47 protein-coding genes and 1 pseudogene are annotated in these 57,671 nt (G+C 68.6%); 17 read left to right on the forward strand and 31 right to left on the reverse strand.

Annotated elements, in window-relative coordinates:
• Together ACZ7KI_RS24560 and ACZ7KI_RS24565 are read right to left on the reverse strand one after the other, a co-directional pair.
• Positions 1 to 500 (reverse strand): annotated as a pseudogene (locus ACZ7KI_RS24560) (transposase); the annotation flags it as partial.
• A 577-nt stretch (positions 501 to 1,077) separates the two neighbouring features.
• On the reverse strand, positions 1,078 to 1,530 hold the full coding sequence (locus ACZ7KI_RS24565; RefSeq protein WP_470275432.1) for a DinB family protein: 453 nt from the start codon (positions 1,528 to 1,530) through the stop codon (positions 1,078 to 1,080).
• Positions 1,531 to 1,822: 292 nt separating this feature from the next.
• On the opposite strand from ACZ7KI_RS24565, the gene ACZ7KI_RS24570 reads away from it, so the two are divergent.
• Genes ACZ7KI_RS24570 through ACZ7KI_RS24595 form a run of 6 tightly spaced genes read left to right on the forward strand, consistent with a single transcriptional unit; the run spans position 1,823 to position 9,822 of the window.
• Positions 1,823 to 3,412 (forward strand): S1 family peptidase, encoded by a 1,590-nt coding sequence (locus tag ACZ7KI_RS24570; RefSeq protein WP_470275433.1) that lies wholly within the window; start codon positions 1,823 to 1,825, stop codon positions 3,410 to 3,412.
• Positions 3,409 to 5,652 (forward strand): tetratricopeptide repeat protein, encoded by a 2,244-nt coding sequence (locus ACZ7KI_RS24575; RefSeq protein ID WP_470275434.1) that lies wholly within the window; start codon positions 3,409 to 3,411, stop codon positions 5,650 to 5,652. Before ACZ7KI_RS24570 ends, ACZ7KI_RS24575 begins: the two co-directional genes overlap by 4 nt.
• A 13-nt stretch (positions 5,653 to 5,665) precedes the next feature.
• The gene (locus ACZ7KI_RS24580; RefSeq protein WP_470275435.1) at positions 5,666 to 7,093 is read left to right on the forward strand and encodes a VWA domain-containing protein; all 1,428 of its coding nucleotides are present in this window, start codon (positions 5,666 to 5,668) and stop codon (positions 7,091 to 7,093) included.
• Positions 7,090 to 8,178, forward strand: coding sequence for a hypothetical protein (locus tag ACZ7KI_RS24585; RefSeq protein ID WP_470275436.1), 1,089 nt, complete (start codon positions 7,090 to 7,092; stop codon positions 8,176 to 8,178). The genes ACZ7KI_RS24580 and ACZ7KI_RS24585 overlap by 4 nt, the downstream gene beginning before the upstream one ends.
• Positions 8,175 to 9,464: an ABC transporter substrate-binding protein gene (locus tag ACZ7KI_RS24590; RefSeq protein ID WP_470275437.1), complete on the forward strand. Its 1,290-nt coding sequence runs from the start codon at positions 8,175 to 8,177 to the stop codon at positions 9,462 to 9,464. The genes ACZ7KI_RS24585 and ACZ7KI_RS24590 overlap by 4 nt, the downstream gene beginning before the upstream one ends.
• Positions 9,465 to 9,474: 10 nt before the next feature.
• A complete protein-coding gene (locus ACZ7KI_RS24595) occupies positions 9,475 to 9,822 on the forward strand; it encodes a CU044_2847 family protein (protein ID WP_470275438.1) in 348 nt (115 codons plus the stop codon).
• A gap of 1,203 nt (positions 9,823 to 11,025) precedes the next feature.
• Here the strand turns inward: ACZ7KI_RS24595 and ACZ7KI_RS24600 are convergent.
• The 6 genes from ACZ7KI_RS24600 to ACZ7KI_RS24625 all read right to left on the reverse strand — a co-directional run bounded on the left by ACZ7KI_RS24600 (position 11,026) and on the right by ACZ7KI_RS24625 (position 17,109).
• Entirely contained in the window at positions 11,026 to 11,604 is a 579-nt protein-coding gene (locus ACZ7KI_RS24600) for a TetR/AcrR family transcriptional regulator (RefSeq protein ID WP_470275439.1), read from the reverse strand.
• Positions 11,601 to 13,496, reverse strand: coding sequence for a YhgE/Pip family protein (locus tag ACZ7KI_RS24605; RefSeq protein WP_470275440.1), 1,896 nt, complete (start codon positions 13,494 to 13,496; stop codon positions 11,601 to 11,603). Before ACZ7KI_RS24605 ends, ACZ7KI_RS24600 begins: the two co-directional genes overlap by 4 nt.
• Positions 13,493 to 14,200, reverse strand: coding sequence for an ABC transporter ATP-binding protein (locus tag ACZ7KI_RS24610; RefSeq protein ID WP_470275441.1), 708 nt, complete (start codon positions 14,198 to 14,200; stop codon positions 13,493 to 13,495). Before ACZ7KI_RS24610 ends, ACZ7KI_RS24605 begins: the two co-directional genes overlap by 4 nt.
• 165 nt (positions 14,201 to 14,365) lie before the next feature.
• Complete coding sequence (locus tag ACZ7KI_RS24615) at positions 14,366 to 15,313, reverse strand: GNAT family N-acetyltransferase (RefSeq protein ID WP_470275442.1); 948 nt, start codon at positions 15,311 to 15,313, stop codon at positions 14,366 to 14,368.
• Positions 15,314 to 15,346: 33 nt separating this feature from the next.
• Positions 15,347 to 16,249: a GNAT family N-acetyltransferase gene (locus ACZ7KI_RS24620; protein ID WP_470275443.1), complete on the reverse strand. Its 903-nt coding sequence runs from the start codon at positions 16,247 to 16,249 to the stop codon at positions 15,347 to 15,349.
• The gene (locus ACZ7KI_RS24625) at positions 16,246 to 17,109 is read right to left on the reverse strand and encodes a class I SAM-dependent methyltransferase (protein ID WP_470275444.1); all 864 of its coding nucleotides are present in this window, start codon (positions 17,107 to 17,109) and stop codon (positions 16,246 to 16,248) included. The genes ACZ7KI_RS24620 and ACZ7KI_RS24625 overlap by 4 nt, the downstream gene beginning before the upstream one ends.
• 305 nt (positions 17,110 to 17,414) lie before the next feature.
• On the opposite strand from ACZ7KI_RS24625, the gene rpsA reads away from it, so the two are divergent.
• A complete protein-coding gene (gene rpsA, locus ACZ7KI_RS24630; protein WP_470275445.1) occupies positions 17,415 to 18,917 on the forward strand; it encodes a 30S ribosomal protein S1 in 1,503 nt (500 codons plus the stop codon).
• A 244-nt stretch (positions 18,918 to 19,161) separates the two neighbouring features.
• Here rpsA and ACZ7KI_RS24635 read toward each other — a convergent pair whose 3' ends face one another.
• Entirely contained in the window at positions 19,162 to 19,386 is a 225-nt protein-coding gene (locus ACZ7KI_RS24635; RefSeq protein WP_470275446.1) for a hypothetical protein, read from the reverse strand.
• A 196-nt stretch (positions 19,387 to 19,582) separates the two neighbouring features.
• On the opposite strand from ACZ7KI_RS24635, the gene coaE reads away from it, so the two are divergent.
• Positions 19,583 to 20,767 carry a dephospho-CoA kinase gene (gene coaE / locus ACZ7KI_RS24640; RefSeq protein ID WP_470275447.1) on the forward strand — a complete coding sequence of 395 codons (1,185 nt, stop codon included), beginning with the start codon at positions 19,583 to 19,585 and terminating at the stop codon, positions 20,765 to 20,767.
• A 3-nt stretch (positions 20,768 to 20,770) separates the two neighbouring features.
• Here coaE and ACZ7KI_RS24645 read toward each other — a convergent pair whose 3' ends face one another.
• The 5 genes from ACZ7KI_RS24645 to ACZ7KI_RS24665 all read right to left on the reverse strand — a co-directional run bounded on the left by ACZ7KI_RS24645 (position 20,771) and on the right by ACZ7KI_RS24665 (position 26,458).
• Positions 20,771 to 21,397: a response regulator gene (locus ACZ7KI_RS24645; RefSeq protein ID WP_465505837.1), complete on the reverse strand. Its 627-nt coding sequence runs from the start codon at positions 21,395 to 21,397 to the stop codon at positions 20,771 to 20,773.
• The gene (locus ACZ7KI_RS24650; RefSeq protein WP_470275448.1) at positions 21,394 to 22,662 is read right to left on the reverse strand and encodes a sensor histidine kinase; all 1,269 of its coding nucleotides are present in this window, start codon (positions 22,660 to 22,662) and stop codon (positions 21,394 to 21,396) included. Before ACZ7KI_RS24650 ends, ACZ7KI_RS24645 begins: the two co-directional genes overlap by 4 nt.
• Positions 22,659 to 24,179 (reverse strand): ArnT family glycosyltransferase, encoded by a 1,521-nt coding sequence (locus tag ACZ7KI_RS24655; RefSeq protein WP_470275449.1) that lies wholly within the window; start codon positions 24,177 to 24,179, stop codon positions 22,659 to 22,661. Before ACZ7KI_RS24655 ends, ACZ7KI_RS24650 begins: the two co-directional genes overlap by 4 nt.
• Before the next feature lie 89 nt (positions 24,180 to 24,268).
• Positions 24,269 to 25,801, reverse strand: a complete 1,533-nt coding sequence (locus tag ACZ7KI_RS24660) for an ArnT family glycosyltransferase (protein WP_470275554.1) — start codon at positions 25,799 to 25,801, stop codon at positions 24,269 to 24,271.
• A gap of 141 nt (positions 25,802 to 25,942) precedes the next feature.
• Positions 25,943 to 26,458: a ribonuclease FAU-1 family protein gene (locus ACZ7KI_RS24665; protein WP_470275450.1), complete on the reverse strand. Its 516-nt coding sequence runs from the start codon at positions 26,456 to 26,458 to the stop codon at positions 25,943 to 25,945.
• Positions 26,459 to 26,600: 142 nt separating this feature from the next.
• On the opposite strand from ACZ7KI_RS24665, the gene ACZ7KI_RS24670 reads away from it, so the two are divergent.
• Both ACZ7KI_RS24670 and uvrB read left to right on the forward strand, forming a co-directional pair.
• Complete coding sequence (locus ACZ7KI_RS24670) at positions 26,601 to 27,884, forward strand: DUF5685 family protein (protein WP_470275451.1); 1,284 nt, start codon at positions 26,601 to 26,603, stop codon at positions 27,882 to 27,884.
• A 281-nt stretch (positions 27,885 to 28,165) separates the two neighbouring features.
• Complete coding sequence (uvrB, locus tag ACZ7KI_RS24675; protein WP_470275452.1) at positions 28,166 to 30,325, forward strand: excinuclease ABC subunit UvrB; 2,160 nt, start codon at positions 28,166 to 28,168, stop codon at positions 30,323 to 30,325.
• A 73-nt stretch (positions 30,326 to 30,398) separates the two neighbouring features.
• Here uvrB and ACZ7KI_RS24680 read toward each other — a convergent pair whose 3' ends face one another.
• The 5 genes from ACZ7KI_RS24680 to ACZ7KI_RS24700 all read right to left on the reverse strand — a co-directional run bounded on the left by ACZ7KI_RS24680 (position 30,399) and on the right by ACZ7KI_RS24700 (position 37,266).
• Positions 30,399 to 31,808: a S28 family serine protease gene (locus ACZ7KI_RS24680; protein WP_470275453.1), complete on the reverse strand. Its 1,410-nt coding sequence runs from the start codon at positions 31,806 to 31,808 to the stop codon at positions 30,399 to 30,401.
• An 88-nt stretch (positions 31,809 to 31,896) separates the two neighbouring features.
• Positions 31,897 to 32,667, reverse strand: a complete 771-nt coding sequence (locus ACZ7KI_RS24685) for an enoyl-CoA hydratase/isomerase family protein (RefSeq protein ID WP_470275454.1) — start codon at positions 32,665 to 32,667, stop codon at positions 31,897 to 31,899.
• 63 nt (positions 32,668 to 32,730) lie between these two features.
• Positions 32,731 to 33,153, reverse strand: coding sequence for a hypothetical protein (locus tag ACZ7KI_RS24690; RefSeq protein WP_470275455.1), 423 nt, complete (start codon positions 33,151 to 33,153; stop codon positions 32,731 to 32,733).
• Positions 33,154 to 33,410: 257 nt separating this feature from the next.
• Positions 33,411 to 34,370 carry an ABC transporter permease gene (locus ACZ7KI_RS24695; RefSeq protein WP_470275456.1) on the reverse strand — a complete coding sequence of 320 codons (960 nt, stop codon included), beginning with the start codon at positions 34,368 to 34,370 and terminating at the stop codon, positions 33,411 to 33,413.
• Positions 34,363 to 37,266, reverse strand: a complete 2,904-nt coding sequence (locus ACZ7KI_RS24700; RefSeq protein ID WP_470275457.1) for an alpha/beta fold hydrolase — start codon at positions 37,264 to 37,266, stop codon at positions 34,363 to 34,365. The genes ACZ7KI_RS24695 and ACZ7KI_RS24700 overlap by 8 nt, the downstream gene beginning before the upstream one ends.
• 292 nt (positions 37,267 to 37,558) lie before the next feature.
• Between ACZ7KI_RS24700 and ACZ7KI_RS24705 the strand changes: the two genes are divergently transcribed.
• Positions 37,559 to 38,533, forward strand: coding sequence for a TerC family protein (locus ACZ7KI_RS24705; protein ID WP_470275458.1), 975 nt, complete (start codon positions 37,559 to 37,561; stop codon positions 38,531 to 38,533).
• Positions 38,534 to 38,563: 30 nt separating this feature from the next.
• On the forward strand, positions 38,564 to 40,531 hold the full coding sequence (locus ACZ7KI_RS24710) for a S9 family peptidase (protein ID WP_470275459.1): 1,968 nt from the start codon (positions 38,564 to 38,566) through the stop codon (positions 40,529 to 40,531).
• A 76-nt stretch (positions 40,532 to 40,607) separates the two neighbouring features.
• On the opposite strand, the gene ACZ7KI_RS24715 is transcribed toward ACZ7KI_RS24710, so the two are convergent.
• From ACZ7KI_RS24715 to ACZ7KI_RS24725, 3 genes are all read right to left on the reverse strand, one after another.
• Complete coding sequence (locus ACZ7KI_RS24715; RefSeq protein ID WP_465505824.1) at positions 40,608 to 41,264, reverse strand: RES family NAD+ phosphorylase; 657 nt, start codon at positions 41,262 to 41,264, stop codon at positions 40,608 to 40,610.
• Between the two features lie 99 nt (positions 41,265 to 41,363).
• Positions 41,364 to 41,945 carry a DNA-binding protein gene (locus tag ACZ7KI_RS24720; protein ID WP_470275460.1) on the reverse strand — a complete coding sequence of 194 codons (582 nt, stop codon included), beginning with the start codon at positions 41,943 to 41,945 and terminating at the stop codon, positions 41,364 to 41,366.
• Positions 41,946 to 42,270: 325 nt separating this feature from the next.
• The gene (locus ACZ7KI_RS24725; RefSeq protein ID WP_470275461.1) at positions 42,271 to 43,251 is read right to left on the reverse strand and encodes a LacI family DNA-binding transcriptional regulator; all 981 of its coding nucleotides are present in this window, start codon (positions 43,249 to 43,251) and stop codon (positions 42,271 to 42,273) included.
• Between the two features lie 132 nt (positions 43,252 to 43,383).
• Here ACZ7KI_RS24725 and ACZ7KI_RS24730 point away from each other — a divergent pair, with 132 nt between their 5' ends.
• Positions 43,384 to 44,907, forward strand: coding sequence for an FGGY-family carbohydrate kinase (locus tag ACZ7KI_RS24730; protein WP_470275462.1), 1,524 nt, complete (start codon positions 43,384 to 43,386; stop codon positions 44,905 to 44,907).
• Here ACZ7KI_RS24730 and ACZ7KI_RS24735 read toward each other — a convergent pair.
• A complete protein-coding gene (locus ACZ7KI_RS24735) occupies positions 44,838 to 45,518 on the reverse strand; it encodes a helix-turn-helix domain-containing protein (protein ID WP_470275463.1) in 681 nt (226 codons plus the stop codon). The genes ACZ7KI_RS24730 and ACZ7KI_RS24735 overlap by 70 nt on opposite strands.
• Before the next feature lie 30 nt (positions 45,519 to 45,548).
• Between ACZ7KI_RS24735 and ACZ7KI_RS24740 the strand changes: the two genes are divergently transcribed.
• From ACZ7KI_RS24740 to ACZ7KI_RS24750, 3 genes are all read left to right on the forward strand, one after another.
• Positions 45,549 to 45,953 carry an NUDIX hydrolase gene (locus ACZ7KI_RS24740; RefSeq protein WP_470275464.1) on the forward strand — a complete coding sequence of 135 codons (405 nt, stop codon included), beginning with the start codon at positions 45,549 to 45,551 and terminating at the stop codon, positions 45,951 to 45,953.
• 196 nt (positions 45,954 to 46,149) lie between these two features.
• Positions 46,150 to 46,635, forward strand: coding sequence for an MmpS family transport accessory protein (locus ACZ7KI_RS24745; protein WP_470275465.1), 486 nt, complete (start codon positions 46,150 to 46,152; stop codon positions 46,633 to 46,635).
• Positions 46,636 to 46,675: 40 nt separating this feature from the next.
• Entirely contained in the window at positions 46,676 to 47,443 is a 768-nt protein-coding gene (locus tag ACZ7KI_RS24750; RefSeq protein WP_470275466.1) for an ABC transporter permease, read from the forward strand.
• On the opposite strand, the gene ACZ7KI_RS24755 is transcribed toward ACZ7KI_RS24750, so the two are convergent.
• The 5 genes from ACZ7KI_RS24755 to ACZ7KI_RS24775 form a co-directional block, all read right to left on the reverse strand.
• Positions 47,406 to 48,092, reverse strand: a complete 687-nt coding sequence (locus tag ACZ7KI_RS24755; RefSeq protein WP_470275467.1) for a histidine phosphatase family protein — start codon at positions 48,090 to 48,092, stop codon at positions 47,406 to 47,408. The genes ACZ7KI_RS24750 and ACZ7KI_RS24755 overlap by 38 nt on opposite strands.
• An 18-nt stretch (positions 48,093 to 48,110) precedes the next feature.
• Positions 48,111 to 49,979, reverse strand: coding sequence for a Na+/H+ antiporter (locus tag ACZ7KI_RS24760; RefSeq protein ID WP_470275555.1), 1,869 nt, complete (start codon positions 49,977 to 49,979; stop codon positions 48,111 to 48,113).
• Between the two features lie 40 nt (positions 49,980 to 50,019).
• Entirely contained in the window at positions 50,020 to 50,415 is a 396-nt protein-coding gene (locus tag ACZ7KI_RS24765; RefSeq protein WP_470275468.1) for a VOC family protein, read from the reverse strand.
• Positions 50,416 to 50,420: 5 nt separating this feature from the next.
• Entirely contained in the window at positions 50,421 to 50,825 is a 405-nt protein-coding gene (locus ACZ7KI_RS24770; RefSeq protein ID WP_470275556.1) for a helix-turn-helix transcriptional regulator, read from the reverse strand.
• 115 nt (positions 50,826 to 50,940) lie between these two features.
• Positions 50,941 to 54,039, reverse strand: a complete 3,099-nt coding sequence (locus ACZ7KI_RS24775; RefSeq protein ID WP_470275469.1) for a glycosyl hydrolase 2 galactose-binding domain-containing protein — start codon at positions 54,037 to 54,039, stop codon at positions 50,941 to 50,943.
• A gap of 152 nt (positions 54,040 to 54,191) precedes the next feature.
• Between ACZ7KI_RS24775 and ACZ7KI_RS24780 the strand changes: the two genes are divergently transcribed.
• Positions 54,192 to 54,578: an NUDIX domain-containing protein gene (locus ACZ7KI_RS24780; protein ID WP_470275470.1), complete on the forward strand. Its 387-nt coding sequence runs from the start codon at positions 54,192 to 54,194 to the stop codon at positions 54,576 to 54,578.
• On the opposite strand, the gene ACZ7KI_RS24785 is transcribed toward ACZ7KI_RS24780, so the two are convergent.
• From ACZ7KI_RS24785 to ACZ7KI_RS24795, 3 genes are all read right to left on the reverse strand, one after another.
• Positions 54,571 to 54,963, reverse strand: coding sequence for a YchJ family protein (locus ACZ7KI_RS24785; RefSeq protein WP_470275471.1), 393 nt, complete (start codon positions 54,961 to 54,963; stop codon positions 54,571 to 54,573). The genes ACZ7KI_RS24780 and ACZ7KI_RS24785 overlap by 8 nt on opposite strands.
• Positions 54,964 to 54,976: 13 nt before the next feature.
• A complete protein-coding gene (locus ACZ7KI_RS24790) occupies positions 54,977 to 55,354 on the reverse strand; it encodes a DUF1801 domain-containing protein (RefSeq protein ID WP_470275472.1) in 378 nt (125 codons plus the stop codon).
• A gap of 88 nt (positions 55,355 to 55,442) precedes the next feature.
• Complete coding sequence (locus tag ACZ7KI_RS24795; RefSeq protein ID WP_470275473.1) at positions 55,443 to 57,641, reverse strand: UvrD-helicase domain-containing protein; 2,199 nt, start codon at positions 57,639 to 57,641, stop codon at positions 55,443 to 55,445.
• Positions 57,642 to 57,671: the final 30 nt, after the last annotated feature.

Consider the following 57,671-nt stretch of genomic DNA (forward strand, 5'->3'; position numbering starts at 1 on the left):
GGCGATGAACCGGTATCCGTCGCCCGGGTCGTCGGCGTGGATGCCGAGTGCGGCGTTGATCAGGTGGGCGTCGTCCCAATCACGTTGGGAAACCGGATTGGAGCACCATTGGTAGTAGGCCTGCCGGGAGATCCCCAGCACCCTGCACGTCACCGCGACCGGCACCCTGAGCGGGGCGCCGGCCGCGGCCAGGTCACGGACGAGCGGGAAGGCTATTTTCCCGGCAGGTTGCCCTGCGCGAGATACGCGGCAGCCTTCCGCAGAACTTCGTTCTCCTGCTCAAGCAGACGGTTGCGTTTGCGGAGTTCACGCAGCTCAGCGGACCCATCCGCAGTCACACCGGGCCGCTTGCCGGCCTCGACGTCCGCGGCACGCATCCAGTTCGCCAGACACGACTCGGAGATCCCGAAGTCCTTGGCGACCTGCTTCAACGGGACCTGGCCTTGACGGGCGACCGCGACGACGTCGTCACGAAACTCACGAGGATAGGGCTTGGGCACGAAGACATCCTTTCAAGCAAGGCCGAAACCTCACAAATCAGGTGTCAACCAAACCCTGGGCAGTCCCCAGCCCGCGACACGACACGTTTGACTTACCCCTCAATAGAACCCTACTTCGCACTCACGACCCGCTCGCGAAACCACGCATACCACCCAAGTTGGATACTTACCCGTGCAAATAGGGTCCTTTGTGGACAGACCAGTCGCCGTCCCCGCTCCCGTCAGCCGGTCCGGACCCACGCCGGGGCACGCCACGTTTTGGGTTACCTCTCAATAACCCTCATTAACACTCATGACCCCGCACGGAAACCGTGCAAGTCTCCCAAACCGGGCACATTTGGCTCGGAAAGTGTCCCTTATAGACGGTCAGAAGCCGGGTGAGGCCCTTTGCGTGAGCCCGCTCCCGCCGGGACCACCACGACACGTTCGCCCTGTCCCGCTCTAGCGGCGGAACCGACCAGCAGTTATGCGACTTTGCCGGGACCCTGGCGCCTAGCGCAAGGAAGGGGCCTTCATGTACTGGGGAAGGTGTGAAGGTCGCGTTTCCTCAAACACCCTTGGCCAGAACCGTCACCACTCAAGAGGCGGGCTGATCGATCTGCTCGCGCAGGATGTCGCCGTGTCCCGCGTGCCGGGCGAATTCCTCGATCATGGCGAGCAAGGTCCACCGCAGGCTGATGGTTCCTTCACCGGGGATGTCCTTGGTGTCGTCGAGGTCGAAGCGCGCGGCGATCTCCCGTGAGCGTCGGCTCGCGCGTTCGAACTCGGCGATGACGTCGGCGAGGGACTCGTCGTCCTTGACGGTGAAGGTGCCCTCGTCCCGGGCCGAATATCCGTCGCATTCCGATTCGCCGAGACCGGCCCAGAATCGTTGGAACCAGATCCGTTCGGCGGCCGCGGCGTGTTTGAGCAGGGAGATCGGCGTCGTCAGTGAAGCGACGAGCCGTCGGCGGGCGTCGGCTTCGGAGAGGCCGCGTGCGGTCTCGATCAGGGCTTCGCGGTTGCGATCGAGCGTGTTCTCGAGAAGCATTCGTTCGCTGCCATTGGTGATTCTGCTGGGATTCAAGGGTTTCACTCCGTTTTTCGCATGGTTGAAGAAGCTGTGCCGTCTTATGTGAGGCCGACGCCCAGAAGTAGGAGCGTCGATGCATTCGAGGGGGCGTGTCGACGCGGGCAGAAGTGGACACCGCGGTCGAGGTCGGTCACCGGAAGATCCGGTGAAGACGCCGCCGTGATCCTATGACGCGTTCGAGAGCGGGGTCAATGAAGAATAACGACGATTAAAACCGTCATTACCACTTGAGGTCGGTAGGGTCTTCTGAGTGACTTCCGAGCGCAGACGCTGGCGGGTGCGGCTGCGCGATCGTCGTGGGCGGATCCTGGGCGCCGGGACCATGCTCGATGACGAACACCTCCTCACCTGCGCTCACGTGATCGAAGGCCACGACGAAATCACGGTGGATTTCGTGGCGCTTCCCGGTGTGGAGCCCGGATTCGCCACGATCGTCGCGCAGGCGGCACCTATCGGGGACGACGGCGGGGACGTCGCGTTGCTCCGGTTGCGCGACCCGGAGGAACAGGTCATCGGCGCCCCGCTTCACCGGACGGCTCTCGAAGACGACCAGCGCGTCCGCGCCTACGGTTTCCCGCAGGGATCGGACGGCATGTGGTCGTTGGCGACCGTCGTCGGCGACGGCGGGCACGGTCTCGAGCGCGTCCAGCTCCATCGCACTTCCGACGCCGAGCCGATCACGCACGGCTTCAGCGGTGCCGCGGTGGTCGCCGACAAGAGCGGGCACGTCGTCGGCATGGTCGCCACCCGGTACGCGACCGAGGCCGCCCGCGTCTCCTGGATGATCCCGGTCGAGACCATGCTCGGCTACCTGCCGAAACTGCGCCGCTGGGCTCAAGGAAGCCCGGCGATCGACCCGAGCTTCGTGCATTACCCGGAGCCCGCCATCGACGAGCCGTTCGCGCGCGAGTTCGCCGGCTGGCTCGGTGGGCATGGCGGCTCGGACGTCTGGGTGATCATCACCGGCGAGGATGATTCCGCCATCGCCGCCTCGTTGCGCCGCGCCGTCGTGCTCGCCGACCGGGAACGCGGCGCGGGACGGAGCGCGTCCGGGCCGACGGTGCCGCCGGTCGGCAGTGTCGTGCTCGCGGTCGACGCGGTCGGCAAGACCGCCGACGAGGTCCGCCGCCGGATCTCCGAGCGGCTCGACGTCGCAGCGGGCCGTCACGGCTCTGGCAGGACCGTCGTCATCTACGGGATCGACGAGTCGGCCGAACCGGAGAAACTCGTCGGCGAGGTCCTGATCCCGTTGGCGCACCGCGTGCACGACCTCGGGCTGCGGCTCGCCCTCGCCTTCCGTGAGGAGAGTTCGCCGATGGTGAGTGAGGTCCGGACGAGCACCAGCGCCTCGCCCGCCGACGAGGACGACATCGAGGGCCGCCTCGCTCTGCTGGAGACCCGATTGGCCGAACTCGCCCGGCTGGAGAAGGAAAATCTCAGTGACACGCCCCGCTTCACCGATACCCCGGACGCCCAGGTCAGGGCGCGGCGGCTGAAGGGCGCGGTGACGCAACTGCGTTCGGCGGAGCGGGACGGAGAACCCGAGTGGGTGAAACGGCAGTTGCCCGCCTGCGAGCGGACCGTGGCCAGGGCCGTGGACCGCGCCCGCGATCTGCGCCGCCTCCTCGACGAGAACCTCGCCCGGCGCGCGGAACTTCGCGCCCGGCTCGACGCGTACGGCGAGATGGCCCGTAACAGTGGCTTCGTCGAAGACGTCGAACTCGATGCCGCCTACGCTCCCGCCTGGCGGATGCTCTTCGAAGGACCGTGCGACCTCGTGGCCGCGGCGGCCGCCGTCGAGCAGTACGCGAACACCGTACGGAAACGGATCGACGGATGACGGCTTGCGGACGGGACGGCTGCCACGGTGTGCTCGGCAAGACCGGTTTCTGCAAGGTCTGCGGGCTGCCGCCCGGCGCGCCGGAAGAGTCCGTGCGGCGCGAAAAACCGACACTGGTGATCCCCGGTCCTGGCGAGGCGCCGACCAGGATCACGAGCACGGTCGTCACCCGGTCACAGCAGATGGCCGGCCACGCGACCGCGGACGACCGGGTCCCGCTGCCGCTCGTCGAACTCCCCGACATCGCGGGCCGCCTGCTGACCGAACCTCAGGTCCCGGAGGAGGAACGGTTCTGCGGCAAACTCGGCTGCACTGGCACCCCGGTCGGTCGTTCGATCGGCGGCGGGCCCGCGCCGCTCGAAGGATTCTGCCCGGTCTGCCGGACGCCGTTCTCTTTCGTGCCCAAGCTCGCGGCGGGCGACGTGGTCGACGGCCGGTACCACGTGCTCGGCTGCGTCGCCCGCGGCGGACTCGGTTTCGTCTATCTGGCAACGGATTCCGGCCTCGGCGGCAGATATGTCGCGCTCAAGGGCCTGATCAACACGAACAACACCGCCGCCGTGCGGATCGCGGAGACCGAGAGCCAGGTGCTCACCGCGCTGGAGCATCCGAACATCGTCCGGATCTTCGACGTGGTCGAGCACCACGACTTCCGCTACATCGTCATGGAGTTCGTCGACGGTCTTTCCCTGCGGGAGATCAAGAACCGCGGCCGGGCGGGGCTGGATTCCAGCGAGGGACGGTTGCTGGTCGAGCACGTCGTGGCCTATGGGCGCGAAATCCTGACCGCGCTCGACTACCTGCACGGTGAGGGCCTGCTGTACTGCGACATGAAGCCGGACAACGTGATCCACGGCGAGAAGCGGATCAAGGTCATCGATTTCGGTGCCATCCGCAAGATCTCCGACGACGAAAGCCCGGCCGTCGTGACCGAGCACTACCAGGTGCCGGTGAAGGAACGGGCGAGACATGGGCTCACCGTCCGGTCCGACATCCACACCGTCGGCATGACGTTGCGGGAACTCTTCCAGGCCAGCGACGGCTGGTCGGTCACCCCCGACGCGCGCGGCGTCCGGTTCGGCATCGAATCCTTCGTCCGGGTCCTCGACCGTGCGACCGCCCCGTTCGAGCGGCGGTTCGCGACCGCGCACGAGATGCTCGTCCAGCTCGACGGCGTGCTCGCCGAGATCCTTTCCTTACGGGACAGGCAATCCCGGCCCGCCGGGTCCACGCTGTTCACCGAAGGGGCGGTACTGCTCGACGCGGGACTTGGCCAGGCGCCGCCGTTGGAGCACTGGACGCGGGGGACACCCGTTTCGCTCGGCGAACGGCCGACGGCCGCGGAGATCGCCGTCGGCCTGCCGCTGCCGAAGGAGGATCCGGATGACCCGCAGGTGACCTTCCTGCGGACTGTTCGCGCCCCCGACGCGGCGCGGCTGCTGAAGAAACTCGAAAAGGCGCCGAGTTCGGTCGAAGTCGAGTTCCGCCGCTGCCGGGCGCGGCTGGAACTCGGGGCGACCGTGGAAGGCGCCTTGGCGGTGGCGGAGGCCGAACGGCTGCTCGGTGACCGCGCCGCCCATGACTGGCGCGTGGCGTGGCACCGGGCCCTGCTGGCCCTCGGCTCCGGCGATTTCGCCGCGGCGAAGGAGAAATTCGACGCCGTGTACCGCGACATCCCCGGTGAGGAGCCGCCGAAACTCGCGCTCGGTCTCTGCGAGGAGCACCTCAACGGCGTGGCCGCCGCGGAGCGGTACTACGACGCCTTGTGGGCGCGGGACCGGAACCAGGTCAGCGCGGCGTTCGGGCTCGCCCGGGTCCGGCTGCTGCGGGGCAACCGCGCCGCCGCGGTCGAGATCCTCGACCAGGTCCCGGAATTCTCCCGCTACGACGAGGCGGCGCGGATCGCCGGGGTGCGGGTGCTGTCCGCGCCGATGCCCGGGACCGGGGATCTCCCGGTGTCGGCGGAACTCGACGAGGCGGTGGTCCGGCTGTCCGCTCTGGACCTCGACGGCGACGCGTCCGACCGGCTGGTGACGGCCGTGCGCGAGACCGGGCTGGCAGGGGTGCTCATCGGACAGGACGGGATCACCGACGGCGCGATCCTGCGGGCGGACGAGACGGGCGCGCGCACGGTACTGGACCAGTCGTACCGGCGGCTCGCCCATCACGCGCCGACGCCCGAACTGCACGACGTGCTGATCGATCTCGCCAACTCGGTGAGACCGGTGACCCTGGTGTGAAAGGGGACGAACGATGAGCGGGGAGCCGAGTCTGGGGCTCGAAGTGCACCAGAACAAGTTCCTGGCCGAGGGGGACCGGGCGATGACCGCGATCGTCCGGGTCGTGTCCCGCGGCGGCGAAGCGACCGTCGCCAGGACCGCCGCCGAGGTGCTGATGATCGACTGCTCCAGCTCGATGCGCTTCCCCAGCACCAAGATCGGCGAGGCCCGGCGTGCCGCCACGGCCGCCATCGACGTCTTCCCCGACGGCGTGCGCTTCGCCGTCATCCAAGGTACCGACCGCGCGAAGCTGATCTACCCGGCCGAGGACGGTCTGGTGACCGCTTCCGAGCGGACCCGGGCGGAGGCGCGTGCCGCGGTCGAGCATCTCGCGGCGGTCGGCGGCACCGCTATGGGCGCCTGGCTGGCCAAGGCCCGTGACCTTTTCGCAACCGAGCCCGACGCCGTCCGCCACGCGATCCTCCTCACCGACGGCCGCAACGACTCGCAGACCAGGGCCGATCTGATGAGCGTGCTGAACAGCTGCGAGGGCCGGTTCGTCTGCGACGCCAGGGGAATCGGCGACGGCTGGGAACCGGCGGAACTCATCCAGATCGCCAGGGTGCTGCGTGGGAACGTCGACTCCGTCGTCGAGGACGCCGAACTCGCCGAGGATTTCCGGAACCTCGTCGAGAGCGCGATGACCAAGGTGCTGCCCGAGGTCCGGCTGCGGATCGGCACCATGCCGTTCAGCAGGCTGCGGTCGGTCAAGCAGGTGTTCCCGGACGAGTACGACCTCACCGACCGGTGCCGGGAGATCGCCGTCCGCGAGATGGAACTCTCACTCGGTTCGTTCGCCGGTGACGAAACACGGGACTACCAGGTGATCCTGGACCTCGATCCGGATCTCGAACCCAGCCACGGGCAGGACAGGCAGCTGGCGTGGACGGAACTCGTGCCCGTCCCCGGAGCCACGGTCGAGGGGGACGCGCTGCCCATCGCGGGCCAATGGACCCACGACCCGATCCCGCCGACGCTGATTCACCCGATGGTTTCGAAGTACGCCGCCCAGGCCGATCTCGGCGAGGCGTTGACCGCGGGCGGCGACGCCTACGCGGCCGGTGACCAGTCCGGTGCCGAACAGCATTGGGGCCGGGCGGTTACCCTGGCCGCCGCCGCGGGCGATGAAGACACTCTCGGCCGTCTCGCGGGGGTCGTGGAGATCGTCGACGCGAAGAAGGGCGTCGTGCGCTTGCGCACCGACGCGACGCGAAGCCACGTTCTGCACGTCGTTATCCCTTCGAGGGTTTCGGAAATCGCGTCCGAGCAGGAAGATCGGCCGATGCCCGTTTCCCCGACCGAGGCGCCGCCGGTCGCCTGCGCCGGCTGTCCCGCACTGTCTCCCGCCGGGGCGAACTTCTGCGTCGGCTGCGGCAGACCGTTCGACGAGGCGGTTTCGTGACGGCCACCCGGGTACGGCTGGTGCGGCTCCGTGCCGGCCTGCTGGCGCTGACCCTCGTCGTCCTGGTGGTGTCGCTGTGGGCTTTCCACAGCGTCCAGAACGCCGCCGAAACGGTCCGTGACCGAACCTCGCAAGCGGTACTCGAGGTGACCGCCGCGCGGGCCGCGCTGGTGGCCGCCGACGCCGCCGCGGTCACCAGTTTCGCCTCGGGCGAGGCGAGGCTCGCCGGGCCCGGCCAGGAGTACTCGAACCAGCTGGCGCTGGCGAGCCAGAGCCTCGCGCGCGTCGCGGAGTTCAATCAGGCTGGCGGACCCGGCGGCAACGGGCTGCAGGTGGTGGAGAGTCAGGTGGCGGCCTATTCGGGTTCCATCGGGCAGGCCGACGTGCATTTCCGCCAGCTGGACGCGGCGGTGCTCGGTGCGGCCGACCTGTGGCAAGCCTCCCGGTTGCTGCACGCCCCCGGCGGTGTCCTCGACGAGCTGGAATTGTTGCAGCACAAGCAACGTGAAGCATTGGACGCGCAACTCTCGTCGACCGGCGTCAGCATTGCGATGCTCCCGCTGTGGCTCCTTCCGATACTGGCTCTGCTGGGGCTGCTGGTGTTCACCCAGCTGTACCTGAAGAAGCGGTTCCGCCGGGTGGCGAACGTGCCGTTGCTCGCGGCGACCGTGCTGATCGCCGCGATCGGGGTGGCGCTGCTGTTCACCGTGGTCAGCCGCGACCGGCTGGACTCGGTCGGAAAGCGGCTCGACGCGGTCGCCGAGGCGCGGGACACGCAGATCCAGGCGGCCGACGACGCGGGCCAGCGACGGCTCGCCGACCTGCTGAGCGAGTACTGCGACAGGGAGCAGGGATGCGGTGTGACCGTCGACGAATTCCGGGCGAAGGCACAGCAGGCCACGACGCCTGCCACGGACAACACGCGGGTGGCCACCGCGGGCGCGAAGGCGGTGGCGGCCGACGCTTCGGGGGCGGCCGAATCCGGCGGGCGGGAGTACCTGATCCCGGCGGGCACCCTGCTCGCGGGCGGACTGGTCCTGCTCGGGTTGCACGGCCGGATCGACGAATACCGGTACCGGCCGTGAAACGGTTACTGGCCTTGGTGATGGCACTGTCGTTGATCGCGGGCGGCTGCTCCGCGTCGGCCGACGGCGGCACCGTCGTCGTACTCGCGTCGTGGACCGGCCCCGAGGCGGACGCGTTCCGGCGGGTGCTGGACGCGTTCGAGGCCGACACCGGCGTCAAGTACCTCTATCAGGGCACTCGCGCCGTCGACCAGGTGCTCGCCTCGGATGTCCAGCGCGGCACGCCACCGGATGTCGCCGTCCTGCCGAACGCCGGTGTGCTGGCGAAGTACCAGAAGTCGGGCGACCTGGTGCCGCTCGACGACGATCTCGCCGCGACCATGGGGGGCTCCTTCAGCCCGCAATGGGTGGCCCTGCAGAAGATCGGCACGCAGAAGCTGTACGCGGTCGCCGTGAAGGCCGATCTCAAGAGCGTGATCTGGTACAACCCGGCCCGGTTGACCGGGATCCGCCCGACGACGTTCGAAGGTCTCCGCACGTTCGCCGCCGGGCTGACGGCCTCGGGCGGCACGCCGTGGTGTGTGGGGATGGGCGCCCCGCCCACGTCGGGCTGGCCGGGAACCGACTGGATCGAGGACATCTTCCTGCACTCGGCGGGTCCCGAGAAGTACTGGCAGTGGGCGTCCGGGAGTCTGAAGTGGACGTCGCCGGAGGTCAAACAGGCTTGGCTGGACTGGGGTTCCCTGATCGACCCCGCCGGGATCCGCGGCGGGGCCGCGGCCGCGCTGCTGACCGATTTCGGCGACGCGGGCAAGCCGATGTTCACCGATCCGCCGGGCTGTGTGCTCGAACATCAGGCGTCGTTCATCATGAGCCGCTACCAGGACGTGAAACGAGCGGACGGGACTTCTCCGCGCCCTGGCACCGATTTCGACTTCCTGCGATTCCCCGGACGCGACGTCTCCGAAGTCGCCGCCGACCTCGCCGGAATGTTCCGTGACACTCCGCAGGCGCGAAAACTGATCCAGTACCTGGCTTCGGAGAAGGCACAGCGCGTCTGGCCGTCGATCCCGCGCGCGAGCGCGTTCTCCGCCAACCGGAAGCTGGGTTTCGACGTCTACACCGACCAGGTGAGCCGGAAGATCGCGGAAACTCTCACCTCGGCGCCCGCACTGTGCTTCGACGCCTCCGACCTGATGCCCGTGACGATGGCAGGCGCGTTCCACCGTGCCGTTCTGGAGTACCTGAGCAACCGGGACCGGCTGGACATCCTGTTGAGTCAACTCGACGGAATCCGGCAAAGCGTCCCGTCCGGCGAATGGCTGAGAATCCCTTGTGGACAGTGAAGGAGTATCGGTGAACGACCTGACGCGGTTCCCGCTCGAAGGCGGCGGTTCGGTGGTCGTCGAGATAGACCCCGTCCCCGGCACCTCCCGGGTCTCCCGGCGCGACGACCTGATCGAGGACGCCAAGGGATCGTTCGAAGCGGCACTGGCGAATGTGCGGGAGGCGGCGGCGTCGGCGCTGGCGACGTTCCGGTCCATGACCACGGGACCGGACGAGGTCGAGATCAAGTTCGGGGTGAAGCTGACCGCGCAGGCGGGCGCCGTGATCGCGAAAACGGGGCTGGAGGGGAACTTCGAGGTCAAGCTGAAGTGGGTGCGGGAGCACGAAAGCGCTACCGAGAACCCGGCCGGGAGCTGAAGGTCTCCTTTCCTCGGCTCGGCCAGGGTTCCGGCGAAGTCGCATAACTGCTGGTCGGCTCCATTACCAGAGCGGGTCAAGGTGAACGTGTCGTGGCGGAGCCGGCGGGAGCGGATTCACGCAAAAGGGGCCTCACCTGGCTCCCGTCTGTCCATAAGGGACACTTCTCGGGACAATGTGCCCGATTTGGGCGAGTTGTGGGGTTTGGCGAGGGGGTCGTGAGTGATGTGGGTCGTTCTATTGAGAGGTAACCCAAACGTGGCGTGCCCCGGCGTGGGTCCGGACCGGCTGACGGGAGCGGGGACGGCGACTGGTCTGTCCACAAAGGACTCTATTTGCACGGGTAAGTATCCAACTTGGGTGGTATGCGTGGTTTCGCGAGCGGGTCGTGAGTGCGAAGTAGGGTTCTATTGAGGGGTAAGTCAAACGTGTCGTGTCGCGGGCTGTGGTCGCTGCTGCCTACGCGTTTCCCTGGTGGTGAAGGCTTCCTTGCCTACGCTGACGGTAGTGAAGGAGCCCTTCACTACCGTCAGGCGTGATCCCTGGTGACAGTGGGACGGCTGTGACATCAACGTCCCGTCTTGAAGTCCGTGAAGGCCTCCTTGAGGGACCCAGAGTCCCTCAAGGAGGCCTTCACGGACTTACCACCCACCACGCCACCTTTGCCTTACCCCTCAATAACCCTAATTAACACTCACGACCCTCTTCGAAACGGTAAATATAGGCATCAATCGGACATGAAGTCGTCCAATGGTGTCCCCTGTGGACAGTCAAGGAGGCTCCACTGTCTCAGTGGGGAGTCCTTGATTGCGACCAGTCCGCGAAGGTCTCCTTCGCTACCTTCAGGGCAGGGAAGGAGACCTTCACATCAGCGAGGCGATCACGCCATGTTTGCCTTACCCCTCAATAACCCTCATTAACACTCACGACCCCGCACGGAAACGTATAGAGCGGCATCAATCGGACACTCGATCGGCTGGCGGTGTCCCTTGTGGACACCGAAGCCCGCTGGTGCCCAGAACCAAGCTCCGCCACCGCCACCGGTGCGCGCGACCCGTGACAATGCAGGAATAGTCGCCTGACCTGCAAGATCGCGACTTTGCCAGGACCCTGGGCTCGGCCCACTGTCACCGAGGATCACATCCGACGGTAGCGAAGGCCTCCTTCCCTACTTTCAAGGTAGGGAAGGAGGCCTTCACGGACCTACCGGCCCAGCCCCCGGATCAGCACCATCACCGACTCCCGCACGTCGGCCCGCGTGCGTTTCGGCTGGAACACCTGCCAGTCCAGGGCGACCACCAGCATCGTGCCGAACAACCCGGCCGCCGCCGTCGGGATCTGGACGCCGTCGGGCAGCCGCCCGGCGGCGTCCAGCCGATGCAGTTGTTCGCGCACGATCGAGATGATCTCCTCGCGCAGCAACGTGAGCGTCTCGTGCCACGTGCCGGGCGTGCGCCACATCTCGCTCACCAGGATCTGGGAGAAACCGGGGTATTCGGCGATGAACTCCAGCGCACCGTCCACTTGCGACTCGATGACGTCCATCGGGTCGCCGTCGCCGGTGGCCGCGCGCAGCCGGTCGGCGAGTACGCCGACGCCGTAGCGCAACAGCGCGTCGACGAGACCGTCCTTGCTGCCGAAGTTGTAGTAGACGGTGCCCTTGGCGACCTTCGCCTCGGCCGCGATGTCGTCCACCGTCAGCCCGACGAGGCCGCGGCTGGCCGACAGCCGCAGGGTCGCCTCGAACAACTTCTGCTTCGTCGCCTCACCCCGGGTGGTCACAACGCCAGCTCGGGTTTCAGCGCCGAAACCGTCCAGGTACGCCGTTTCCGCGCGGCGAGCGTCGAAACCAGGATCGCGCCGACGAGGTAGGCCAGCAGGACCCCGATGTCACCGAGGATCTTCATCGACGCGCCGCTGTAGAGCAGGTGCCGGAACCCGTCGATCGCGTACCCCATCGGCAGGGCGATGTGCAGCGGGTAGAGCGCGTCCGGGATGGTCTGCCACGGGAACGTGCCGCCCGCGCTGACCAGCTGCAGCACCAGCAGCACCAGGCCGAGGAACTTCCCGACGGCGCCGAAGAAGGCGTTGAGCGCGTGCACCACGGCGGTGAAGGTGAGCGACACCAGCACGGCGAACCCGATGGCGCCGAGCGGATGCGCGACGTCGATGCCGACCAGCCAGGTCACCGCGCCGAACAGCACGATCACCTGCGCGATCCCCAGCAGCGCCGAGGGGAGCCAGCCGCCGAGCGCGACCTTGAACGGTGACGCGCCGGCGGTCAGCGCGCGGGTCGAGAGCGGACGCAGCAACAGGAACAGCACGAACGCGCCGATCCAGGTCGCCAGCGAGATGAAGAACGGGGCGAGTCCCGCGCCGTAGGTCCCCGCCGACGCGACGCCGGAGGAGTGGACCGCGACCGGGTCGGCGATGGTGTTGGCGGTGGCCGCGCGGGTCGGGTCGTCGGGGTTCGGGATCTGTTTGAGTCCGGCGGCGAGTCCGTCGCGGAGCTGCACCGCGCCGTCGGCGAGCTGGTTCGTGCCGGTGACCGCGGACTTCTCGCCGTCGTTCAGCTTCGCCGCGCCGTCACGGAGCTGGTTCGCCCCGTCGGAGGCCTGCGCGATCCCGATGGTGAGCTGCGGCGTCGCCGAGGCCAGCTGGTGCGCGCCGTCGGACACCTGGCGCGCGCCGGACGCGAGCTGGGTGAGCTGGCTGTTGGCGCCCTGGATCTTCGTGTTCGCCTGGTCCACCGGCGAGCGGAGGGTGTCGAGGCGGCTCAGGATCTCCTGCACCTGGGTTTCCGGGAGGCCGGCGTTCCGCAGATCCTGCGCGAGCTGGGTGCGGTAGCCGTCGAGCTTCGCCTGGATGTCGCCGGACGCCGTCGCCGCGAGCGAGGCGGCGTCGGCGACCTTCTGGTTCCCGTCGGCGACCTGCCCGGCGCCGTCGGCGAGCTTCTGCGTCTGGGCGGGCAGCTGGGCGGTACCCGACTTCAGGGTGCTGAGCCCGGTCGCCAGCTGGGAGCTGCCGGAAGCGAGCTGGGACGCGCCGTCGGCGAGCTGCTGCTGACCGGATTTGAGCTTGCCCGCGCCGTCGGCGAGCTGCGAAGCGCCCGTCGAGGCCTCCTGGATCTTGCCGTAGATCGTGGAGAAGCCGACCAGGAACTTGTCCGCCGCCTCGCTGCCGACCTTCTCCGCGATCGTCTTGCGGACCTGTTCGGCGACCTGTTTCGCGATGGTGCCGGACAGATAGTTGTTGGCGTCGTTGGTGGTCAGCGTGATGGTCGCCTGCTGGGGCTGGAAGTTGCCGGAGGACAGCAACGCCGTGGAGAAGTCACGCGGGATGCCGATGGCGAACGAGTAGGTGTCGTCACGGACACCCTTGGCGGCCTCTTCGGGGGAGACCTCGTGCCACTGGAAGGTGCCGGACTTGACCAGCTCGTCGGTCACTTCGCGGCCGACGTTGCGCTCCGCCCCGGCCGAGTCCTTCGCACCGGCGTCCGAGGTGAAGACGGCCGCCGGGAGCTTGTCCAGCCGTGAGTACGGGTCGAAGTTCGCGTAGAGGTAGAAGGACGCGTACAGCAGCGGTACCAGAACGAGCGCGACCATGGCGAGCTTCGGCAGGGTGCCGCTGCTCAGCCGGCGCAGCTCGTTGCCTGCGATCCGGACGGGGTTCATTCCTGGTCTCCTGAGGTCTTTTCGAGGTCGTCCGGCACGGTCTCTTCCAACGTGGTCTCCGCCGGTGTCCCGGCGGGCGCGCAGCGCACGGGGGCCGGCTGGTCGAGGCCGCCGAGGAGCGCGGGCTTCTCCGGCAGGGCGGAAACGGGGGTCGTCGCGGTCAGCACGATGACGGCGAGGCCGCGTTCGGCGTGCTCGCGGGCGATCCTCGTCCAGCCGTCGACGTCGCTGGTGTGCCTGTCGGGGGTGTCGAGCACGAGTACGCCGACACCCTTGCGGCTCGCGGCGAGCGCGGTGAGCAGCCGGGTGCGGGTCACCGCTTCGATGTTCTCGAAGCGGGTGGTGGCGAACGCGGCGGCGTCGTGCTCGGCCAGCCAGCTCGCGACGGCCGCCTTGCTCGCCGGGCGTTTCGCCAGTTCGAGTTCCTCGCCGACGACGACCTGCAGCGTGAGCGCGCCGTCCGGGTCGCTCACGCCGGGGGAGTCGACGACCGCGACGACCTGCCGCGGATCACCGCCTTCGACGGTCACGGTCCCGGTCGCGGGCTTCAGCCGCCCGGCCAGCGCCAGCCCGAAGGCCGTGACGCCGACGTCGGGCTCGCCGTGCACGATCGCCAGCTCACCGCCCGAGACGGTGAGCGAGGTGGGCGACAGCAACGTGCCGTGGGGTCCGGTGACGGACACCCTGTCGGCTTGAACCCGCACGAAGAACTCCCAGGTCGATGACTCGTGGAACTTTTAAACTGACTGGTCAGTTCAAAAGTTAGCCCTGACCTGGGAGGTGAGCAACCGTGCGGGGCCCATGTCACACCCAAGAGTGACGAAACCGCCGCAAACCGGACGAGACTCTCCGGTTCGGCCCGCCTTTCGTCAGCGCAGCGCCGAAGCCGGATGGACCTCCCAGGACGTCCATAGTGGACGATAACCCTGCCGGTGCCAGAACACCGAAGAGAGCGGGTTGGTCGGGTTGTAGTAGAGGTAGGTGCCCTCCGCGCCGTCGGCGGCGAACTCGTTGTGCACCACCGACATCAGCCTCTGGCCGACGCCGTTCCCGCGCAGCCCCGGCACGGTGACGACGTTGTTGACGTATCCCCAGCGCCCGTGGGGGAGGAGTTCGGCCTCGGCCGACCCCGGCGCCGACGCGATCCAGGCGGCGTGCGCGAACGCGGCGACCTCACCGTCCCGCTCGGCCAGCCACAGCAGCGGGGAGTCCTTGTCGAGGGCGCGTTCCAGCGCCGGGGCGAGCAGCTGGGCGGCGTTCGCGCGACGGCGGGTGGCGACCTGGCCGATGTAGTCGTGCGTCGACACGGCCATCGCGAGCACGTCCTCGAAGTCGTCCGGCCGCGCCCGGCGGATGGCCACCCCCTCCTCGAGCGCTTCGGGCATGGCGGGCGCGTCTTCGCGGTGGTGGCCGGTGCGGACGGCGAGCGCGGACATCGGCACCAGCCCGTGGTCGAGGAAGGCGCGGATCGCCTCGGCGTCCCGGCTCGGCCAATTGACCACACAGGACGAATCCTCGCCGGGCGATTCGGCCTCCATCCAGGTCCGCCACGCGCGCAGCAGGACGTCCATCCCCTCGGTTCCGGTGCTCCCGATGAACGGGAACAGCTGGCGCACGTCGGCGGCGGACCAGAGGAGCGGGACGTCGTCCGGACCGTGCAGCTGGCGCTGCACCACGCCGGTGACCTGAACCCCGGAAGCGGTGGCGGCGTCCACCCGCTCGCCGACGACCGGCGGGGGCGCGGCCTCGGGCAGCAGCCGATCGATCGTCGCGAACCGCGTCCGGTGCGCGTCGAACAACGTCTTCTCGATTTCCATCCCGTCCCCAGGGGTCGACAGCGTCGATCACCGCTACCGCAGGGCAGCGGCCGGGCTCACCGCCCACGTCGTCCATAGTGGACGATAACCCTGCCGGTGCCAGAACACCGGGGACAGCGGATTCGCCGGATTGTACGAGACGAACGTACCGCGCAGCGACGGCGAGAAGAGTTCGTCGTGCGCGACGGCGGTCAGGGCGCGCCCGATCCCGCGTCCCCGCGCGGCCGCGGTGACCGCGAGCGTGCCGACGTAACCCCATTCGCCGGGCCGCAGCCGCCCGGCGAGCGCGTCACCGGGGGCGGGCGAGCGCTTTCCGCCGGTCACCATCCCCACCGTGACGCCCTCTTCTTCGGCGATCCAGACGCGGCCGCCGAACTGCAGCCCGCGGCGGACCTCTTCGGCGAGCAGGGCCTTGGCGCCGGGGCGGACCACGGCGTGGCCGACGAACGAGGTGTACCGGAGTTCCTCGAACCGGAGCTCGACGATCTCTTCCAGATCGCCGCCGGAGGATTCCCGGACGGTCACCCCCGGCACGGTGTGGCCGTCGCCGGGGGCCGGGGCGCGGACGGCCAGCGCCAGCTGCGGAGCGAGCCCGTGGTCGAGCAGGGCGCGCGCCACCACGACGTCGCGGCTGGGCCAGGTGACCGAGCACGACGAATCGGATTCGGCGGGGGCGAGCGAGATCCGTTCGCGCCACACCGACAGCAGCGCGTCCATCCCGGCGTGGGCGTCGCGGGGGAGGACGGCGGAGAGGATCTGCAGCTGCGCCGGGCCCCAGAGCCGTTGCCACGAACCCGACGGGAACCGCACGTGCGTGATCGTCCCGGCCGCGCCGCCCGCTTCGACGGGTTCGCCGGGCGGGAGCGGCGGCGGTGGCGGGAGCAGCGGGTCGAGCGCGGCGAACCGCGACGGCCACGGATCCCCCGGCGAGGTCATCCCCGTTGGGTGCAGAAGATCGCCGTACCGGGGAAGAGCTTGCCGCGCAACGGGCTCCACTGTCCCCAGGTGCGGGAGTGGCCCTCCGGCCAGGCGGGCTCGATGAGGTCCGTGAGCGCGAAACCGGAGTCGGAGAGCGCGCGGACGTAGTCCCCGAGAGTGCGGTGGTACTCGACGTAGGTCGCGACACCTTCGTCGTCGACCTCGACGTACGGAGTGCGGTCGAAGTACGGCTGGGTGACGGTGAGGCCCAGCGGTCCGGGATCGTCGGGGAAGATCCACCGCATCGGATGGGTCACCGAGAACACCCAGCGGGCACCCGGCCGGAGTACCCGGCGCACTTCGGCGAACACGTCGTCCACCGACGCCACGAACGGGATCGCGCCGAAGGCCGAGCAAGCCGCGTCGAAACTCGCGTCGGCGAAGGGCAGCGACTCCGCCGTCGCCTGTACGAGGGGGACGGCGGGCCCGGTCCGTTCGTTGCCCTCCCGCGCGTGCCGGAGCATGCCCGCGGAAAGATCGGTCGCCACCGCTTCGGCGCCCTGCGCGGCGAGCCAGCGCGAGCAGGCCGCCTGCCCGCAGCCGATCTCCAGGATCCGCTTGCCGTCGACTTCACCCAGAAGTGCGACGTCGGCTTCGCGGACGCCCTCCGGGCACCAGACGAAGTCCGCGTCGCCGAGGAAGCCGCCGTGGGTCGCTTGGTAGTCGTCGGCGTCGGCGTCCCACCAGGCCAGGTTCGCGGCCGTCGCCTCCGGCGCGGAGACCGCCCGGTAGGCGACCCCAGCGGTGCCGAGCCGCTCCTCGGCCTGCGCGTGCCTTTCGGCCGCCGTTGGCTGCTCGGTGGTGGACTGCTGACTCAAACCGATATCCTTTCCGCAGGTCAGGGCTTCGCGGCCCAGATCGTCCGCCCGCTGTGATCGCGGGTGTGACCCTGATTGTGCCGTGTACAGGGGGGCCGCGTAGGATATCTGTTAGCGCAGTGGGTTCGCGCTACTCTTTCCCCCGGTTCGCTCAGCGTCCGGGTCAGGGGGTCGCGTACCGGATGCGGTGATGCTCGCGGTCGTTCCCTGTGGACGTTTGCAGATGTGGTCGCCTCATGCCGGAAGAGCCCATGGTGCCCTAACCGCAAACCCACTACTTCCCATCCACCGGAGCAACCCGCCTAATGACGACCGACACCGCCACCGCCCCGACCGCCCCCATTGGGGCCCCGCAGGTCGCAATCAACGACATCGGGTCGGAGGAAGATTTCCTCGCAGCGATCGACAAGACGATCAAGTACTTCAACGATGGCGACATCGTCGAAGGCACCATCGTCAAGGTCGACCGTGACGAGGTCCTGCTCGACATCGGCTACAAGACCGAGGGTGTCATCCCCTCGCGCGAGCTCTCCATCAAGCACGATGTCGACCCGGCTGAGGTTGTCACCGTCGGCGATGAGGTCGAAGCCCTGGTTCTCCAGAAGGAGGACAAGGAAGGCCGTCTGATCCTGTCCAAGAAGCGCGCGCAGTACGAGCGCGCCTGGGGCACGATCGAGGAGCTCAAGGAGAAGGACGAGCCCGTCAAGGGCACCGTCATCGAGGTCGTCAAGGGCGGCCTCATCCTGGACATCGGCCTGCGCGGCTTCCTGCCGGCGTCGCTGGTCGAGATGCGCCGCGTCCGCGACCTGCAGCCGTACGTCGGCCGCGAGCTCGAGGCGAAGATCATCGAGCTGGACAAGAACCGCAACAACGTGGTCCTGTCCCGCCGTGCCTACCTGGAGCAGACCCAGTCCGAGGTGCGCAGCGAGTTCCTCAACGCGCTCGCCAAGGGCCAGGTCCGCAAGGGCGTCGTGTCGTCCATCGTCAACTTCGGTGCCTTCGTGGACCTGGGTGGCGTCGACGGCCTGGTGCACGTCTCCGAGCTGTCCTGGAAGCACATCGACCACCCGTCCGAGGTCGTCGAGGTCGGCCAGGAGGTCACGGTCGAGGTTCTGGACGTCGACATGGACCGCGAGCGCGTCTCGCTGTCGCTGAAGGCGACCCAGGAAGACCCGTGGCGTCAGTTCGCCCGCACCCACGCGATCGGCCAGATCGTGCCGGGCAAGGTCACCAAGCTCGTTCCGTTCGGTGCGTTCGTGCGCGTCGAAGAGGGCATCGAGGGCCTGGTGCACATCTCCGAGCTGGCCGAGCGCCACGTGGAGATCCCGGAGCAGGTCGTCCAGGTCAACGGCGACGTGATGGTCAAGGTCATCGACATCGACCTCGAGCGTCGTCGCATCTCGCTGTCGCTGAAGCAGGCGAACGAGGGCGTCACGCCGGAGACCGAGTTCGACCCCACTCAGTACGGTATGGCCGCCGAGTACGACGCCGAGGGCAACTACATCTACCCCGAAGGCTTCGACCCCGACACCCAGGAGTGGCAGGAAGGCTTCGACAAGCAGCGTGAGGAGTGGGAGCGTCAGTACGCCGAGGCTCACACCCGCTACGAGGCTCACATGAAGCAGGTCCAGAAGGCTGCCGAGGCCGACGCCGAGGCCGCCGCGGACGCCGCGACCGGTGTCACCTCGTCGAGCGACTCGGGCGAGCAGAGCTACACCTCCGCTCCGGCCGAGGCCAAGAGCGGTGGCACGCTCGCCAGCGACGAGCAGCTCGCGGCTCTCCGCGAGAAGCTGTCGGGCGGCGCGTGATCCAAGCGCTCAGCCCTTAGCTGACAGACAGCGGCCCCGGTCCACCACGGACCGGGGCCGCTTTCTTTGTCCCCGCATTTAGAGGACTAAACGCGGGGGCCAGAGAACAGCGAGCCGTGACCGTGTGGATTTTGTTGCGTTAGATGAAGCAATATCCACACAGTGCCCGCTCGATTGGATGCGGTACTTGCGCACGACAACTGCCCGCATTGAGAGGACTAAACGCGGTGGGCGGGGAAGGGCGTCAGGAAGTCGCGGTCCGGACGGACGGGACCCAGACGCGTTCGAGTGCCGCGGCGCGAGCCTTGCGGCGGAGTCCGGCGAAGCTGTGCTTGGCCGGGACCAGGAGCGCGCTCAGCCAGGTTCGCCGATATTCGGCGAGGGCCTCGGCCACGGGACGATGGAGAACACAGTGCACGAGCCCCGGCGAACCCAGCCGGTGCCTTCCGATGTGCTTACCGTCTGCCATCTTTCCTCCGTGTGGGCTACCTTCGCCGCGCACGGTACGCAATCGAGCTCCCGAAGCCGCGTAACCGACCGGCGTGTCACCCATAAAGGTTGAGTCACGCGTCACGATGATCTTGCCTTTTGCGGCTGTCTGTGCCGGATGTACTCCTCACGTCACCCTGAGCGGTCGGCCGGAGCGGCCCACTAGGCTGATCGTCATGCTGCGTGTGGGCCTGACCGGCGGGATCGGCGCCGGAAAATCGACGGTGGCGAACCGGCTTTCCGAGCACGGCGCCGTCCTCATCGACTCCGACAAGATCGCCAGGGAAGTCGTCGAACCGGGGACACCGGGTCTCGCCGAACTCGTCGAGGCGTTCGGGGAGGACATCCTCACGGCCGACGGCGCGCTCGATCGTGCCGCGCTCGCCGCCAAGGCCTTCGCCGACGAAGAGTCCCGCAAACGGCTGAACTCGATCGTCCACCCGAAGGTCGGCGCCAGGACGGCCGAGCTGATGGCGGACGCGGCGCCGGACGCGATCGTCGTCCACGACATCCCGCTGCTGGTCGAGGGTGGGCTCGCGCCGATGTACCACCTCGTCGTCATGGTCGACGCGCCGGAAGAGGTCCGCGTCCGCCGTCTGGTCGAGACGCGGGGGATGCCCGAGACCGACGCGCGCGCCCGGATCAAGGCGCAGGCGACCACCGATCAGCGCCGGGCCGTCGCCGACGTCTGGCTCGACAACAGCGGGGCGCCCGACATCGTGCTCGCCGACGTCGACGCGCTGTGGGCGGACAGGCTGACCCCGTTCGAGGCGAACGTGCGGCTCCGCAAACCGCGAGCGCCGATGTCCCCGAAGATCGCGCCGTACGACGAGACGTGGCCCGTGCAGGCCGAGCGGGCGCTCGCGCGGATCCGGGTTGCGGCCGGGGAGAACGCCGTCCGGGTCGACCACATCGGCTCGACGTCCGTGCCGGGTTTGCCCGCCAAGGACATCCTCGACCTCCAGCTGACCGTCTCCACCTTGGACAAGGCCGACGCGCTGGCCGACGCCCTTTCCGACGCCGGGTTCCCGCGTGCGGAGGGCGAATGGTTCGACGACGCGCACGGTGAGGACGGCACCTGGTCCAAGCGGTTCCACTTCGGTGGCGACCCGCGCCGTCCGGTCAACCTCCACGTCCGGTCGCAGGAGACCCCCGCTTGGCGGCTCGCGCTGCTGTTCCCGGAGTGGCTGCGGCGGAACCCGGACGAGCGCGACGCCTACGCCGCGGTCAAGCACGCGATGGCCGCGAAGCACTCCGGCGACGGGACAGTCGAGGGATACACCGACGAGAAACAGGATTGGGTCGACAAGGCGTTCGCGAGGGCCAACGCGTGGGCCGAGTCGACAGGCTGGACGCCGTAGGGCTCAGTTCCCCAGGAGTCCCCGTTCGAAGGCGGTCGCGACGGCGGCCGCCCGGTCCTTCACCCCGAGCTTCGCGTAAGCGTGCACGAGGTGCGTTTTCACGGTGGCCTCGCTGATGAACAGCTGTTTCGCGGCCTCCTTGTTGGTCGAACCGCGCGAGATCAGGGTGAGGACCTCGATCTCCCGGCGGCTCAGCGGTTCCGGTGCGGGCGCGCGCATCCTGCCCATGATCAGGTCGGCGACGGCGGGGGAGAGCACGGCCTCCCCACGCGCCGTCGCGCGCACCGCACGGAAGAGTTCGTCGCGCGGGGCGTCCTTGAGCAGGTAACCGGTCGCGCCCGCCTCGATCGCCGGGGCGACGTCGGAGTCGGTGTCGTAAGTCGTCAGCACGAGAATCCGCGCGGGGTTCCGGCGTCTCGCCAGTTCCGCGATCGCGGCCACCCCGCCCGAACCCGGCATCCGCAGGTCCATCAGCACGACGTCGGGACGGAGCTTCTCCGCCAGTGCGACGGCTTCGTCGCCGGAGGACGCTTCGCCGAGCACCTCGAATCCCTGATCCGCGGTGAAGATCCCGCGCAGCCCGTCCCGGACGATCGGGTGATCGTCGGTGATCAGCAGGGTGATCGTCATGCACGGGCCTCCAGTGCGATGGCGGGCAGATTGGCCGACACGGCTGTCCCGCCGCCCGGCTCCGATTCGAGATGCAGGGTGCCCGCCAGCCGGGCGACGCGGGCGCGCATGCCGGGGACGCCGAACCCGGCTTCCCTGGAAGAGACGACCATCCCGGGGTCGAACCCCCGGCCGTCGTCCCGGACGTCGACGGTCACTTGATCGGCCATGTAGGACAACGTCAGCCCGACGATCGTGGCGCCTGCGTGTTTCTCGACGTTGGCCAGCGCCTCCTGCGTGATCCGCAGCAGCGTGGCCTCGATCTCGGGGTGCAGTGGCCGCGCGGTCCCGGTCGTGGTGAACCGGACCTCGACGCCGGTCCGCTCACCCCAGAGCCGGGAGACGTCGTCGAGCGCGTCCGGCAGGGTCGCGCCGGCGAGGGGTTGCGGGCCGAGCGCGCGCACCGAACGCCGCGCGGCGGTCAGGTTTTCGCGCGCCAGCGCCATCGCGGTGTCGACGTGCCGTTGCCACTCGTCGGGATCGCTCTTCGCCTCCGCGGCGGCTTCGAGCTGGGTGATGATCCCGGTGAAACCCTGGGCGAGCGTGTCGTGGATTTCCTGGCTCAGCCGCTGACGCTCGTCGAGGACGCCCGCTTCCCGTGCCTGTCCCAGCAGCTGCCGTTGCAGCCCCGCGTTCTCCTCCTGCGCGGCGGCGAGTTCGTCGAGCATGTGCTTGCGTTCGGCGTGCTGGCGCGCCATCGCCGCCGAGACGAGCCCGCCGCCCCCGACGGCGGCCGTCTGCACCAGCGTGACCACGGTCCACAGCGCGGGCTGCTCGGCGAACGCCTGAAGCGGTCCGCCGTTGGGCATCGTGTTGATCAGCGCGGAAACCACGAAGACCCCGGTCAGCGCCAGCGGGGCGGGCCGCAGCCGCATCGCGTCGAAGAATCCGGCGATCATGAAGACGAGGAAGATCGTGTCGCGTCCTTCGAGCACCGCGGCGATCGCCACGAGGCCGGTGAACGACACGGTGATGACCACCGGATTTTCGGCCCATTTGGCCGGGACCAGCGTGAAGGAGACCAAGAGCCAGGCCGCGGCGATCCCCGCCAGCCCCATCGTGACGGCGCGGCCGTGGTCGGAGAGCAACAGGCTCAGCGCGGTGCTCAGCGCCAGCAGCGCGTACGGTAGGAACCGCTCGATCCGGCCACCCCACGGCCGCCACAGCGACTCCCCGTCGCCAGGGGACGGCCACAACGAGTCCTGCCACCGGATCCAGCTGGTCATACCCGGAATTCCCGCAGCCCCGGCCAGGCGGACGCCCAGGATTCGGTGTGGCCGGTGACCAGCCAGATCGGCATCCCGCGGCTCACGTTGCGGACACCGAGCGCGTTGTCGACGTGGGAAACGATCCGGGCGTCGGTGAACGAACGCCGCAACCGCGTCGGATCGGGCCCGACGAACAGCACGGTGTCCGCGGTCTCCGGCGGGTGGCCGAAGTACCAGAAACCCCGGCTGGGGCTGTACGCGGCGGGCAGTCCGTAGTCGGCGCCGTACCGGTCCAACGCTCCGGCCTGCCAGTATCCCGCCGTGACGAGCGTGGTGCGTGCTCGCTGCTCCGGCGGGAGCCGGTGGTAGGCGTCCGCGACCGAACGGGCGAGGTCCGGCCAGCCGATCTCTTCCAGCGCGTATGCCGGACGTGGAACGTCGCGGCCTTCGGCGAGCCAATGCACAGGCCAGACCGGCAGCGCGTAGGGCAGCGTGTACAGCGCGGAGAGCAGGAACACCGGCCAGGTGGGGATCCAGCGGAACCACAGCGACGGTTTCAGCTGTCCGAAGTGGACGGCCGCGCCCGCCCACAGGACGCTGAACATGCCCGCCGCGTAGTAGTAGCGGCCGTTGGACAGGATGAACAACGCGATCACCCCGACGGTCGTCCAGCCGAGGAACCGGAATTCGCGCACTCTGGACGAGAACAGCAGGACCCCAAGTCCATAAAGGACTCCGACGACGCCGATGCCGAGCCCGGCCCCGGTCAGCAGCGCGGGCAGGAACCCGGCCCGTCCGCTCCAGCCGCCGGTGGTCTCGTGCGCGATGACGTCGCCCATCTCCAGTTGCGGCCAGCCGTTCGCGGCCTGCCACCACAGGGTGGGCACGAGCGACAACGCGGCGATCCCCGCACCGAACCAGAGTTTGGGCCTGCGCAAGAGATCCCGTGGCCCGAAGACGAGGATCGCGACCCCGGCGGCGACCCAGAACGTCGCGATGAGGAGCTTGACGTTCAGCGCCACCGCGGTGGCGACGCCCAGCCACAGCAACAGGTTGTCGTCACGGGTCCGCATCCATCGCACGAGCAGCCACGCGATGAGTGCCCACAACGCCGGGTCGATCGTCGACGTGGCCAGGTAGTGCCCGCTCCCGATGAACTGCCCGCAGATCGCGTACGCGGCGGCGGCGCGGGTCTGCGCCCGGCGGTCGCCGCCCATCTCGCAGGCGATGAGGCCGGTGAACACGACACCGGCGGCCGTCGCGAGGACGGCGGGGAGCCGGAACGCGAAGACGTTGCCCGGCGCGAGGGAATCCATCGCCCACGCCAGTACCGGGAGCACCGGCGGCTGGTCCGCGTAGCCCCAGGCCAGTCGTTTGCCGGCGGACAGGAAATACAGCTCGTCGCCGAAGTAGCCGTACCGCCACGCCGTCGCCATCAGCGCCGCCGCGGCGGCCGCGGCGAGCAGCGCCACCGGAAGCCGGGCGAACGCCGCGCCGGACGCGGTCGGTGTTTCGGCCGCGCTGGCGGCTTTCATCCATTCCTCGCAGATCCCTCGGGTGCCGGTCCTCTCGCACCTTACGTCCCACCGGCGGGACGCGTCGGTCGTGAGAGGACCGGCGAGGGTCAGAAGCCCCAGTCCGTGAGTTTCGGCCACACCGTGTCCCAGGTTCCGCCGCGGCCGGTGGCCAGCCAGATCTTCATGCCCTGACTCGTGTTCGGGATCCCCGCCCGGTTGTCGAGGGCGCCGACCTCGCGCACCCGCGTGAAGTACGGCACAAGCACCGACGGATCGTTCCCGACGAACAGGATGTCCCTTGCGGAGTCCGGCGGCCGCGGCAATGTGACGTAGCCGCGATTGGGGCTCGACGGCGACGGCAGCCCCAGTTCCGGTCCATAGTGGTCGATGGCGCTCGCCTGCCAGTACTTCGCCGTGACGATGCCGGTATGGGCGGGGTCGGGAACGCCGCGGTAGGCCTGCGCCACCGACTCCGTGATCTCCCGCCAGCCGATCTCCTCGCTCGCGAAGACCGGCCGGGCCCACTCCGGCGCGGTCGTGATCGACTCTCGCGGCAGGATCGGAAGCGTCATCGGGACCGCGATCACCGCGGCCAGGACGTACACCGGCCAGGTGGTGATCCAGCGCCAGTACTTGGCCGCCTGGCCTGCTTCGATCTCCACGGCCGCGGCGGCGAACAGCGGGGCGAACATCCCGGCCGCGTAGTAGTAACGCCCGTTGGCCAGTACGAACACGGCGAGCACGCCGAGCGCGGTCCAGCCGAGGAACCGGTACGGCCGCAGCCGTTCGGACCGGATCAACCGCCACAGCCCGTAGCAGAGGAGGATCAGACCCACCGGGATTCCCGCGCTCATCACGAGCGTCGGGACGAACGAGACCCGTCCGCCCCAGCTGCCCGAGACCTCCTGGGAGATCGCCGCGCCCATGGTCAGCTGCGGCCACCCGTTCGCGGCCTGCCAGACGAGCGTGGGCGCGATCATCGCGGCGGCGATCAGCGCGCCGAGCCAGAGCGCCGGACGGCGGAGGAGGTCGCGGGGCCCGCAGATCACCACGGCGGCCAGCGCGACGACCCAGAACGCCCCGACGAGGAATTTCGTGTTCAGCGCCAGCCCGGTCACCACGCCGCCCCAGAGCAGGAGACCGTCCGCGCGGGTCCGCACCCATCGGGTGAGCAGCCAGATCAGCAGCGTCCACAGGAACGGGTCGATGGTGCTGGTCGCCAGGTAGTGCCCGCTGCCGAGCATCTGGACGGACACCGCGAAGGTCGCCGCCGCGATCGTCTGCGCCTTGCGGCCCCCGCCCAGTTCCCTGGCGATCAGCGCGGTCAGCACGACACCGCCGACCATCGCCAGCATCGCCGGGATCCGCAGGACCAACGGCGAATCGGTGCCGAACGCGTCCATCAGGCGCGCCAGGAGCGGCAGCATCGGCGGCTGGTCGGCATACCCCCAGTCCAGATGCCGACCGGCCGCCAGGAAGTACAGCTCATCGCCGAAATAGCCGTAGCGTCCCGCCGTCGCCGCGAGTACCGCCCCCATCGCACCGGCGATCGCCAGCACCGGCGTCCGGGCGAACGGCGCGATCCCCGCTCTTTCCCGTTCGCCATACCGTTCCCGGAGTTCCCCGGCCTCGATGACCATGGACATCCGCCCCCTCTCGATCGGTTTCGCTCGCGATCGAGAGTCCCGCGCTTCGGCCTCGGTGAGAATCCTTCCGCCGGTCAGGAGTCGCTCAACCGTGAGGATGAGGCGGGGTCAACCGATCGATGGATCCCGGCGCCGTCAGTGCCGTCGCCAGCAGAGCGTGATGTCCTTTGTGGACAGCCAGGCGTGCAGGTCATGGCCGTGTGTGGCCAGCCCGTCCACGGTCGTGTGGCTGATGCCGAGTGCGCGTTCGCCGTCTGCGGGGGAGAGCAGCCCGGCGGTGACGGCGGCGAGGAGTTCGTCGGTGTCGATCACCTGGACGGACTTCTTGTCCCGCAGGACGAGGTCGAGGTAGAGGTCGGTGGCGACCCAGACACCGTCCTCGCGGTGGACGTCGACGACGTCGAGATAGAAATCCTGATCGCGTTCGTGGCCGGGGTTGAACCAGAAGTCGGTGATCCGGAGGCCGAGCTCGGGCAGCAGCCAGGATTCGAGGTAGTGGAACTGTGTCCGTCCGGGGGTCGGCCGCGCCATGTACAGGCCGAAGGGCTCTTCGCGGTATTCCTCGACTTCTCTCACGACACCTTTGGGGTCCGTGTTGGTCTTCGAGGCCGGGTCGAAGTACTCGACCTTGGGTGGGTGCAGCGCGGTCATCCGCCCATCTTGGAAGGCTCCGGCGCCCGCGAACACCGCCCAACCGGGTGGACGATCACGGTTTCCCCGTTCTGGCGGAGTAACGCCGCCTGGCCGGATAAGGTGCGCTGGTTCCGCCATAAGGGTGACTGGGAGACAACGCATGTTCGGGATCATCAGGCCGTGCCGCCACCGGCTTTCCGACGGTCTGCACGCGGAGTGGATGGCGCATCTCTGCGGTCTTTGCCTGGCCTTGCGCGACGAACACGGACATCTCGCCCGAATGGTGACGAACTACGACGGGTTGATCATCTCCGCGCTCGTCGAGGCCCAGTCGCCGCGAGCGGAGGGACGACGTGACGCCGGGCCTTGCGCGCTTCGCGCGATGAAGGGGACGTCGGTCGCGCAGGGCGGCGGTGCCCAGCTCGCCGCCGCGGTCTCCCTGGTGCTGGCGTCGGCCAAGATCAGTGATCACGTGGAGGACCGTGACGGCGCCTTCGCGCGGCGCTCGGTCGCCGTCGCCGCCAGGCGGGTGGCGACGCGCTGGGCGGACCAGGGGAGCCGCACCGGTACGCGGATCGGCTTCGACACCGCGGTCCTGACCGAGGCCGTCGACCGGCAGGGCGAGATCGAACGCGCCGTCCGCCTGGGTGATTCGGCCGTGCTGGCCACCGAACCCGCCGAACTGGCGACGTCGGCGGCGTTCGCGCACACCGCCCTACTGGCCGGCCACCCGGAGAACGCCGCGCCGCTGGCCGAGGCCGGACGCCTGTTCGGCCGGGCCGCGCATCTGCTCGACGCCGTCGAAGATCTCGCCGAGGACGAGGCCACCGGCGCGTGGAACCCGCTGACGGCCACCGGGACCGGCCTCGCCGAAGCACGACGGCTGTGCGACGACGCCGTGCTCGGTGTCGAACTGGCCCTTCGCGAGGTCAAGTTCGCCCGGTCAGAGCTGGTGCACGCGCTACTGGTGCACGAACTGCGTCAGGCGGTACGGCGCGCCTTCGGGCACGGGCTCGCTGGACATGGCCACGGACCCCAGCAGCCGCCGCCGGGCTGGATCGGCCCCGGCCCTCGGCCGCAACAGCATCCCCACCAGCCCTATCCGCCTCAGCAGTACCCGCAAGGCGGCTACCAGCCGCCGCCTCCGCCCCAGGGCGCGCCCGGTGGCGGAGGCCCGCCCCAGGAACCGCCGAAGAAGAAGGGGAAGCACGGCGGGCCACCCGTCGACGGACAGGGCGGCGGCTGCTGGATACCGGAATTCCGGGTTCCGCCGCGGTCGCGGAACTTCTTCTTCGGCTGCGCCGTGGCCACGTACATGTGCTGCTCGTGCCAGTTCTGCTGCCGGGACCCGTTCCCCGGTCCGTGGAGCGGGAAGCCACGGGAAGCCTGCGACTGTGACTGCGATTGCTGCGACTGCTGTTCCTGCTGTGACTGTTCGTGCTGAGCTCGTGAGTGGTGATGGTTCCGTGGTCATCGTCGCCCGGTCTCACAGCTTGATCAACGGAAGATCGGGGAAGATTCCGGACGTCCAACGGCCGGAATCCTCCCCAACCGACCGCACCGGCAACCCGCACAAGCTCAACACCAGTAGGTAGACAAATCCAAGTCCTTCACGGCCCGGCTGCTACCCGGCTCACCCACCGCCGGCACCTGGCCGGCACCGTCAATACCGGCTCTGACCAGGGCGAGCGGAAACTGTCGGACCCAGCGCTTACTCTGGTCCACGTGGCTTTCGCAACCGAACACCCCGTGCTCGCCCAGTCGGAGTTCCGTCCCGTCACCGAGATCCCCCGGAGCGGCGGCCGGTTCGAAGTGGTCAGCGAGTACAAGCCCGCCGGTGACCAGCCGGCGGCCATCGACGAGCTCGAACGCCGGATCAGGGCGGGCGAGAAGGACGTCGTGCTGCTGGGTGCCACAGGTACCGGTAAGTCGGCGACGACGGCCTGGCTGATCGAGCGCGTCCAGCGCCCGACGCTGGTGATGGCGCCGAACAAGACGCTCGCCGCGCAGTTGGCGAACGAGCTGAGGGAGCTGTTCCCGCACAACGCGGTCGAGTACTTCGTCAGTTACTACGACTACTACCAGCCCGAGGCGTACATCGCGCAGACGGACACCTATATCGAGAAGGACTCGTCGATCAACGACGACGTCGAGCGGCTGCGGCACTCCGCGACGATGAACCTGCTGTCGCGGCGCGACGTCATCGTGGTCGCGAGTGTCTCGTGCATCTACGGCCTCGGCACGCCGCAGTCCTACCTCGACCGGTCCTCGAAGCTGAAGGTCGGCGAGCAGCTCGACCGGGACGTCTTCCTCCGTGCCCTGGTGGACGTGCAGTACACCCGCAACGACATCGCCTTCGCGCGCGGCACCTTCCGCGCCCGCGGCGACACGGTCGAGATCATCCCGGCGTACGAGGAGCTGGCGATCCGCGTCGAGTTCTTCGGCGACGAGATCGAGAAGCTGTACTACCTGCACCCGCTCACCGGCGACATCGTGAAAGAGGTCGACGAGGTCCGCATCTTCCCGGCCACGCACTACGTCGCGGGCCCGGAGCGGATGGAGAAGGCCATCCACGGCATCGAGGCCGAGCTGGAGCAGCGGCTGGCCGAGCTGGAGAAGCAGGGCAAACTCCTGGAAGCCCAGCGGCTGCGGATGCGCACCGCGTACGACATCGAGATGATGCGCCAGGTCGGGTTCTGCTCCGGCATCGAGAACTACTCGCGGCATATCGACGGTCGCGAGGCGGGAACCGCGCCCGCCACCCTGATCGACTACTTCCCGGAAGACTTCCTGCTGGTCATCGACGAATCGCACCAGACGGTCCCGCAGATCGGCGGCATGTACGAAGGTGACATGTCGCGGAAGCGGAACCTGGTCGAGTTCGGTTTCCGGCTGCCCAGCGCGATCGACAACCGGCCGCTGACCTGGGAGGAGTTCAGCGACCGGATCGGGCAGACGGTGTATCTGTCGGCGACGCCGGGGCCGTACGAGATGGGGCAGGCAGGCGGCGAGTTCGTCGAGCAGGTCATCCGGCCGACCGGCCTGGTCGACCCGAAGGTGGTCGTGAAGCCCACCGAGGGCCAGATCGACGACCTGGTGCACGAGATCCGCGAGCGAGCCGAGAAGGACGAGCGCGTCCTGGTCACCACGCTCACCAAGAAGATGTCCGAGGACCTCACCGACTACCTGCTGGAACTCGGCATCCGGGTGCGATACCTGCACTCCGAGGTCGACACCCTCCGCCGGATCGAGCTGCTGCGGCAGCTGCGGGCGGGAGATTACGACGTGCTGGTCGGGATCAACCTGCTTCGTGAGGGGCTCGACCTGCCCGAGGTTTCGCTGGTCGCGATCCTCGACGCGGACAAGGAGGGCTTCCTCCGCAGTGGCACGTCGCTGATCCAGACGATCGGCCGCGCGGCGCGAAACGTGTCGGGCGAGGTGCACATGTACGCGGACAAGATCACCGACTCGATGCAGCACGCCATCGACGAGACCGATCGCCGTCGCGCCAAGCAGGTCGCCTACAACAAGGAACGCGGCGTCGACCCGCAGCCGCTGCGGAAGAAGATCGCCGACATCCTGGACCGCGTCTACAGCGAGGCCGAGGACTCGGAGGAGACGGTCGCCGTCGGCGGTTCGGGCCGGAACGCGTCGCGGGGCAAGAAGCCCGAGCAGGGCGACCGGGTGCGCAGCTCCGGAATGCTGACCGACAAGGACGTCTCCGGGATGCCGCGCGCCCAGCTGGCCGACCTCATCCAGCAGATGACCGACCAGATGATGCAGGCCGCCCGCGACCTGCAGTTCGAACTGGCCGCCCGGCTGCGGGACGAGGTCGCGGACCTGAAGAAGGAGCTGCGCGGCATGGACGCCGCCGGCATCAAGTAAGCGCGCGTTTAGTCCTCTAGTTGCGGTAGTTGCACACGCAAGGATCGCAACTAGAGGACTAAACGCGGCGGTGTCAGAGGCGCGGGCGCTCCAGGGACGTCAGGTCCGCGTCGAAGTCCGGGAACCCGGCTGGGACGGAACGCGTGGTCACCCCGGCCGAAACCGGAGGCAGCCCCGCCCACCGCCGTACGGTGTTCGTCGCCTCAGCGGCCTGAGCCGCCGGGAGCTGCGAGATCCGCGAGCCGTGGTTTCCGCCGGGAACGGTGTAGACGTAGGAGTCCTTCGTCCCGAAGCCGAGTTCGAACGGCTCGGCGCTCCACGGGTCGTTCTCGCCGTAGACGTACAGCAGCCGCTTGCCCTGCGTCTTCACCCAGAAGTCGATGTCCGGCATCGCCAGGTGATCGAACCTCGGGATGTCGACCGACTCCGGCACAAACGTCCGCGACACGTTGGCGCCCGGATAGCGCAGCAGATCCCGGAGGTAGTTCTCGTAGGACTCGGGCGCGCCGAGCTGGTACGCCGCCTGGAAGTAGTAGGGGACGTACCGTTCCAGGTTCTGGTCCGAGTAGGTGTTGAGGCTTTCGACGCGCTCGAACCAGGCGTAGATCTCCGAGGCGGCCGCGCCCGCCTTCGGCACCGTCGCGCAGTCCGCCTGCTTCTGGTACTGCCAGAAGGCGAAGTACGAGTCGATCACCGAGATCTCCAGCGACACGTCGGCCGAGCCGACGGTCGAGAACGTGTAGCCGTTCTTGGCCGCGTCGGCCGCGGCGAGCGCGGCGAATTCCGAGCGCCGCGTCAGCACGTCGCGCTGGATGGCCTTCAGCGCCGAGCGGCAGGCGGGGTCGTTGCCGACCTTCGCCAGGAACCGGTTGTAGCGGTCGTGCGCATTGATGACGTCGTTGGGCGCGACGTAGGGGATCGTCGCGTCGACGTCGTTCGGGAAGAACCTACGGAAGTAGGTCGCCGTCATGCCGCCCTTGCTGCCGCCGGTCGCGAGCCACTTGCCGGGGTAGATCCGCTTGAACGCCTCGACCGCGCGGTGCTGGTCGGCGGCGGCCTGCCAGATCGTCAGCTGGCTGCCCCAGTCCGGCCGCTCCGGCCGCGAGGGGGTGAAGAACCGGTATTCCATCGACAGCTGGTTGCCGTCGACGATCTGCGTCGGCTCGGAGCGGTTGGGTGATTCCGACACGTTGTACCCGCTCGTGAACGCCACGGTCGGCGAGCGGAATTCCTTGTGCAGCAAGGTGAATCGCTGCTGGAAGGTGCCGGCGCCCGGCCTGCGGTGGTCGACAGGCTGTGCGTAGGTCAGCTTGAAGAACCGGTACCCGGCCGGCGCTGGATTCTCCGAGACGACGGTCAGTCCGGGGATCCGCCCGAGCGCGTCCTTGATGTCCTCCGGTGCCGCCTGCGCGGCCGGGGTCAGCCCGACCAGTGTGAGAACGGTGATCGCCAGAACCGACCACGCGGTCGTGAGCTTCCGCATCCGTGCACTCCCCATCGCCGACCTTCGAGCGGTCGGATACTCACAGAGTCCCCGCCGGTCGGCAATCGGCTATCCGGTCGAGCGCGGCTCAGCCTTGGCCGCGGAGCACCTTGTCGACGTAGGCCTCGATGGCCGCGAGCGCCTCGGGGGAGCTCCACAGTTCGAGGACGTGGGCGTCGTCGCCGGTGCGGTGTTCGGCGATCCGCTCGTGGAACGGCCGGTGCAACTGGGCCTTCGTATGCGCGTACGCGGCCGCGGGGATCTCGGCGAGCTTCTTGGCCAGCTCCACCGCTCGCGGCAGCACGGTCTCCGGCGCCGTCACCTCGTTCACGAGGCCGAGCCGGAGCGCGTCTTCGGGCAGGTGGGTCTCGGCGAGGAACGCGAGTTCGCCGAGGATGTCGGCGCCGAAGCCGGAGCGCAGGATCTCCAGCGCCGCCAACGGGAACGGGACGCCGACGAGCAGTTCGGTGATCCCGATCCGGCTCGGGCCCGAGGCGAGGATCCGGCGGTCGCAGGCGGCGGCGAGCACCGCCCCGCCGGCGATCGCGTGGCCGTTGAGCGCCGCGACCACCGGACCGGGGAAGCCGAACACCGAAAGGAACGCGTCCGACAGCGCGGGCAGGAAGTCCTCGATGTAGGCGGCACCGCCGTCGTGCACGCGGCGCAGGTCGACGCCCGCCGAGAAGATGCTTCCCGAGCCGGTCAGCACGACACCGCGATACCCACCGAGCTGGACGTCTTCGAGCCGGACGGTCAGTTCGCGGCAGAATTCGGTGTCGAGGGTGTTGGCTTTGCCGTGCTGCAGGGTGACGACGGCGATCCCGCCTTCGTCGTCCACGCGGATCGAAGAGGTGGCCATGGCCCGACCGTACCCGAGCCGGCGCACCTCTACAGTGGACCGCCCAGTAACGCCAGGGACCCCTCAGTCCGCCAGGCGCACGGTGACCGTCGGACTGAAGGACCGCTTGCGGTTCCAGCCGGTCTCGGCGCCGATGCTCAGCTGGATGGCGCGGTCGGCGGGCGCCCAGTAGCCGGTGCGGACGAAATACGCGTCCATGGCGCACAGCCTGCTGCAGGACTTGCGGTTGCAGATGGTCTCCCAGCCCCATTGCCTGCCGCTCTCCTCGACGCCGTTGCGCCGGACGAACAGATGCGGGTTGCCGATGTCGCGGCAATAGGCGCTGCCCTCGGAGATGTAGAGGACCCCGTCGATCTTGTAGAACCGTTTGTTGTCGAGAAGGGTCACCTGGCCCGAGACGGCGAAGCCGACTCTGCCGCCTTTGCCGGAGCTCATGGTCCAATCAAGAGTGAATTCCTGGACCGGGATCTCGATCGACTGGGTCATGGTGACAGCCCCGCTTTCTTCTCGCGTCGGCACCTTCGCACTGAAGATAAGGATTTCCCGGAGGTCGTCGATGGTGAAGGGGAACTTTTCACCCAATGAGTCGATGATCGGAAAATCGATGTTCTCATGCGCATGAAACACCGGTTACCGGCGCTAATGGGTGAAGGTCGCCACGGCCCGTGAAAACCGGGGCCCACCAGGGAAGAGAATTTCGTCTTCCCGGTGGACCCCGGTGGTTTTTCGGTGCGGAAACGCTGTCAGCTGGTGATGTCCTTCTTCGCGAACCGCCGACCGGCGAGCAGGAAGAACACCGTGCCGTACAACGCCGCCGACAACATGCCGTTGGCCATGTTCGTCCAGTCGATGTCGGTCGAGATCAGGTCCATCCACGAGAACGCGAAATGCGTCGGCAGATAGTCCCGGAGCCCTTCCAGCGCGGTGATCTGGTCGAGGATCTGCGAAACGATCGCGACGATCACCGCGCCGCCGACGGCGCCGAGGGGGGCGTCGGTGGCGACCGAGAGCAGCATCGCCAGACCGGCCACCCACGCCAGCTGCAGGATGATGTAGATCGTCGCCAGCCCCATCGCCACGAGACTGTCGCTGAACGACACGGCGTCCCCGGTCGGGCTGATCGCGTCGCCCGCGCCGTAGAAGAGGACGCCGACCACCAACGACACCAAGGGCAACAGGATCAGCGCGGCCGCGGAGAGGATGCCGGAGACGATCGCCTTCTGCCGCAGCACGCGATGCCGGGGGACCGGTATCGCGAGCAGGTATTTCAGGCTCGACCACGACGACTCGCTCGCGATCGTGTCGCCGTAGAACAACGCCACGATCATCGGCAGCAGGAACGTCCCGGAGACGAACAGCGCGAGCACCACGAAGTTCGGCGCGCTCGCGGTGGCGAGGTCGACGAACCCACCGCTGCGGCGGTTCGGGCTGGCCTGCCCGATTTCGAACGCGATCACCAGGATGAACGGCAGCAGCGCGACGAACCCCAGCATGAGCTGGGTCCGCCGCCGTTTGAGCTGCCGTTTCAGTTCGACACCGAGCCGCAGCGTCCGGTCGGCGCGGTAGCCGGCCACCGCCCCGTCCGGGCCGACCTCGGTCCGTTCGTGCGAAGCGACCTCGGTCAGCTCCAGCAGCGCGGCCGGGTCGGTGTGCACCCCGTGCTCCGCCCGGCTCACCGGGCCGGAGCCATTGGTCTTACTCACCCTTCGAGTCCTCTCCGACCAGCTGCAGGAACGCGTCTTCCAGACGGCGCCTCGGTCCGGCCTGTTCGACCGCGACCCCGGCCCGCACGAGTGCGGCGACCGCTTCGGCGCGGGCGAGACCGTCGAGATCCGCGTGGACCAGTTCTCCGTCGACGTCGACGCCGGAAACGCCGCCGACCTTCCGCAGCGCTTCGGCCGCTTCGGCGGGCTTGTCGACCCGGAACGTGGCTTCGCCGCTGGCCGCGGCCAGTTCGCCGACTTCACCCGAAGCGACCAGCATGCCTCGGTGCATCACGACCACGTGCGTACAGGTCTGCTCGACCTCGGCCAGCAGGTGGCTCGAGACCACCACGGTGCGCCCGGTCGCCGCGTAGCGCTGGAGCACCTCCCGCATCTGGTGGATCTGGGGCGGGTCGAGCCCGTTGGTCGGTTCGTCGAGCACCATGAGCTCCGGCAGGCCGAGCATCGCCTGCGCGATCGCGAGCCGCTGCCGCATGCCCTGGCTGTAGGTGCGGACCCGCCGGTTCACCGCGTCGCCGAGCCCGGCGATCTCCAGTGCCTCGGCGAAATGCGCCTTGTCCCTCGGGCGGCCCGTGCTCGCCCAGTAGAGCTCCAGGTTCTCCTTGCCGGACAGATGCGGCAGGAAGCCCGAACCCTCCACAAAGGACCCGATCCGCGACAGCACCGGCGCGCCGGGCGCGATCAGATGCCCGAAGACCCGGATGGAGCCCTCCGTCGGCGTGATCAGGCCCATCAGCATGCGAAGGGTCGTCGTCTTACCCGCGCCGTTCGGCCCGAGCAGGCCGAGGACCTGTCCGGGTTCGACCCGGAACGACAGATCCTTCACCGCGACGAATCCGCCCGCGTAGGCCTTGCGCAGTCCTTCGATCACCAAGGGCGTCTTTGCCAGGCTCTCGTCGACGTCGTGGGCACGTCGGCGGCGGAACGCGGCGATCACCGCGATCGCGATGCCGGCCAGCAGCGTGCCGCCGATCCCGAGCAGCTGCGCGACGGGCGCTCCCGCGCCGACCGAGTTACCGGGGACGACCGGGACGCCGAGCCGCCCGCCGTCCGCCAGCCCGATGCGGAACACCGCGGGTTCGACCGGCGTCGTGAACGCCTGATCCGTGGTGCCGACGACGAGCCGGAGCGTGTGCCCGGCCTCCAGCGGCCGCACGATGCCCGGCAGGGTCACCGTCACCTCGACCGGGCTGCCGTCGGCGGGCAGGCCGGAGACCCGGAACGGGGCGACCGCGTTCGCCGGAAGCGTGCGGACACCTTCCGAGTTGACGTCGTAGAGTTTCGCGAACAGGACCGTTTCCTTCGGCGGAGCCACACCGGAAGAGTTCACCGCCGGATCCGCGGAGACCTGCAGCCGGACCGTTGGCGAACCGGCCACGATCGTCTGCGCGTCGAGAGGCCGTGTCGTGAACTGGGCCGCCTGGCCTGGTGGGTCGAGGCTGAACAGCCCCGACAGCCGGGAGGATCCGGCCACCGCTCCGTTCAGCCCGGGGATACCGCTGACGGCCGCGGGGTTTCCACCCGCTGGCCGGACCGCCGATTGGGCAGGGCCCTCCAGCGTGAACGGACGCCGCTCGGTGGCGTCGCCGGTGGCTCCCGGGTACGCCGGCGCCGTGACCGTCCGGACCGACGGGGCGCCGTTGGCCCGCAGGGTGCCCTGGATGTCGTAGCTGAACCGGGTGCCGGGATCGGTGCCCTCACCGGTCAGCGAGAACTTGAGGAAATCGGCGATCTGCGTCCGCAGCTTCTGTCCGGGTTTCCCGCCGTCGTGGCCGCCGGTGTACCAGATGGTGCGGACCTTGCCGCCTGCCGCGGCGATCTGCCTGGCGGTCGCGTCGGACTGGTCCAAGCCGAACAAGGTGTCGCTTTCGCCCTGCACCAGCAGGGTCGGCACGGTGATCTTGTCCGTCACGGACGCGGGGGAGACACGGCGGAGCAGATCGACGGTGCGCTGACTCGCTTTACCGGTGGTCGCGAGTTCGGTGTAGGCCTGGCAGACGTCGGCGGTGAACCGTCCACAAGGGTCGGCCGGTCCGCTCGGCGGCCGCTGGCCGTTCGGGCCACCGAGCGGGAGGGACTGCGCCGCGGCACCCGCCGCGCCCACGCCCTGTGCGGCACCGGATTCGCTCGTCTCGTCACCGGCTTCGGGTGCCTCGTTGGCGGGGGAGCCGCTCTGCGCCGCACCGGAACCGGCGGAGAAGAAGATGCCGGCCCACGATCTCTTGAAGACACCGTCCGCGGCGAACGCACCCGCGGCGGGAGTGGTGGCGGCCGACGGCGTGGCCGAGGCGGCGTTCGGGAAGAGGCCTTGCGCGAGGTCGTTGTAGGTGATCACCGGCGCGATCGCGTCGACCCGTTCGTCGGTCCCGGCGAGCAACAGGGACAGCGCGCCGCCGTACGAGGCGCCGGACGCCGCGACCTTCGGGTCGCCGTTCTCGCTGAGCACCTCCGGCCGGGTGGCGAGGTGGTCGATCAGCTTCCGGGCGTCGGCGACCTCGCGGTCGGGGTCGTTCAGCGCGATCTTCCCGGTGCTGCGGCCGAAGCCGCGGGCGGACCAGGCAAGGACGACGAAACCCTTCTCGGCGAGTTCGCGGGCTTCGGTGGCGACGCTGTTCTTGTCGCCGCCGAAACCGTGGGCGAGCAGGACGGCCGGGGCCGGTGTCCGCTCGGGCACGTACATCGTGGTGTCGATCTTGACGACTTCCGGCGAGCCCGGTGTTTCGGGCAGGTCGAGGGTCGCTTCCTGGGTTTTCACTGCGGACGGCGCGGGTTCGCTGTTCGTCCACACGACGGCTGCGGCGGCCAGGACCACCACGACCGCGGCGAGCGCGGTGAGCTTCGCGCCTCGCGTTCGAGGGAGCGGGATTCGGGGCACGGAATGACCGTATTTCACCAATGCTGAGAGTCGCCCGTCCAGCTCACGTGGACCACACAAGCGGGCCGTCTGTGACGGGAGTTACACCATCATCTTGGTGACAAGGGCAACCTTAACTGGCGTCATGCGTACAGACAGGTCAGACTAAGTCAGCTGTGAGGGGAGTATTCCTTCGCGGCGGTGTCGTCAGCACGGTGGTCTTCGCAGGCCCCCGGCACCGTCGGCCGGTCTCGTACCGGCGGAAGAGACCTCCGGTTAGTTGCTGCTGCGCACTATCCGGAGGGTTGGTCAGATGTCTGTTCCTTTGTGGCTATGGATCGCGACGGTCGGCGGTCTGCTCGCGCTGATCGCGCTCGACCTCGTCATCGTCGATCGCAAGCCACATGAGGTCACCACCGGCGAAGCCGCGCGATGGGTCATCTTCTACGTCGCCGTCGCCGTGGCCTTCGGGATCGGCGTCTGGATCTTCGCGGGGCACGACCCCGGCGTCGAGTTCTTCACCGGGTATATCACCGAGTACTCGCTGAGCGTCGACAACCTGTTCATCTTCATGATCATCATGACCTCGTTCAAGGTGCCCGCGATCCATCAGCACCGGGTGCTGCTGATCGGCATCCTGCTCGCGCTCGCGATGCGCAGTGTGTTCATCGCCGTGGGCGCCGCGCTGATCGCGCAGTTCGTCTGGGTCTTCTTCCTCTTCGGCGCCGTCCTCATCTGGACCGCGATCAGCATGATCCGGAACAAGGACGAAGACGAGGAGTACGAGGAGAACGCGCTCACCCGCTGGGTGCGCAAGCTGTTCCCCGTCACCGACGAGTGGCACGGCCACAAGTCCTTCGTGAAGAAGGACGGCAAGCGCTGGATCACCCCGATGTTCCTGGTGATCGTCGCGATCGGCAGCGCGGACCTGTTGTTCGCCGTCGACTCCATCCCGGCGATCTTCGGCATCACCCAGGAGGCGTTCCTGGTCTTCACCGCCAACGCGTTCGCGCTGATGGGCCTGCGCCAGCTGTACTTCCTGCTCGGTGGCCTGGTCACCAAGCTGGTGTACCTCTCCTACGGCCTCGCGGTGATCCTCGCCTTCATCGGCGCCAAGCTGTTCCTGCACGCGCTGCACGAGTACCACGTGGTGCCGGACTGGCTGGACATCAACAACTGGGTCTCCCTGGGTGTCATCATCGTGGTCCTGACGGTGACGACCCTGGCCAGCCTCGCGAAGGCGAAGAAAGTGGAAGCCGCCGAGCGGGAGTCTTCGATCAGTAGTTAGAGCTGCTAAGGATCGGGTACCGTCGGGGCCGTGCGTCCCGTTGACATCGAAGCCCTGACGGTCCCCGGCACCCCCGCGCTGCGCGGAGACCTGCTGCTCACCGCCGTGAGCAGGCCTGATCTGAAGACGAACAGTTACCGCGGTGGCCTGCGCAAGGTCGACCTCGGCGGCGGCGGGGAAGGGCCTTGGACCCACGGGACCAAGGACTCCGCCCCCGCCATCTCCCCGGACGGCCGGTGGGTCGCCTTCCTCCGCGCGGGGGAAGGTTCCGGGCGTGCGGCCAAACCGCAGGTACACGTCATCGCCGCGGCGGGGGGTGACGCGAAGCGGATCACCGACCTTCCCCTCGGCGCGAGCGCGCCGGTCTGGGCACCCGACTCCCGCCGGATCGCCTTCGTCGCCCGTGTGCCCGAGCCGGGCCGCTACGGCACGGAGAACGCGGACGGCGAGACCCCGGAGCCGCACGAAGAAGCGCCGCGGCACATCACCAACCTCTTCTACCGGGTCGACGACATCGGCTTCCTCAACGACCGTCCACAGCGACTGTTCGTCGTGGACGCCGTCGCCGCGCTGGACGAGTCCTCGCCGGCCGAGCTCACTCCGCTGACCGACGACCGGGCAGACGTCGAACATCCATCCTGGACGGTCGACGGCGAGTACGTCCTGATCGTCGCGCCCCGTGACTGGGCGATCGAAGACACCGTCCGCTCGGACGTCTACGCCGTACCCGCCGGGGGCGGCGAACCCCGCCTGCTGGTCCGGACCCCGGGCACCGCGGCCAAACCGGTCTCCGCGCCGGACGGCTCGATCCTGTTCTACGGCACCGAATTCCCCGGCCTCGAGGAGATCGCCCGCAACACCGGGCTCTATCAGGCGCCGTGGCCTGACGGCGACCAGCCGTCGTCCCCGCGCCGGCTGACCGACGTCGAAACGGTGGACTGCGACAACGCGGCAGGCCCTCCGGTCGTCGTCGGCGACGAGGCTCTCGTCGTGGTCCGCACCCGCGGCGCCGCGGAATTGCGCGCCGTTCCGCTCGACGCCGAGCAGGCGGAGCTGAAATCGTTGCGGTACCTGGCGGGCGAGTTCGCCGCGGTGAAGGCGTTCGCCGTCGACGGTACGCGGATCGCCGCGGTCGTCGGGACGCCCGAGAGCGCCGGTGACGTCGTGCTGCTGTCCGAAGTGGACGCTGAGCCCCGTGTGCTGACCGACTACTCGAAGGCGTTGCGGGACACCGGGATCCGGCCGCTGGAGGAGCTGGACGCGACCGCCTCCGACGGCTACCCGGTGCACGGCTGGGTCGTCCGGCCCGAGGGCGATGGCCCGCATCCCGTGGTACTGATGATCCACGGTGGACCGTTCGCGCCGTACGAATGGAAGGTCTTCGACGAGGCGCAGGTGCTCGCCGAGGCGGGCTATGCCGTCATCCTGGGCAACCCGCGCGGCTCCGCCGGTTACGGCGAGAGCCACGGTCGCAGCATCGTCCACGGCTTCGGCACCGTGGACGCGCTGGATCTGCTGACCTTGCTGGACGAAGCGCTGAAACTGCCCAACCTGGACAGTGACCGCGTCGGCGTGATGGGTGGTTCGTACGGCGGTTTCATGACCAGCTGGCTCGCCGCGCACCACGGCGGCCGGTTCCGCGCCGCGTGGAGCGAACGGGCGGTCAACGCGCACGACTCGTTCACCGGCAGCTCGGACATCGGCTGGTTCTTCGCCGAGGGCTACGTCGGCAGCGATGTCGAAGAGCAGCGCAAGCGCAGCCCGCTGACCTACGCGGGGAAGATCGACATCCCGTTCATGGTCGTGCACTCCGAGCAGGACTGGCGGTGCCCGCTGGAGCAGGCGCAGCGGATGTACGTGGCGCTGCGGCAGAACGGCACCCCCGCCGAGTTCCTGCTGTTCCCGGGCGAAGGGCACGAACTCACCCGTTCGGGGCAGCCGCGGCACCGGGTGCAGCGGTTCGACGCGGTGCTGGAGTGGTGGGGCCGCCACCTCTGATCTTCGGGTCACCAGATGTTATGAACGGGACTTTCATCGCAAATTTTGCGATGAAAGTCCGTTCATAACACGGGGGTCAGCTCAGCAGCGTGTAGTTCAGCTCTTCGCACACCCGGCCCAGCGGGACGTCGAGCCCCGGGTGGTCGAGGGGGAGCAGCACGTCCGGCGCGACCGGCAGCGAGTCCCCGGCAGGCGGATCCCACAGCGCGAGCGCGGGACCGCCGGAATCCATGGACGAGCGGTACCAGACGCCGTCGAGGTCGCCGAAGGCGGCGCGGATGGCGCGTGCCCAGGCCTGGGTGATCTTCTTCGGGCCGCTGGAGATCTCCTGCGAGGCGCCGACACGGGTCGGCCACAGGCCGGCGAGGTCGAGCAGCCGCAGGGTGCGGGTCGGCCGGACGACGACCAGCCGCGGGCCGCGGGATTTGCGGTCGACCGTCGAGGTGGTCTGGAAGACCTCGGCGATGCTGGTGCGCACGGTGAGACCGAAGTACAGGACACCGTTGCCGGGGTCGGTCACCGGGCGCCCGCCACGACCGGGGGTCTGCGGGTCGAAGCGGCCGTGCGGGAGCGGGCCGCTGTAGCGGAACGAATTCCACTGCTGGGGGTGGTTGCCGTGCGCGGTGAAGATCCTGACCAGCCTGGTGCCGGGATGCACCGTCACCACGTCGCTGGTGCGGTGCAGCTCCTTGACCAGGACAGAGCGTGCGGGCGGCAGGGGAAGCCGGGCCATACCTCGGGAGTCGTCCGTCCTTGTCGGGTGATCTTGCTCGGTGGGGTCAGCCTACGGCCTACCCCCGACTGGAATTTTCCGTCGTCGGGCAGAACACGCTCAGAACGGGGACCCGAGGGTGGCCACCAGCTTGGCGACGTGCTCGGGGTCGCCGCCGGAAAGCAGCCATTGGCGCGGGGTGGCGGGGTGGTCGTTGATCACCAGATCGGTCTGCGGCGTGCTCATGAACGCGGCGACGACGAGCGCGGGCTGGTCCTCGGGGACCGCGCGCAGCACGATCTCCAGGCCGGGCAAGACGCCGGAGCCGGTGAACTGCCAGGACGGCAGCCGCCAGCCTTGGTCCTTCCAGCCGGTGAGCCTGCCCTCCTTGAGGCGGTGGCGGATGCGGCTGTCGTCCACACCCAGCGCCTTCGCCGCTTCCAGCACGCTCAGCGCTGAATCGGCCAGGACGGCGTGCGCGGCGACGGTACGGGCACGGAAGTCCGGTTCGTCCTCGCTGCGGGGCGAGAGGTCCAGGCCGACGTCGGTGAGCGCGGCGCGCTGATCCGCCGAGAAGTAATGCGACGGATCGGGGTTCGGCGGGGACAGCTTCCGCGCCGCGTCCTCCACGAGGTTCAGGAACTCGTTGGCGTCGACCTTGAGGCCGGCCTTGGCGAGGACGTTCTCGAGCGCTATGGACATACCGCCTAGAGTAACGCGTCTGTGCGGGTTCGTGCGGTCTCATCTCGATTTCGTGGGTGAATTCACCAAAGATGAACACAGAGTGCACGGGATCAAACACGCGCAGTAGGTAATTTCGCCATAGTGTGCCCGGATCGGGCGGCCTTGTCCAGGTATCCCGGCTTGACAGGGCGTGAAAGGGAACTTACCTTCCGAATGGTAATCGATTTCTTCCCACCGCTTCGGAGAACCCGGCTGGTGTGGAGCCGGCTTGGGGGAACAAGGGGGTGGGGCGTTCCTGGGCGGCCGGTGCGAGCCGGTCGCCCAGGCACGTCGTGCGCACCGCTTACTCGCGCCGTGAACTCCGGCGCACGATCAGCTTCGCCTGCAGCGTGGTCGTCGTGGCCTTGCGCGTGCTGTCGCCGATCCGGGCGAGCAGCAGCTCGGCGGCGACCTTGCCCACCTCGTTCGCCGGCTGCGCGACCACCGTCAGCGGCGGATCGATCAGCGTGGTCCACGGCGCGTCGTCGAAGGACACGATTCCCACGTCCTGCCCGGAGCGCAGTCCGCGTGAGGCCAGTGCCTCCAGGACGCCGATCGCCATCGTGCTGTTGCCGATCAGCAGCGCGTCCGGCGGCTCCGGCTCGTCGAGCAGGCTGAGCGCGGCGAGCCTGCCGCCCTCGGCCCGGAATTCGGCACGCCGGGTGAGCGCGTTCTCCACGCCGACGGCGTCGGTGTAGCCGGCTAGCCGGTCTTCGGCGGTCCGTACCCCTGGCGGCCCGCTGACGCACGCGACCCGCCGGTATCCGCCGTCGAGCAGGTGGCGCGTCGCGTCGCGGGCGGCGAGCCGGGTGTCGACCAGCACCTGGTCCCCGGTGCTCTCCCGCAGCGGCCGGTCGACGGCGACCACGGGCGTGCCACGCTGAGTCAGCCTGTCGACGTTGGTGGCCCGGCCGGTGGGGGAGAGCACCACGCCGGCGACCCGCTCCTGGAGGGCGACGTCGATGTAACGCCGCTCCTTCTCCTCGTTGTCGTCCGCGTTGCACAACACGACCGAGTAGCCCGCCGTCTGCGCGATGTCCTCCACGCCGCGGGCGATCGCGGTGAAGAAGGGGTTCTCCACGTCGGAGATGATCAGCGCGAGCACCGCGGTCTCCTGACGGCGCAGATTCCTCGCGAGCCCGTTCGGGTGGTATCCCAATTCCGCGGCGGCGGCCTGCACCCGTGCCGCGAGCACCGGATCCACAGTGGACTTTCCGTTGAGCGTCCTCGACACGGTCGCCGTCGAAACCCCGGCCTTCGCCGCCACGTCGTTGATGGTGGCCACCGCGACCTCCCCTTCTGCAGGTGTCTTGACACCTTCGCACGGGAAGAATAGCTTGGCCGACAATCGTTACCATCCGCTGATCGCGCTAGTCGCTTTGATCGCGTTGATCGCGCTTCGAAGTTCGGAGGTGCCGTGGGCGACCCGGGCCTGGTGCTCGGCATCGACATCGGCACCTCGAGTTCCAAAGGTGTCCTCGTCGATTCCCGGGGCGCCGTGGTGGCACGAGCGTCCCGGCCGCACGAAACCTCCCGTCCCCGTCCCGGCTGGTTCGAGCACGACGCCGAAACCGTGTGGTGGCAGGATTTCCTCGTTCTGGCGAGGGAACTTTCGGCGGGGGCCGGGGATCATCCCATCATCGGGGTGTCGGTCAGCGGGATCGGGCCGGTGCTGCTCCCCGCGGACGCTTCCGGTAAACCGTTGCGTCCGGCGATCCTTTACGGCGTCGATACCCGTGCGCACGACGAAATCCGGGAATTGACCCGGGAATTCGGCGAAGAATCCATTGTGGAACGCGGTGGGAGCGCACTCGGCTCGCAGGCCGTCGGGCCGAAATGGCGATGGCTCGCCAAGAACGAACCGGATGTGTTCGAACGCGCGAAACTCTTCCTGATGGCGAGTTCGTTCCTTGTCCTGCGCCTCACCGGTGAATACGTCCTCGACCACCATTCCGCGAGCCAATGCGACCCCCTGTACGACCTGCGCGAGGCGCGGTGGGCGCCGGACCGGGTCGCCGCGATCGCCCCCGGCATCGAACTACCAAGGCTCGCGTGGCCGACCGAGGTGGTCGGCGCGGTCACCGCCGAGGCGGCCGCGCAGACCGGGCTGCCGCGAGGAATCCCGGTGACGGCCGGGACGGTGGACGCCTGGGCAGAGGCGACCAGCGCCGGCGTCACGTCTCCGGGGGACACGATGCTCATGTACGGCACCACGATGTTCCTGATCCAGGTGTTGTCCGATCCCCGCCCCGGGCCGGGGTTGTGGACGACCCGCGGTGTGTTCCCCGGCAGCTATTCGCTCGCGGCGGGGATGGCCACCTCGGGTGCGATCACCGACTGGCTGCGGGATCTCGTCGGCGGCGGGTTCGGGGAGCTGGCCGCGGCGGCGGGCGAGGTCCCGGCCGGCGGCCGCGGGTTGCTGATGCTGCCCTACTTCGCCGGAGAACGGACACCGATACCGGATCCGGACGCACGCGGCGTCCTCGCCGGGCTCACCACTTCCCACGGCCGCGCCGAGCTGTACCGCGCGGCGCTGGAAGGGACGGCGTACGGGGTGCGGCACAACCTCGAAGCCATGCGGGACGCCGGTGGCGGCACGCGCCGGTTCGTCGCCGTCGGCGGCGGGACGCGGGGCGGGGTGTGGACGCGGATCGTCAGCGACGTCGCGCGGATCGACCAGGAGATCCCCGCGGAAACCATCGGTGCCGCGTTCGGCGACGCCGTTCTGGCGTCCATCGCGCTGGGCCGGGAACCGGACGTCGAAGCGTGGAACCCGGTGGCCGAGATCGTCCGCCCCGGCGCGGACGCCGACGTCTACGACGAGTTCTATCCGCACTACCGCGCGCTCTACCGGTCCACAGTGGACATCGCTCACTTCCTGGCGCGGAAGAATTCGCTCGCCTTCACCCCGGAGAATTCCCGGCAATCCCGACTCAGGTGAGCTTGATCGGCGTAGCCCGCCGAGAACGCCAGCGAAGCGAGGTTCGGTGCGCTCCCGGCCAGCCCGATGGCGCGCTGGAACCGGGTGACGCGCAGGTATGTCGCCGGGCCGTAGCCGACCGCGAGGGTGAACCGCCGCCGTAACTGCCGTTCGCCGAGGGTGAAGCGCTCCAAGGCGGCCGAAACCCCGGGGACGCCGTGGTCCAGCCTGGCGATCAACGCCGCGATCTCGCGGTCGGCATGCCCGGCTCGGCGCTCCGCGACGACGTCGGTCAGCGAGGCGGCGCCGGAGACCACGCGCTCGGCCAGCAGCTCGCCCTCCTTGCCCCAGAGGTCGCCGAGGGGAACACGCTGATCCCGCAGTTCGTCGGCGCCGAGCCCGAGGACGTCGCGCGCTCTGCCGGGTGCGAACCGCACGCCGTGAGCCCGTTTTTCCCAGGTCCAGGCCGTGGTGTCCGGTCCGGCGACGAAGACCTCGTCGCCGCTCTCGACCAGGTCGACGCAGCCGTCGGGCACGATCCGCTTCGGCGCCTGGCCGGTGTCCTCCCACAGGCAGCGCACGACGGCGCTCAGCACGCTGGGGGCCGTCGTCTCCCGATACACGGTTGCCATGATGCCCCAGTGTTACGACAGAATCAGGCCGTGCCGGAAGCAGAGATCGACTCACTGGCCTGGATCCACGTCCGCGACCGCCGTCTGCTGTCGGTGCGGACCGAGGGAAAGGCCAAGTTCTACCTGCCGGGAGGCAAGCGCGAACAGGGGGAGGGTGACGTCGCCGGGCTGTGCCGGGAGATCAGGGAGGAACTCGGCGTCGAGCTCGACCCGTTGAGCTTCCGCTTCTTCGCAGTGCTGAGCGAACAGGCCGATGGCTACGCGGACGGCCGCCGGGTCCGGATGACCTGTTACACCGCCGAGCATCGCGGCGAACCCGAGCCCGGCAGGGAGATCGCGGAGTCGGCCTGGCTCACTTCGGCCGACGCCCACCTGTGCCCGCCTGCAGGGCAGCGTGTGCTCGGGTTGCTCGCGGACGCCGGTCACGTGGACTAGGTATCACTCAAAGTGAGCCATCCGGCTCAGCCTGTTTACGCCGACAGCTCGATGACCAGCCGTTCCCGATCTTCGGGACACCCAAAAGGGTGAATATCGGGTTTCTTCCCGATAACGGCTAACGCGGAGTCACCTTCGAACGAGAAGTAGTCGACGCACTTGCTGGAAGTGCGCTCGGACGAGAGAAGACCTCTCCATGAGTGTTCCCACCGCGACCCCTTCGGCATCGGCGCCGGCATCGGGGGCCCCGGGCAGGCTGAAGCCGCTCGGGACGGTCGTGGTCGTGCTGGGTGTGATGGTCGTCGCCGTCACCCTGACCAGTTACGTACTCCCGAAGGCGTCGCGGCCGGTGCAGAGCCCGCCCGCGCCGCGGGTCGAACAGGCCGCGGCCGCCGTGCGGACGGTGACGCATTCGGTCGTCTACGAGCTTTCCGGCGCGGAGGGCGCGCAGAACGTCACCTACGTCGCGCAGGGCTCCGAACTCATGCAGAAGACCGATGTGGCGGCGCCGTGGAGCACCACCTTCGAGCGCGCGAGCCAGGAAGACCGCGACGAGTTCTACAGCGTCTCCGCACAGGGCTCGGGCCGTGGCGCGTTGAAGTGCCGGATCGTCGTCGACGGGGTGGTCGTCAGCGACCACACCGCCCCCGCCCCGGGCGCGCCGGTGACCTGCACCGCGTAGTTCCCCGCTCCGACCGCCTTTCTGCGGCAGGATCACCGGCGTGACTGATGGTGCGATCGCCTTCGGCCCAGTGCTGGCCGTGGTCCTCGCCGTGCTGGCGATCTTCGGCGCGGCCGTCGTGCATTTCGGGCGGCTGGGGCAGGGCAGGGCGGTGCTGTTCGCCGCCGCGCGCGCCGTGGTGCAGCTCGCCGTCGTTTCACTGGTGATCGTCGGGATCCTGAAATCCGGCTGGCTGACCGGCGGTTTCGTGCTGCTGATGTTCGCGATCGCGGCGGTCACCTCCGCGCGCCGGATCGGCGTGCCGAAGGATCTGGGGTGGGTCGCGCTCGCCATCGCGTCCGGCGTGGTGCCGGTGCTGGCGCTCGTACTCGCGGCCGGGGTGGTCCCGTGGCGGCCCATCGCGGTCGTGCCGATCGCCGGGATCGTCATCGGCGGCGCGATGTCCGCGACCTCCCAGGCCTCGCGGCGCGCGCTGGACGAACTCTCGTCACGGCACGGCGAGTACGAAGCCGCGCTGGCACTGGGTTTCCCGCGGCGCCCGGCGGCGCTGGAGATCTGCCGTCCCTCGGCGGGGCAGGCGCTGATCCCCGCGCTCGACCAGACCCGCACGGTCGGCCTGGTGACCTTGCCCGGCGCCTACGTCGGTGTCCTCCTCGGTGGCGCCGGGCCGGTGCAGGCCGGGGTGACGCAGGTGCTCGTGCTCATCGGGTTGCTGGCCGCGGAGGCCGCCGCGGTCCTGGTCGCCGTGCACCTGGTCGCGGCGGGCCGGATCAGCCGAGAGGTGACTGAAGATGCGACGTGTCGTTGAACCGTCGCACCATCCAGTCGTCGCCGGAGACCACCAGATGTGAGATCGAGCCGTTGTCCGCCCCGAGGAACGCGAACCGGTTCTTCGCGGCGCTGGCCTGCGCGAAGACCTCGCCGATGACGCCGCCGTGGGTGAACACGGCGATCCGCCGGTCCGGGTTGGCCGCCGCGAGCCTGCCGATGGCCGCCCTGATCCGGCCGCCGAACGACTCCATCGTCTCCGCGCCCGGGATGACGTCCCAGCGCTGCTCGCGCCACAGCTGTTCGACGATCGGGTGGCCTTCGTGGGTGTAGCGCCGGAAAAGCCCGTTCTCCCAGTCTCCGAGGTGGATCTCCCTCAGGTCCGGCTCGACCTCAGGTGTGAGTCCGAGCTTCGCCGCCAAGGGCGCCGCGGTCTGCGGCGTCCGGCGCAGCGTCGTCACGTACAGCGCGGAGATCCGCTCGTCCGCGAGACGGCGCCCCACTCGTTCGGCGTGGTCCCTGCCCTCCGGCGCGAGGTCCGGATCGGCCTGCCCGTCGACGAGGTCGAACGGCGCGCTGCCCTTCGCCGGGGCCGATTCTCCGTGGCGGACAAGGAAGATCTCGGTCGCGCCGGGCGGGGGTGAGAAGCGGTGCTGGCGGTACTCGACTTCCTGCTCAGGGGTGCTCATGCTTCGGACGATACCGAGCTACCCCAGTTGTTTGTCCACGAAGCACCAGCGCCAGGTCTCGCCGGGCTCGTGGCTGCGCATCACCGGGTGCAGGGTCTCGTGGAAGTGCTCGGTCGCGTGTTTGCCCGGCGACGAGTCGCAGCAGGCCACGTTCCCGCATTTGACGCATTCGCGCAGATGCACCCAGGTCATCCCGTTCTCGACACAGACCGCGCATTCGTCGGGCGTATCAGGCTGGACCTCCGGCCAGCTCTTGGTCAGATGCTTGCAGGATCCCTTCGTCGCGGCGGGCGTGCGCAGTTCGCGATCGGAGTCCGGCACGGTCTCCTCCTCCCTGTCCAGCATGGATTCCTCGATATCGAGGCGTTCGAGGATCCGGCGCAGGACATCATCATCGGCCATACCGGAGTCGCGCGCCTCCAGGAACTTCGCCCGTTCGACTTCGAGCAGTCTCAGCCGCAGGCGCCGGTACGCGTCGCTCGGCGTCTCGGTCAGCGTGCTCTGCCTGCCGAGTTCTTCCCAAGCCGAATCGGACCGGTGCTGCAGACGGCTGCGCAGGCGCTCGACGATGTCGTCGGGGTCTTCAGGAGTCCGGATCTGCTCCAGTTCCTCGATCGCGGCCCGCGTCATGTCGTTGAGCACGGCCGCCTCCTGCAGCGCGTCCTCGGCGGGATCCGGCGGCGGCAGTTTCAGGCGCCGCACCAGCACCGGCAGCGTCGTGCCGTGCAGCACCAGCGTTCCGGCCACGACGACGAACGCGACCAGTACCAGCACGGCCCGCTGCGGGGTGTCGGCGGGCAGCACGAACGCCGCCGCGAGCGTGACCACCCCGCGCATCCCCGCCCAGGCGATCACCGCCGAGTACCGCCACGGCCAGGCGTGACGGCGGAACACCCGCCGCGCCAGGCCGATGCCTGTCATCCAGACGATGCGGGTGACGACCGTCGCGGCGAGTGTGGCGGCACAGATCACCACCAGCTGGAACCAGCTCAGCCCGCTGTGGCCGACCTCGGTCATGATCCGCCGGACCTGCAGGCCGATCAGCAGGAAGACGATGTTCTCCAGCAGGAACTGGATGGTCTGCCAGTTCAGCCTGCTCGCCAGCCGGGACCGGCCGGAGAGCATGCTCGGCGCCTTGTGCCCGAGGATCAGGCCCGCGACGACGACGGCGATCACCCCGGAACCATGGATCGCCTCGGCGGCGATATAGGCGACGAACGGCACCACCAGCGAAAGCGCGGTGTCGGTGACCGGATCTTCGAGGTGGGTGCGGATCATCGCGGCGAGCGCGCCGACGGCGAACCCGATCACCAGCCCGCCGCCCGCGGCGAGCAGGAAATCCCCGCCGACCTGCAGCAGGCTGACCGAACCGGCGATGGCCGCGATGGCGGTCCGCAGCGCGACCAGCGCGGCCGCGTCGTTGAAGAGGCTCTCGCCCTCCAGCAGCCGGGTCAGTTTGCGCGGCATCCCGACCTTACGGGCGACCGCGGTGGCCGCGACCGCGTCGGGCGGGGCGACCACCGCGCCGATCGCGAGCCCGGCGGCGAGCGGCAGGCCGGGGATCACCAGCCACGCCACCACACCGACCGCGGCCGTGGTGAAGATGACGAGCCCCACCGACAGCAGCAGGATGGGTCCGCGGTTGCGGCGGAAGTCGATCAGCGACGTGCGGATCGCGGTCGCGTACAGCAACGGGGGCAGCAGCCCCAGCAGGACGACCTCCGGGTCCAGTTCGTACTCCGGGACGCCGGGGACGTACGAGGCGACGACCCCGACCGCGATCAGGCACAGCGGCGCCGACCAGTCGAGTTTCCGCGCCGCGGCGGTGACCAGGAGGACGGCCACCACCAGTGCCACGAGTTCTACCGCGATCTCCACGCCGCTCATCATCACCCGAGGGCCGCGGTGCGCGCGCACCGAGGCAGGGCTACCGCTGTTCGATCCGCACCAGGTTGCCCGCCGGGTCGCGGAAAGCGCAGTCACGGACGCCGTGGGGCTGGTCGATGGGTTCCTGGACGACGTCGGCGCCGGTCGCCTGGATCCGGTCGAACGTCGCGTTCAGGTCCCGGGTGGCGAGCAAGATGGTCGCGTAGCTGCCCTTCGCCATCAGTTCGGTGATCGTGAGGCGTTCCTCGTCGGTGAGCTCCGGATCGGTGACGGGCGACTGGAGCACGATCGACGTCCGCGGCTGTCCTGGCGCGCCGACGAGGACCCGGTCCGGGTCTTCCTCACGTACTTCGAAGCCCAGAATGTCGCGATAGAAGGAAAGTGAAGCCTCGAGATCGTCGGCGGGGAGGAAGGACGCGTGAATCGAGAGGGTCATGCGACTCAAGGTAGGTCGGCGCGCGGGGGAGCCGCTTCTTTATTCCTGATCGGCCGCATGACCTGTTTGACGACGCAGCCGGGCATGCCGCGGCCTTCTTCCGCCGCCTGCTTGCGGTAGGCGCTCGGCGAGATGCCGACCAGTTCGGAGAACCGCGTGCTGAAGGTGCCGAGTGACGAGAAGCCGACGTCGAAGCAGACCTCGGTGACCGACATGTCCCCGCGTCGCAGCAGCATCATGGCCCGCTCGATTCGGCGGGTCATCAGGTAGCTGTAGGGCGACTCGCCGTACGCCGCCCGGAACTCGCGGCTCAAGTGCCCGGCGGAAACGTGGACGCCACGCGCCAGCGCCTCGACGTCGAGCGGCTGCGCGTAGTCACGGTCGATCCGGTCGCGGACGCGTCGCAGCATGGCGAGGTCACGCAGGCGCGGGTCGGGTTTACCGGTCACCCGGAAAGCGTAACCCACGCCGATACGCCGAAAGGCCCCTTCACCGGCGGCGAAGGGGCCTTTGGCGACTCCCGTGCTAAAGCGTGATCTTGTCGACGTTGGGGCCGCCGTTCGCCGTGGTGGCGACCGCCTTGATCTTGTTCACCCCCGCCGCCAGGGTCACCCGGACGGTTTTCGTCGTCCAGGTCGGCCACGCCCCGGTGCCGCCGAAGGCGACACCCGACGCGCTGACCGAGCCGTTGACGGAGAAGTCCAGCGGTCGGCTCGTCGTCGTCCCGTTGGCGTACCGGACGACGACGTCGTAGGTGCCCGCCGACGGCGCGGTGACGGTCCACTCGACCGAGCTGCCCGCCACGTTGTCGTAGTTGACGAACCCGGTGCCGGTGTAGCCGGCGTGGTTGGACTCCACCGCGCCCTGGACGATTGTGGCGTCCTCGGCCTGGTAGTCGACCGGGTTGCCCGGACCGGGGCCGGAGCCGTCGGCCGGAACGGTCTGCGTCCCGGTGTTCCAGCCGGAGACCCGCACCGAAGGCTTGGAGCCCTTGAGGTCCGCCGTGCGGTACTTCGCGGTCAGCGTGGTCGTTTCACCCGGCCACAGGCTCACCGCGTTGTCGTTCCACTCGACCGGGAGGACCGGCTTGCCCGCGGAATCCACCACGTGCGTGTCGACGTAGAACGCCGGTATCTTGCCGCCCGAGGTGTTCTTCAGCGTCACGGTCGTGGTGGTGGTGCCGTCGGCACCGGCGACCGAGTTCGCCGTCGCGCCGACGGCCGCCTGGCCGAGGTTGTTCAGCCCGGACAGGTCCGCGAAGGCCGACTGAGGGGTGTAGTACCAGTCGCTGCCGCCCCAGTTGAGCGTGTCCGCCTTGGTGGAGAGCCAGTACACGTTCCGGCTGACCTCCTTGCCGGACGAGTCGGTGAGCACCAGCTTCGCCAGATAGGTCGTCGACAGCCCGCTCACCGCCGGAACGGTGACCGCGGTGGCCTTGGCGCCCAGCGCGCCGACCGACAGCCCGGTCTTGGTGTTGCTGTACTTCTCCGTGCCGTCGAGGTTGTACAGCTTCGTGGTCGCCGTCAGCCCGTTCACCGCGTTCGACGTCTGGTTGATCACCACGACCGAACGGTTGTCGTGCGAGTACTGGATGTGCAGCGGCTCGTTGGCCTTCTTCGCACCGTAGTAGGCGCCGTTCTGGTCCATGTAGGCGTCGAACAGCTGCCAGTGCAAGGAGGTCCACGGGCTGTTGAGCATCCAGTAGATCAACCCGGTCGACGGGTTGGTCGAGTCGGTGTAGTTGCGCGAGTGCGATTCGAACTCCGCGCGGACGTTCTCGTACTGCGCGAGTTGCGCTTTCCGCACGAAGTCGTTCAGGTTCGCCGCCGCGCCATACCGTTTGGTGAGCGCGTCACCGAACAGCTTCAGGTTCGCGAACGTCGACGACGAGGAACGGTGATACTGCGGTGCGGACGGGTCCTTCCACATCGTTTCCAGTTCGCTCGGCGACATCATCCGCTTCAGTGTGTCCATCGTCGGGATGTCGACGCCGGCGCTGGTCTCCGAGTTGAAGCTCCAGGCGCCGCCACGCTCCTTTTGCGACTTGTCGTACCAGTAGACCGGCGGGACATAGTCGTACGGGCCGTTCATCTTCATCCCGGACGCGCCCGTGATCGGGGACGGCCGCTTCGACGCCGACGGGATCACCGGGGGCGTGAAGTCCGCGGCCTTCATCGCGTCGAGATAACCCTGCTCGATCCGCCTGTCCGGCGCGAAGTCGCTGCCGATGTGGAAGGAGATGACGCTCGGGTGGTCACGCAGTCGCTCGGCCTCGGAGAACATCGAAGCCTTGGCGATCGGGTAGTCCGATTCGACCCAGGGCTCGCCCTTCTCCTCGCCGTTGACCTGGCCTTCCCACTTGTCGCAGCATTCCCAGCCGGGCATCGTCAGCACGCCGAGGTCGTCGGCGAGGTCGAAGAACTCGTCCGGTTCGATGTGCCCTTCCAGCCGGACCGTGTTGAGTCCGAGGTTCAGCACGTACTTGAGCTTGTCGGCCGCCGCGGTCGCGTTCCAGCGCAGGAACAGATCCGGCGTGTAGCCGCCGCCCCTGATCAGCAACGGTTTGCCGTTGACGCTGTACTGCCGTGCGCCGCTGGAGTTCAACGGCGCCTTGACGTCGCGGACACCGAACTTCGACTTCGAGGTGTCCGACGGCGCGCCGCCGACGCTCGCCGTCAGGTCGAGTTCGTACCGGTGCTGTGAGCCCATCCCGGCCGGCCACCAGAGGTCGGGGTTGTCGAGACCGATCACCGGGAAGGTGACGGTCTTGCGCTCCTTGGCCGCCAGCGAGACGGTCTGGCTGACCGGCTTGCCCGCGACCGTGCCGGCCACGGTGGTCTGCACCGCGTTCGCCGTGTCGTTGCGGACGTCGGCCTTCACCGTGAGGTCGGCGTGGTCGAGTGACGAGTTCAGTTTCTGGACCACGTGCGCGCTGCGCAACGCGACCGGGCCGCCGCGACGGACGAGGACGTCACGGACGATGCCCATGTTCTGGTCCGGCGGGGTCTGCGCCCAGTCGATCCAGCCCATGGAGAGGTCGTTGTTGGGATCGTTGGGGTAGACCTTGAAGGCGACGCTGTTGACGCCCGCGCGCACGTGCGCGGTGATGTCGAGGTCGTGCCGCGTGTAGGCGCCGTTGACCTGGTCCTTCGTCGCGATCCTCGTGCCGTTGACCCAGACGTCGGCCTTCGAGAGCACACCGCTGAAGTCGAGATAGGTGCGCGACGAGGTGTCCTCGACGTTGAGGTCGGTCCGGTACCACCACGGCACGGAGAACTGTGCCGCCGGGACGTTCTTCATGTTCGTCGAGTAGAACGGGTCGGCGTATTTGCCGTTCTGCAGCAAACCGGCGTAGACCGTCGACCGCGACGACACCGGGTACCAGCCGGAGGCGGGGAAGCCCGGCTTCGACACCGCCGAATCGTCGCTGACCTGTGCCGAGGACTGGATCACGTAACCGGGGATGGGGGTGGCGTTGCCCGCGGCGGCGCCGACGGTCAGCGGCACGGCCACTTCCGCGCCGGTGGCGGCGGGAGCGGTGGTCACCCCGCAGACCGCGGCGGCCAGCGCGGTGACGGTCATGGCCAGTAACGGGATCCGGGTTCTGTTCTGCCGAAAACTCACGAGCGCGCCTCCTCGGGCACACGGCGGCGGACCTGGGGTGGATATCGTTAAGAAAGTTCCCTAACAATTGGGTGCGATAGTAGCCGCCTCGTCACGTGGGGAACAGACCCTCGTGAGGGGTTTGTGGGACGCGCGCCGTTAGTGTCCTGATCGTGGAGCCCTCGTACAAGGAAGACTGGGAAATCCCAGGTGGCGCCTGCGACGAGAACGAGCCGCCGTGGCGCACGGCCGAGCGTGAGATCGCCGAAGAACTCGGCATCACCCGTTTGCCTGGCAGACTGATCGTCATCGACTACATGTCCTCCGGCGGCCGGCTGCCCGAAGGACTCGCGTTCATCTTCGACGGCGGTGTCATCGCGGACGCCGAGGTCGCCGAGTTCGACTTCGTGGACCTGGAGATCGTCTCCGCGGCCTTGATACCCGTGGCGGAGGCGACGCGGAAGCTGAGCCAGGTGCTCGCGCGTCGAGTCGCGGTGGCACTCGGCGCCGTCCGGTCCGGCGGCCTGGTGCCCTGCGAAGACGGCCGCCCGGTCAGCTGACGGGCGCCACGTAGATCCACTTCCCGTCCACGCGGACGAAGTGACTGTTCTCCTGCATGCTGCCGGCTCGGCGGTCCTGCCGGTAATGGGCTCGGAACTCTACGGTGCCCTCGTTCTCCAGCAGGCCTCCGCCGGTCTTGCCGAGGATCTCCAGGAACGTCCAGCGCTGTCCCGGGTCAAGTTCAAGGTCCGACGGCCGCGTGTCCGGGTGCCAGGTACTGGTGAGGTACGCGGTGTCGCCGACGGCGAACGCGCTGAACCGCGACCGCATCAGGAGTTCGGCGGTCGGAGCTGTCGCGGTTCCCCGGTGGAAGCGGCCGCAGCAAGCGCCGTAGGGCTCGCCGAGGCCGCACGGGCAACGGGATTCGTCGGTGATCGCGGGCACGACGGCGATTGTGTCATCGCGCCGCCGCGACGGTTTCGAGGTCCCGTGCCTCCTTGAGCCAGCCGGTGAACAGATCGGCGTCGATGTCGGCGAGCGAGCGCAGTTTGACGTGCGCCATCTCGCGAGCGCTCGCCTCCAGCCTGCCTGACTCGTCGTTGACGAGCTGTCCCTTCCAAAGGGCGAAGGTGACGTACGACGAATACGCCTTCAGTAGGCAGACGAGGTTCTTTCCCGTGGCTTCGCCCGCGCTCCAGGTGGGGGAACCGTAGTACATCGCCTCGATGGAGCCCGGTAGGGCGGCGTTGACGATCGGTCGCAGCGCGGTCGCGACCTCGCGCAGAGTTTCGGGCAGGGCGGCGATGTAGTCGTCGACGTTCGCGAACTTGGCCATGACTGGATCCCTTCGGTCGGTGTGCTGCGCTCAGCTAACCGCCCGAAGGTTGAAGTTGTCAAGACAAAAAAATTATTCGGTGAGCGGGCTAGTGCCCATGGCGTCGCATCCATAGCGAGCTACAGCAGAACTCGCACGGCTCGAGCTCGCCGGGTGCGACCGAACCCCAGGCGAGGCGGACGATGTCGTGGACGTTCTTGCCCTGACGATGCGCCCGGCCCTGGCCTTTGCGCAGCCAAGTGCAGTCCGGATCGTTGTGATAGGCGTTCCCCTCCCCGGTCCGGTAGCCGTGGGGCAGGACGTTCGGCGGTGGCTTCCGGCACAGCGAACACCACGAGATCGGCATGTCGTGAACGCATTCGGCTTCTTTGGCCTGCGCCTCGGGCTGTGCCGGGATTTCGGCGCCGGTACCGGTGTCGTCGAGCACGCCCCACCAGAGGAAGTCGCGGGCGCGGGTAGCTGCGACCAAATGCTGCCTGCCGCGTAGCTCACGGCGTTCCTCTTCGGCCTGCGTCCCGGTCACGCTTTCGCGGACGTTCTCCAGCACCAGCACCGCCTGGAAGTCGAGCCCCTTGGCGCGGTGCACGGTCCCGATCTTGAGCTTGCCGTCGGCTTCGCCGGTGTAGTTCTCCAGCGCCAGCGTGGCTATCCCCGCCGCGCGCAGAATTTCGGCGCACCTGCTCAGGTCCTTGTGATGGAAGACGATCAGCGCCGCGTGATCCCGGTCGACCGGCAGGGTTCGAACGGCGTCGGCCAGGGCGTCAGGAAGATCGCGTGAGGTGCCACGCCAGGTCACGGTGGAGCCGCCCTCGCTGGCCGATTCGGCCGCGCGCAAGGTGACTCCGTCCGCGCCGTCGAGGTCGTCCACCCGGTTCGTGGCGTCGAACCGCTGCGCGAAACCCAGCACCTCGGCGCGGTTGCGGTAGTTGACCTTCAGGATCTCGCCGCGGCCCTGGATCGGGATACCGGCGTCGGACAGCCGCCAGCCTCCGGGATACACCTGTTGCTGCCCGTCGCCGACCAGCAGGAGTTTGTTCGGTCCGTCGCCGGCCAGTTCCCGCAACAGCTTCAAGCCGCCCAGCGTGATGTCCTGGACCTCGTCGACGACAACCGCCGCGTACGGCGTTTCGAGCGGGCGTCGCACGAGTTCGGCGTGGCCCAGTTCGATCAGGTCGTTGTAGTCGTGCAGGCCCTTGTCCGCGAGTCCGCGCTGATAGTGCTCGTAGAGGCCCCAGACGTGTTCTCTCTGGCTCGCGTTGAGCGGCAGGATCCGGCCTCGGCGCGCGGCCGCTACGTAGCCGTCGAGCGTTGTGATCCCGCGACCTTTGATCACCCGGTCCAGTTCCGTGCGCCAGTAATCGACGTTCGGTTCGATGAGCTGCAGCCGCTCGCGGTAAGCCATCCACGCGAAGCTGAACACCGTGCCGATCTTGCGCCGGTCGACGTTCACCGGTACACCCCGCTCGGCGAGGAATCGGCGGACCCAGCCGTGCAGGTTCGTGAACTCGGCTCGGCCCTCCAGTTCCGGTGCAAGCCGGTCGAAGGCCGTCTTGACCACCGACGGCAGCGAGTGGACGTAGGTGGTGAACAGCAATGGGCCGGTGCTGAGCCGGGCGAGATGCCTGAGCCGGTGCAGCGCGACGACCGTTTTGCCGGTCCCCGCCGGGCCGCTGATCCGCGCGGGGCCCGAGTAGTCGCGTTTGACGATGGCGTTCTGCCGCGGATGCAGGAAAGTGAGCCAGGAATCGAACGACCGTCGCTGTGCCGCACCGAGCTGGTCTTCGATCAGTTCGGACGGGTCCAGCAGCCCATCCGCTTCCGGAGCGCGATCCAGCTGCTGGACGGCCAAAGGACGGTAACCGCGGAGGCGTCGTTCCGCCTGCTCCGCGATGCGGGCGACCAGCCGCTGGTCGAGGTGGAGCGCGTCGCGCCGGAAGACGCGGTCGAGGCTGGATTCGGTCAGTGACCAGTAGATGCCGTCCTGGTGGGCCTTGCCCATACCCGAGCCGATCACCGCGAGGTGGATCGCGCTCTCGGCCAAGGAACGGCCAAGCGGTCCGGGGATCCCGGCGAAGCGCTCCTTCGCGTGGCGCAGAACTTGGCGCACGGCTTCGTCGTCCGGGTCCTTGTCGGTGATCAGGAGAGCGAGGACGCCGGTACGTCCGATCAGGAACGCGTCAGCGCTCCGGCCGTCGTTCGACGGCAAAGCCAGATTGACCAGCAGCCGCCAGCCCGCGCCGGTCCGGCTGAGCAGAGCGGTGAGGACATTGCGTTGCAGCGAATCCAAACCGGTGAAGGTTCTCTCCAGAAGCTGCCT

The sequence above is a fragment of the Amycolatopsis sp. NPDC039088 genome (assembly GCF_055598845.1).

Coding starts and splice junctions, on each gene's coding strand:
- ACZ7KI_RS24565 (WP_470275432.1), bottom strand. CDS start 1,530: ATGCTTCTCGAGAACACGCTCGATCGCAACCGCGAAGCCCTGATCGAG.
- ACZ7KI_RS24575 (WP_470275434.1), top strand. CDS start 3,409: ATGACGGCTTGCGGACGGGACGGCTGCCACGGTGTGCTCGGCAAGACC.
- ACZ7KI_RS24580 (WP_470275435.1), top strand. CDS start 5,666: ATGAGCGGGGAGCCGAGTCTGGGGCTCGAAGTGCACCAGAACAAGTTC.
- ACZ7KI_RS24605 (WP_470275440.1), bottom strand. CDS start 13,496: ATGAACCCCGTCCGGATCGCAGGCAACGAGCTGCGCCGGCTGAGCAGC.
- ACZ7KI_RS24615 (WP_470275442.1), bottom strand. CDS start 15,313: ATGGAAATCGAGAAGACGTTGTTCGACGCGCACCGGACGCGGTTCGCG.
- ACZ7KI_RS24620 (WP_470275443.1), bottom strand. CDS start 16,249: ATGACCTCGCCGGGGGATCCGTGGCCGTCGCGGTTCGCCGCGCTCGAC.
- rpsA (WP_470275445.1), top strand. CDS start 17,415: ATGACGACCGACACCGCCACCGCCCCGACCGCCCCCATTGGGGCCCCG.
- ACZ7KI_RS24635 (WP_470275446.1), bottom strand. CDS start 19,386: ATGGCAGACGGTAAGCACATCGGAAGGCACCGGCTGGGTTCGCCGGGG.
- coaE (WP_470275447.1), top strand. CDS start 19,583: ATGCTGCGTGTGGGCCTGACCGGCGGGATCGGCGCCGGAAAATCGACG.
- ACZ7KI_RS24645 (WP_465505837.1), bottom strand. CDS start 21,397: ATGACGATCACCCTGCTGATCACCGACGATCACCCGATCGTCCGGGAC.
- ACZ7KI_RS24650 (WP_470275448.1), bottom strand. CDS start 22,662: ATGACCAGCTGGATCCGGTGGCAGGACTCGTTGTGGCCGTCCCCTGGC.
- ACZ7KI_RS24655 (WP_470275449.1), bottom strand. CDS start 24,179: ATGAAAGCCGCCAGCGCGGCCGAAACACCGACCGCGTCCGGCGCGGCG.
- ACZ7KI_RS24660 (WP_470275554.1), bottom strand. CDS start 25,801: ATGGTCATCGAGGCCGGGGAACTCCGGGAACGGTATGGCGAACGGGAA.
- ACZ7KI_RS24665 (WP_470275450.1), bottom strand. CDS start 26,458: ATGACCGCGCTGCACCCACCCAAGGTCGAGTACTTCGACCCGGCCTCG.
- ACZ7KI_RS24670 (WP_470275451.1), top strand. CDS start 26,601: ATGTTCGGGATCATCAGGCCGTGCCGCCACCGGCTTTCCGACGGTCTG.
- ACZ7KI_RS24680 (WP_470275453.1), bottom strand. CDS start 31,808: ATGCGGAAGCTCACGACCGCGTGGTCGGTTCTGGCGATCACCGTTCTC.
- ACZ7KI_RS24685 (WP_470275454.1), bottom strand. CDS start 32,667: ATGGCCACCTCTTCGATCCGCGTGGACGACGAAGGCGGGATCGCCGTC.
- ACZ7KI_RS24690 (WP_470275455.1), bottom strand. CDS start 33,153: ATGACCCAGTCGATCGAGATCCCGGTCCAGGAATTCACTCTTGATTGG.
- ACZ7KI_RS24705 (WP_470275458.1), top strand. CDS start 37,559: ATGTCTGTTCCTTTGTGGCTATGGATCGCGACGGTCGGCGGTCTGCTC.
- ACZ7KI_RS24715 (WP_465505824.1), bottom strand. CDS start 41,264: ATGGCCCGGCTTCCCCTGCCGCCCGCACGCTCTGTCCTGGTCAAGGAG.
- ACZ7KI_RS24720 (WP_470275460.1), bottom strand. CDS start 41,945: ATGTCCATAGCGCTCGAGAACGTCCTCGCCAAGGCCGGCCTCAAGGTC.
- ACZ7KI_RS24735 (WP_470275463.1), bottom strand. CDS start 45,518: ATGGCAACCGTGTATCGGGAGACGACGGCCCCCAGCGTGCTGAGCGCC.
- ACZ7KI_RS24745 (WP_470275465.1), top strand. CDS start 46,150: ATGAGTGTTCCCACCGCGACCCCTTCGGCATCGGCGCCGGCATCGGGG.
- ACZ7KI_RS24755 (WP_470275467.1), bottom strand. CDS start 48,092: ATGAGCACCCCTGAGCAGGAAGTCGAGTACCGCCAGCACCGCTTCTCA.
- ACZ7KI_RS24760 (WP_470275555.1), bottom strand. CDS start 49,979: ATGAGCGGCGTGGAGATCGCGGTAGAACTCGTGGCACTGGTGGTGGCC.
- ACZ7KI_RS24765 (WP_470275468.1), bottom strand. CDS start 50,415: ATGACCCTCTCGATTCACGCGTCCTTCCTCCCCGCCGACGATCTCGAG.
- ACZ7KI_RS24770 (WP_470275556.1), bottom strand. CDS start 50,825: ATGCTGCGACGCGTCCGCGACCGGATCGACCGTGACTACGCGCAGCCG.
- ACZ7KI_RS24790 (WP_470275472.1), bottom strand. CDS start 55,354: ATGGCCAAGTTCGCGAACGTCGACGACTACATCGCCGCCCTGCCCGAA.